The organism is Micromonospora sp. U56, from assembly GCF_018070095.1.
GTDB classification, from domain to species: domain Bacteria; phylum Actinomycetota; class Actinomycetes; order Mycobacteriales; family Micromonosporaceae; genus Micromonospora; species Micromonospora purpureochromogenes.
On sequence record NZ_JAGPYL010000051.1, the window covers coordinates 1 to 44,575 of the forward strand.

At 74.1% G+C, this 44,575-nt stretch carries 43 protein-coding genes; 16 read left to right on the forward strand and 27 right to left on the reverse strand.

All coding sequences use genetic code 11. From position 1 onward, the window contains the following. Window positions 1–33: 33 nt before the first annotated feature. The gene (locus tag KBX37_RS18080) at window positions 34–906 is read left to right on the forward strand and encodes a DedA family protein (protein ID WP_210777156.1); all 873 of its coding nucleotides are present in this window, start codon (window positions 34–36) and stop codon (window positions 904–906) included. Window positions 907–1,082: 176 nt separating this feature from the next. Here KBX37_RS18080 and KBX37_RS18085 read toward each other — a convergent pair whose 3' ends face one another. The 14 genes from KBX37_RS18085 to KBX37_RS18150 all read right to left on the reverse strand — a co-directional run bounded on the left by KBX37_RS18085 (window position 1,083) and on the right by KBX37_RS18150 (window position 13,318). After that, window positions 1,083–1,460, reverse strand: coding sequence for a helix-turn-helix transcriptional regulator (locus tag KBX37_RS18085; RefSeq protein ID WP_210777125.1), 378 nt, complete (start codon window positions 1,458–1,460; stop codon window positions 1,083–1,085). 57 nt (window positions 1,461–1,517) lie between these two features. After that, on the reverse strand, window positions 1,518–2,057 hold the full coding sequence (gene pyrE / locus KBX37_RS18090) for an orotate phosphoribosyltransferase (protein ID WP_210777126.1): 540 nt from the start codon (window positions 2,055–2,057) through the stop codon (window positions 1,518–1,520). Between the two features lie 166 nt (window positions 2,058–2,223). Continuing rightward, entirely contained in the window at window positions 2,224–3,036 is an 813-nt protein-coding gene (locus tag KBX37_RS18095) for an SDR family oxidoreductase (RefSeq protein WP_210777127.1), read from the reverse strand. Window positions 3,037–3,045: 9 nt separating this feature from the next. Further along, window positions 3,046–3,684 carry a hypothetical protein gene (locus tag KBX37_RS18100; protein WP_210777128.1) on the reverse strand — a complete coding sequence of 213 codons (639 nt, stop codon included), beginning with the start codon at window positions 3,682–3,684 and terminating at the stop codon, window positions 3,046–3,048. Window positions 3,685–3,757: 73 nt separating this feature from the next. Further along, window positions 3,758–4,690: a hypothetical protein gene (locus tag KBX37_RS18105; protein ID WP_307849109.1), complete on the reverse strand. Its 933-nt coding sequence runs from the start codon at window positions 4,688–4,690 to the stop codon at window positions 3,758–3,760. 87 nt (window positions 4,691–4,777) lie between these two features. Further along, window positions 4,778–6,349 carry a polyamine aminopropyltransferase gene (locus KBX37_RS18110; RefSeq protein WP_210777129.1) on the reverse strand — a complete coding sequence of 524 codons (1,572 nt, stop codon included), beginning with the start codon at window positions 6,347–6,349 and terminating at the stop codon, window positions 4,778–4,780. After that, window positions 6,346–7,179, reverse strand: coding sequence for a hypothetical protein (locus tag KBX37_RS18115; RefSeq protein ID WP_247658363.1), 834 nt, complete (start codon window positions 7,177–7,179; stop codon window positions 6,346–6,348). Before KBX37_RS18115 ends, KBX37_RS18110 begins: the two co-directional genes overlap by 4 nt. Continuing rightward, a complete protein-coding gene (locus KBX37_RS18120; RefSeq protein WP_210777130.1) occupies window positions 7,179–7,601 on the reverse strand; it encodes a DUF350 domain-containing protein in 423 nt (140 codons plus the stop codon). Before KBX37_RS18120 ends, KBX37_RS18115 begins: the two co-directional genes overlap by 1 nt. A 31-nt stretch (window positions 7,602–7,632) precedes the next feature. After that, window positions 7,633–8,058, reverse strand: coding sequence for a DUF4247 domain-containing protein (locus KBX37_RS18125; RefSeq protein ID WP_210777131.1), 426 nt, complete (start codon window positions 8,056–8,058; stop codon window positions 7,633–7,635). Continuing rightward, a complete protein-coding gene (locus KBX37_RS18130) occupies window positions 8,055–8,561 on the reverse strand; it encodes a DUF2617 family protein (RefSeq protein ID WP_210777132.1) in 507 nt (168 codons plus the stop codon). Before KBX37_RS18130 ends, KBX37_RS18125 begins: the two co-directional genes overlap by 4 nt. Window positions 8,562–8,563: 2 nt before the next feature. Beyond that, window positions 8,564–9,193: a DUF4178 domain-containing protein gene (locus tag KBX37_RS18135; RefSeq protein ID WP_210777133.1), complete on the reverse strand. Its 630-nt coding sequence runs from the start codon at window positions 9,191–9,193 to the stop codon at window positions 8,564–8,566. A 218-nt stretch (window positions 9,194–9,411) separates the two neighbouring features. Further along, window positions 9,412–9,792: a hypothetical protein gene (locus KBX37_RS18140; protein WP_247658365.1), complete on the reverse strand. Its 381-nt coding sequence runs from the start codon at window positions 9,790–9,792 to the stop codon at window positions 9,412–9,414. Window positions 9,793–9,999: 207 nt separating this feature from the next. Next, window positions 10,000–12,591, reverse strand: a complete 2,592-nt coding sequence (gene clpB, locus KBX37_RS18145) for an ATP-dependent chaperone ClpB (protein ID WP_210777134.1) — start codon at window positions 12,589–12,591, stop codon at window positions 10,000–10,002. 85 nt (window positions 12,592–12,676) lie between these two features. Then, window positions 12,677–13,318: a TetR/AcrR family transcriptional regulator gene (locus tag KBX37_RS18150; RefSeq protein WP_210777135.1), complete on the reverse strand. Its 642-nt coding sequence runs from the start codon at window positions 13,316–13,318 to the stop codon at window positions 12,677–12,679. 82 nt (window positions 13,319–13,400) lie between these two features. On the opposite strand from KBX37_RS18150, the gene KBX37_RS18155 reads away from it, so the two are divergent. After that, window positions 13,401–14,537 carry an epoxide hydrolase family protein gene (locus tag KBX37_RS18155; RefSeq protein ID WP_210777136.1) on the forward strand — a complete coding sequence of 379 codons (1,137 nt, stop codon included), beginning with the start codon at window positions 13,401–13,403 and terminating at the stop codon, window positions 14,535–14,537. Between the two features lie 87 nt (window positions 14,538–14,624). Here the strand turns inward: KBX37_RS18155 and KBX37_RS18160 are convergent, their stop codons facing one another. After that, on the reverse strand, window positions 14,625–15,722 hold the full coding sequence (locus KBX37_RS18160) for a hypothetical protein (protein ID WP_210777137.1): 1,098 nt from the start codon (window positions 15,720–15,722) through the stop codon (window positions 14,625–14,627). A gap of 32 nt (window positions 15,723–15,754) precedes the next feature. Here KBX37_RS18160 and KBX37_RS18165 point away from each other — a divergent pair, with 32 nt between their 5' ends. The 3 genes from KBX37_RS18165 (at window position 15,755) to KBX37_RS18175 (ending at window position 18,071) form a co-directional block, all read left to right on the forward strand. Further along, a complete protein-coding gene (locus KBX37_RS18165; RefSeq protein WP_154940767.1) occupies window positions 15,755–16,255 on the forward strand; it encodes a cation:proton antiporter regulatory subunit in 501 nt (166 codons plus the stop codon). Between the two features lie 5 nt (window positions 16,256–16,260). Then, on the forward strand, window positions 16,261–17,466 hold the full coding sequence (locus KBX37_RS18170) for a cation:proton antiporter (RefSeq protein ID WP_210777138.1): 1,206 nt from the start codon (window positions 16,261–16,263) through the stop codon (window positions 17,464–17,466). Between the two features lie 173 nt (window positions 17,467–17,639). Next, window positions 17,640–18,071: a hypothetical protein gene (locus KBX37_RS18175; protein ID WP_210777139.1), complete on the forward strand. Its 432-nt coding sequence runs from the start codon at window positions 17,640–17,642 to the stop codon at window positions 18,069–18,071. A gap of 100 nt (window positions 18,072–18,171) precedes the next feature. On the opposite strand, the gene KBX37_RS18180 is transcribed toward KBX37_RS18175, so the two are convergent. From KBX37_RS18180 to dnaK, 5 genes are all read right to left on the reverse strand, one after another. After that, window positions 18,172–18,381: a hypothetical protein gene (locus KBX37_RS18180; RefSeq protein ID WP_210777140.1), complete on the reverse strand. Its 210-nt coding sequence runs from the start codon at window positions 18,379–18,381 to the stop codon at window positions 18,172–18,174. A 204-nt stretch (window positions 18,382–18,585) separates the two neighbouring features. Beyond that, window positions 18,586–19,026 carry a heat shock protein transcriptional repressor HspR gene (locus tag KBX37_RS18185; protein WP_210777141.1) on the reverse strand — a complete coding sequence of 147 codons (441 nt, stop codon included), beginning with the start codon at window positions 19,024–19,026 and terminating at the stop codon, window positions 18,586–18,588. 29 nt (window positions 19,027–19,055) lie between these two features. Then, the gene (gene dnaJ, locus KBX37_RS18190) at window positions 19,056–20,246 is read right to left on the reverse strand and encodes a molecular chaperone DnaJ (RefSeq protein ID WP_210777142.1); all 1,191 of its coding nucleotides are present in this window, start codon (window positions 20,244–20,246) and stop codon (window positions 19,056–19,058) included. 82 nt (window positions 20,247–20,328) lie between these two features. After that, window positions 20,329–21,078 carry a nucleotide exchange factor GrpE gene (grpE, locus tag KBX37_RS18195; protein ID WP_210777143.1) on the reverse strand — a complete coding sequence of 250 codons (750 nt, stop codon included), beginning with the start codon at window positions 21,076–21,078 and terminating at the stop codon, window positions 20,329–20,331. A gap of 48 nt (window positions 21,079–21,126) precedes the next feature. Then, window positions 21,127–22,986 (reverse strand): molecular chaperone DnaK, encoded by a 1,860-nt coding sequence (gene dnaK / locus KBX37_RS18200; protein WP_179802551.1) that lies wholly within the window; start codon window positions 22,984–22,986, stop codon window positions 21,127–21,129. A gap of 208 nt (window positions 22,987–23,194) precedes the next feature. Between dnaK and KBX37_RS18205 the strand changes: the two genes are divergently transcribed. From KBX37_RS18205 to KBX37_RS18215, 3 genes are read left to right on the forward strand one after another with little or no spacing between them, the layout of a single operon-like run. After that, complete coding sequence (locus KBX37_RS18205; protein ID WP_210777144.1) at window positions 23,195–25,036, forward strand: GTPase domain-containing protein; 1,842 nt, start codon at window positions 23,195–23,197, stop codon at window positions 25,034–25,036. Next, window positions 25,033–26,715: a GTPase gene (locus KBX37_RS18210; protein ID WP_210777145.1), complete on the forward strand. Its 1,683-nt coding sequence runs from the start codon at window positions 25,033–25,035 to the stop codon at window positions 26,713–26,715. The genes KBX37_RS18205 and KBX37_RS18210 overlap by 4 nt, the downstream gene beginning before the upstream one ends. A gap of 53 nt (window positions 26,716–26,768) precedes the next feature. Further along, on the forward strand, window positions 26,769–27,995 hold the full coding sequence (locus KBX37_RS18215) for a hypothetical protein (RefSeq protein WP_210777146.1): 1,227 nt from the start codon (window positions 26,769–26,771) through the stop codon (window positions 27,993–27,995). Window positions 27,996–28,010: 15 nt separating this feature from the next. Here KBX37_RS18215 and KBX37_RS18220 read toward each other — a convergent pair whose 3' ends face one another. After that, complete coding sequence (locus KBX37_RS18220; RefSeq protein WP_307849110.1) at window positions 28,011–28,553, reverse strand: phosphatase PAP2 family protein; 543 nt, start codon at window positions 28,551–28,553, stop codon at window positions 28,011–28,013. A 185-nt stretch (window positions 28,554–28,738) separates the two neighbouring features. Continuing rightward, complete coding sequence (locus KBX37_RS18225; RefSeq protein ID WP_210777147.1) at window positions 28,739–29,716, reverse strand: hypothetical protein; 978 nt, start codon at window positions 29,714–29,716, stop codon at window positions 28,739–28,741. Between the two features lie 492 nt (window positions 29,717–30,208). Between KBX37_RS18225 and pdhA the strand changes: the two genes are divergently transcribed. The 6 genes from pdhA (at window position 30,209) to KBX37_RS18255 (ending at window position 39,865) form a co-directional block, all read left to right on the forward strand. Next, window positions 30,209–31,387 carry a pyruvate dehydrogenase (acetyl-transferring) E1 component subunit alpha gene (pdhA, locus tag KBX37_RS18230; RefSeq protein WP_179802546.1) on the forward strand — a complete coding sequence of 393 codons (1,179 nt, stop codon included), beginning with the start codon at window positions 30,209–30,211 and terminating at the stop codon, window positions 31,385–31,387. Then, entirely contained in the window at window positions 31,387–32,376 is a 990-nt protein-coding gene (locus KBX37_RS18235; protein WP_088959543.1) for an alpha-ketoacid dehydrogenase subunit beta, read from the forward strand. The genes pdhA and KBX37_RS18235 overlap by 1 nt, the downstream gene beginning before the upstream one ends. Window positions 32,377–32,381: 5 nt before the next feature. Continuing rightward, window positions 32,382–33,881: a dihydrolipoamide acetyltransferase family protein gene (locus KBX37_RS18240; RefSeq protein WP_210777161.1), complete on the forward strand. Its 1,500-nt coding sequence runs from the start codon at window positions 32,382–32,384 to the stop codon at window positions 33,879–33,881. 218 nt (window positions 33,882–34,099) lie between these two features. Next, window positions 34,100–34,237, forward strand: a complete 138-nt coding sequence (locus tag KBX37_RS18245; protein ID WP_170285382.1) for a hypothetical protein — start codon at window positions 34,100–34,102, stop codon at window positions 34,235–34,237. 514 nt (window positions 34,238–34,751) lie between these two features. Continuing rightward, on the forward strand, window positions 34,752–37,913 hold the full coding sequence (locus KBX37_RS18250; protein ID WP_210777148.1) for a hypothetical protein: 3,162 nt from the start codon (window positions 34,752–34,754) through the stop codon (window positions 37,911–37,913). 119 nt (window positions 37,914–38,032) lie between these two features. Then, window positions 38,033–39,865 (forward strand): NHL domain-containing thioredoxin family protein, encoded by a 1,833-nt coding sequence (locus KBX37_RS18255; protein WP_210777149.1) that lies wholly within the window; start codon window positions 38,033–38,035, stop codon window positions 39,863–39,865. 77 nt (window positions 39,866–39,942) lie between these two features. Here the strand turns inward: KBX37_RS18255 and KBX37_RS18260 are convergent, their stop codons facing one another. From KBX37_RS18260 to KBX37_RS18270, 3 genes are read right to left on the reverse strand one after another with little or no spacing between them, the layout of a single operon-like run. Next, window positions 39,943–40,692 (reverse strand): LamB/YcsF family protein, encoded by a 750-nt coding sequence (locus KBX37_RS18260; protein WP_210777150.1) that lies wholly within the window; start codon window positions 40,690–40,692, stop codon window positions 39,943–39,945. Further along, window positions 40,676–41,632 carry a biotin-dependent carboxyltransferase family protein gene (locus KBX37_RS18265; protein WP_374103786.1) on the reverse strand — a complete coding sequence of 319 codons (957 nt, stop codon included), beginning with the start codon at window positions 41,630–41,632 and terminating at the stop codon, window positions 40,676–40,678. Before KBX37_RS18265 ends, KBX37_RS18260 begins: the two co-directional genes overlap by 17 nt. Then, window positions 41,530–42,141 (reverse strand): allophanate hydrolase subunit 1, encoded by a 612-nt coding sequence (locus KBX37_RS18270; RefSeq protein ID WP_210777152.1) that lies wholly within the window; start codon window positions 42,139–42,141, stop codon window positions 41,530–41,532. The genes KBX37_RS18265 and KBX37_RS18270 overlap by 103 nt, the downstream gene beginning before the upstream one ends. Before the next feature lie 109 nt (window positions 42,142–42,250). On the opposite strand from KBX37_RS18270, the gene KBX37_RS18275 reads away from it, so the two are divergent. After that, complete coding sequence (locus tag KBX37_RS18275; protein ID WP_210777153.1) at window positions 42,251–42,928, forward strand: hemolysin III family protein; 678 nt, start codon at window positions 42,251–42,253, stop codon at window positions 42,926–42,928. Window positions 42,929–43,028: 100 nt separating this feature from the next. Here the strand turns inward: KBX37_RS18275 and KBX37_RS18280 are convergent, their stop codons facing one another. Continuing rightward, complete coding sequence (locus tag KBX37_RS18280; protein WP_210777154.1) at window positions 43,029–43,319, reverse strand: DUF6458 family protein; 291 nt, start codon at window positions 43,317–43,319, stop codon at window positions 43,029–43,031. Between the two features lie 116 nt (window positions 43,320–43,435). Between KBX37_RS18280 and KBX37_RS18285 the strand changes: the two genes are divergently transcribed. Then, on the forward strand, window positions 43,436–43,975 hold the full coding sequence (locus tag KBX37_RS18285) for a histidine phosphatase family protein (RefSeq protein WP_210777155.1): 540 nt from the start codon (window positions 43,436–43,438) through the stop codon (window positions 43,973–43,975). A 69-nt stretch (window positions 43,976–44,044) separates the two neighbouring features. On the opposite strand, the gene KBX37_RS18290 is transcribed toward KBX37_RS18285, so the two are convergent. After that, window positions 44,045–44,314 (reverse strand): DUF6458 family protein, encoded by a 270-nt coding sequence (locus KBX37_RS18290; RefSeq protein WP_067300694.1) that lies wholly within the window; start codon window positions 44,312–44,314, stop codon window positions 44,045–44,047. Window positions 44,315–44,575: the final 261 nt, after the last annotated feature.

Below are 44,575 nucleotides of genomic sequence, written 5' to 3' on the forward strand. Positions count from 1 at the left end.
GGGGCGGGGTGGGGTGAGGGGCAGGTAGCCTGTGTGGCCGTGGACACAGGTGAGAAGAGCCGGGTAGTCGTCGAGACGGTCGCGTTGAATCCGCTCGACCCCAAGGAGCTGTTGCAGACCTTCGGGCTGATCGGCGTCTGGATCATCCTCTTCGCCGAGACCGGCCTGCTGGTCGGCTTCTTCTTCCCAGGTGACTCGCTGCTGTTCCTGGCGGGCGTCGCGGCGTCACCGGTGGCGGACGCGATCTTCGGCGACGGCACCCGGCTCTCCCTGATCGGGCTGCTGATCGGCGGGCCGATCTGCGCGATCGTCGGCGCCCAGCTCGGGCACTGGCTCGGCTCCCGGTACGGCCGGCGGATGTTCGACCGCCCCAACTCCCGCCTCTTCAAGAAGGAGTACGTGGAGAAGGCGGAGTTCTACTTCCAGAAGTTCGGCCCGGCGAAGGCCGTGGTGCTGGCCCGGTTCATTCCGATCGTGCGGACGTTCCTCAACCCGGTGGCGGGCACGCTCGGCATGCCGGCCCGGCAGTTCTTCCTCTGGAACGTGGTCGGCGCCATCCTCTGGGTGGACGGCATCCTGCTGATCGGCTACCTGCTCGCCGAGCAGATCTACAGCGCGATCGGCGACAAGATCGACCGGTACATCCTGCCGGTGGTCGCGTTGATCATCCTGATCTCGGTGCTGCCGATCTTCTTCGAGTTCCTGCGGGACCGGAAGGCCCGCAAGCGCGGCGAGGCCGTCGCGGTGGTGGCGGCGGCCAGCGCGGCCGGTGCCGTCGACGCGGTCCGCGACACCATCGAGCACCACCTGCACCACGACCACCACGACCAGCAGCAGCAGCACCCGTACCGGCAGCAGCCGCCGCAGGGCGAGCGGCGCTACCCGGACCACGGCCAGGGCCGCTGACCCTCGCTCACGACGAACGGCCGGCCCCGGAAGGGACCGGCCGTTCGTGCCACCCCAAAAGCCGGTGGACGGATCAGCGAGCTGGCTGGTGACAGGCGGGAGTCACCACCCGATGACGCCACCCCTGGTACGTCACCGGACGTCGCCCCGGTCGGGGACGACGGGCGGACACCGGGTCAGCGGGCCTTCTTGGTGGCCCGCTTGCGCGGCGGGGTCAGCAGATCCGCGATCGTGGCGATCGCGGCCGGCACCAGCCGGTAGTAGGCCCACACACCGCGCTTCTCCCGCTCCAGCAAGCCGGCCTCGGTGAGGATACGCAGGTGGTGGCTGACCGTCGGCTGCGAGAGGCCGAGCGGCGCCGTCAGGTCACAGACGCACGCCTCCCCCTCGGGGGCCGACTGGATCAGGCTGAGCAGCCGGAGCCGGGCGGGGTCGGCAAGGGCCTTGAGGACCCCCGCCAGCCGCTCGGCATCGGCACGTTCGATCGGCTCGCCGGCAAGCGGCGAGATCTGAGGCATGGTCATTTCAGCCAACGCAGTTCCCACGTATTCCATCCTTCCACCAGCAGCATCGATCCGCCTGCATATCAGCAGATCCGAATCGGCAAATTTTTACGCCACAAGGCCGAGGTCAGCCAACGTATAGGCCGCCCGATACGGCAGTCCGGCGGCACGTACGGCGTCCCCGGCTCCTCGATCAACAATAACCGCCACACCAACGACCTCCGCCCCGGCCTCGCGCAGCGCCTCGACGGCGGTCAACACGCTGCCGCCCGTCGTCGAGGTGTCCTCCACGGCAAGTACCCGCCGACCGGCCACTTCAGGCCCCTCGATCCGCCGTTGCAGACCGTGCGCCTTTCCCGCCTTGCGAACCACGAACGCGTCCAACGGTCGATCGGTCTCCGCCGCGGCGTGCAGCATCGACACCGCGATCGGATCCGCGCCGAGGGTCAGCCCGCCGACAGCCTCATAGTCCCAGTCCGCGGTCAGCTCGTGCATCACCCGACCGACCAGCGGTGCAGCCTGGTGATGCAGCGTGACGCGGCGCAGATCGACGTACCAGTCCGCTTCGCGGCCCGAGGAGAGCACCACCCGGCCGTGGACCACAGCCAGGTCGGAAATGAATTTACGCAGGTCGTCGCGGTGCCCCATGGCGATAGAGGGTACTGCGCGAGTCTGTACGCCGGATGTGGGGTCCACCCGGGTCAGCCTCGTGGGCGACCGATGGGTGGCGATGGACGGCTACGCTGTGCGACCAGGCTGGAATCCCGTACCCTGCCGGCGCCACCGTAACGGCAGCGGCCGGGGCATCGCGGGGTCAGCCGTCCGTCGGCTCGACCCGCCCCCGGCGGTCCCGGTAGGCCATCCGCAGCAGCCGCCGCGGCGCGTGCCGCAGGCCGGCCACGGCGAGCTTGTACTTCCAGTCCGGGACGCTGATCTGCTTGCCTTTACGCAGGTCACGCAGGGCTCCGTCGACCACGTCGTCGGCCCGCAGCCACATCCAACGGGGCGTGCCGGACATGTCGATGCCGTTGCGCTCGTGGTAGCCGGTGGCGGTGTAACCGGGGCAGAGCGCCATCACCCGTACGCCGAGCGGGCGCACCGACAGGTCGACGGATTCGCTGAAGCTCGTCACCCACGCCTTGCTCGCCGGGTACGTCGAACCGGGCATCACCGGGCCGAAACCGGCGACGGAAGAGACATTTATCACTATCCCGTTTCGTCGATCCGTCATCGGACCGAGGGCGGCGAGGGTGAGCCGCATGACGGCGTGCACGTTGAGCCGCAGCAACCGCGTCTCGTCGGCGACGGTGGACCGCAGGAACGGCTGGTTGAGGCTGAGCCCGGCGTTGTTGACGAGCAGCTCGACGGGGGCGGTGGCGTCGGTCAGCCGCCGTTCCACCGCCGCGCATCCGTCGTCGGTGGACAGATCGGCGGAGAGCGTCTCCACCCGGTGACCGTGCCGGGCGGTCAGGTCGGCGGCCACCTCGGCGAGCCGGGTGGCGTCCCGGGCCACCAGCACCAGCTGCCACCCGTCGGCGGCGAGCCGGCGGGCGAACGCCTCGCCGATGCCGGCGGTGGCGCCGGTGACCAGCGCCCGTCGCTCGGTGGCCGGGGTCTCGGACGTCACGGGCGCTCCTCAGCGGGACGGCGGCGGAGCCTGCGGGGGCGGGTACGGGCCGTACGGGAGCGGCGCCGGTGGCGGGGGCGGCGTCGGCCGGGCGCGGCCGAACCAGCCGTCCGCCGCGGGCAGCGCCAGCAGCACGGCCACCACAAGGTAGCCGAGCACCTGGCCCACCGAAAGGGCCGCGTTCAACGGGATCCACCAGGACGGGTAGGCGTCGCCGAGCAGGCCCAGCAGCTCGGCGGTGCTCTGCTCGTCGGTCCGCAGCGGGCCGGCCCGCTGACCGATCAGCGCGGCCAGCCCGCAGCAGCCGCAGAGCAGCCCCAGCCCGGCGACCACCCAGGTGGCCACCCGGGCGCCCCGGCGGCCGGCGCGCAGCCCGGCGGCGAGCCCGACCAGCAGCAGGCCGACCAGGACGGTGAGCACCGACGAGAGGATCGTGGTGACCCGCAGCAGGGTGACCACGCCGTCGACGTCGTCGGGGCCCGCGGTCGTACCGGCGGCGGCCGACCGGAGCCGGTCCACCGTGCCGCCGAGGGCGAGCAGCGCCGCGACGGCGTACGCCCCGGCGGCGAGGGCCATCAGCCCGAGCACCGCCGCGGCCAGCGTGACGGCGGCGGGCCGGCGCGCCGGGGCCTGATCCGGGTACGACACGACGATTCCCTCCGGTAGGCGTCGGCTTGCAACCTACTCGGAGGGAATCGTCGGCGTCGCTCGTACTCGCCCGTCAGCTGCCGGTCGGGCGGGTCGGGTCGGACGGCGGGACGTCCCCGCCCGGCCGGTCCTGTCCCTGCGCCGGTCCACCCTGTTCCGGCTGGCCGGCCGGCGGCGCGGCGGGCGCGTCCGACGAGGGCGAGGACGGGGCCGACGGCGGCTGCCACGGCGAGGCGGCCGGCGGCTGGTCCGGCGCGGCCGGGTAGCCGGGGGCCGGCGGGTAACCGGGCTGGCCGGGGGCCGAGGGCTGGCCCGGCTGCGCGGGCGGGTAGCCCGCCGGCGGGTAGCCCGGGGTGGCCGGGTAGCCGGGGGTCGCCGGGTAGCTCGGCTGGCCGGGGTAGGCGGCGCCGGGGACCGGCGGCTCCCAGACCTGCTGCGGCTTGCGGAAGAACTCGTTCGCCTTGGGGAGCGCGAGCAGGATCAGCGCGGTCAGCAGGGCGAGCAGGGAGATCACCGCGAGCAGCGTGGTGACCGGGCCGTACCAGGACGGCAGGGCCTCCTGCAGCCGGCGCTGCACCTCCTCCGCGCTCGGGACGTCACCGTCGGTCGGCGCGCCGCCGCCGGCGGTGAGGCCACCGGCGGCGTTGCTGGCCGTGCCGAGCCCGCAGCAGCAGAACATCAGGCCGCCGAGCACCCAGGTGGTGATCCGGGTGCCGTTCACGCCCCGGTTGTTGAACAGGCCGAGCACGGCGAGCACGATGGCCAGCAGCAGCCCCACGATGGCGCCACCCAGGCTGAACGCGACGGCGAAGTCCGCCACCCCCTGCACCCCGTTGGCGGAGGTGCCGCGGTAGGCCTCGTCCATCACCTCGCGGATGGTGCCGATGGTGGTGAGCGCGATGATCAGGTTGATCACCTGGATGAGCGCGAACAGAATCAGCAGATAGCTGGAAATCGTCACCACGGCCGGCCGGACGCGGGCCGGTGTGTGCTGGGAATCGACCACGATTTTCCTTCCCCTAGATCGCGCCCACACCGTATCCACTCCGGCCCGGCCACGCGCGCACCAAATAGCCGGCGGCCGGCGACGGGGTCAGTAGCCGCGCCACTCCGCGCGGGCGTACTCCAGCACCCTGGGCTGGAGCAACGTGGACGCGGGGACGTCCAGTCGGGCCCGGTCGGCGGGGAAGGCGGCCGCCCCCCGCAGCACCGACGGGTCCAGGAAACGCAGCGGCGGCGGGTCCGCCGGCAACTCCAGCGCGGGCGGTGTCACCCCGGCGGTGGCGAGCAGGAAACCCCAGTCGCCGAAGGAGGGCACGTCCACGTGGTACGGCACGGTGGCGAAGCCGGCCTCGCGTACCGACGCCTCGATCGACCAGTACGACCGGGGCGCGAAGTACGGCGACCCGGACTGCACCACCAGCCGCCCACCGTCGGCGAGCGCCGACCGGATCAGCGCGTAGAACTCGACGGTGTAGAGCTTCGCGGTGGCGGTCTCGTCCGGGTCGGGCAGGTCGGCCACCACCACGTCGAACCGTTCCGTGGCGGTACGCAGCCAGCCGAACGCGTCGGTGTTGACCACCCGCACCCGGGGGTCGGTGAACGCGTCACCGTTGAGCCGGCGCAGCTGCGGCTCGGCGCGGGCCAGCGCCACCACCGCCGGGTCCAGGTCGACCACGGTCACCCGGCGGACGTCCGGGTAGCGCAGGATCTCCCGGACGGCGAGCCCGTCGCCGGCCCCGAGCACCAGCACCTCGCCGCGCGGGCCGCGCATGGCGGGATGCACCAGTGCCTCGTGGTAGCGGTACTCGTCGACCGAGCTGAACTGCAGGTCGCCGTTGAGGTAGAGGCGCAGGTCGGCGTCGGCGTGCCCGACCTCCCGCACCGACCGGGTGAGCACGATCTCCTGGTAGCGGCTGCGCTCGGCGTGCACCACCGGATCCCGGTAGAGCTGCTGCCGGGCGGTCAGCTCGAAGTCGGCGGCGGTGATCCAGGCGTACCCAAGGCAGAGGGCGACCACGACGGAGCCGGCGGCGAGCGCGACCCGCGCCCGGCGGCTCAGCTCCGCCCGGAACACCGTGCAGACCAGCGCGAGGCCGGCCACCGCGTTCACGGCGCCGACCACCAGCGCGCCCTTGAGCTGGCCGAAGACCGGTATCAGCAGGAACGGGAAGGCCAGCCCGCCGAGCAGCGCCCCGACGTAGTCGGCGGCGAACAGGTCGGCCACGGCGCTGCCGGCGGACTGCTCGCGGATGCGTTGCAGCATGACCATCAGCAGCGGGATCTCCGCGCCGATCAGCAGGCCGAGCACGAACGCGGTGCCGACCAGCGCCGGGCCGTAGAGGTCCAGCCAGGCGAAGGCGGCGTAGAGGCCGAGCACCGAGAGCCCGCCGAGCAGCGCCAGGGTCAGCTCGACCACGGCGAACGCGGCGGCGGCCCGGGACTGCAACGGCTTCGCGGCGAGCGCGCCGACGCCCATCGCGAATACCATCACGCCGAGCACGATCGACGCCTGCCCGACCGCGTCGCCGATCAGGTAGCTGCCGAGCGCGACCAGGGCCAGCTCGTAGACCAGGCCGCAGGCCGCGCAGACGAAGACCGCGAGCAGGACCCCCGCCCGGGCCGCCCGCCAGCGCGCTGGGGCGGCCGGCGCGTCGGTGGTCACGCCCGCTCCGGGGTACGCGTCGCCGCCGTCTCCGCCCCGGGGCGCTTCGCGGGCCCGCCTCCCCGGCGCTGCCGGCGGCGCTGCACGACTCCGACGGTGACCAGCAGGCCGGTGACCAGCAGCAGGCCACCGGCGGCGAGCAGGTAGCCCCAGCGGTCCCGCCACAGGTCGCTGCCGGGTTCGGGCAGCGGCGACGGTTCCGCCGCGGCCGGGGCCGGCGTGGCGGCCGGCTCGACCGCCCCCGCCTCCACGGCGAGCAGCGGCAGCATCACGGCGGCCCGGGTGACGGCCCAGCCCGGATCGTCGATGAAGACCTTCTCGGTGACCCCGAGCCGCCCCAGGCCGTTCGCGATGCGCAGCAGTTCCGCCGCGGAGAAGCCGCTGGATCCGTTGACGTCGACGTAGGCGTTGTCGTCGCTCTCGCTGCTCTCCGACGGGTAGTAGATCCGGACGCTGACCTGCAGCCAGCGCGGGCAGGCCGGGTTGTCCTCGACCGCCACCCCGTCGCCGAGGTTGGAGCCGACGCTGACCGGGTCGCCGTAGCCGAAGTAGTCCTTCAGCTCCCAGCCGTAGCAGACGCCCTGGCTGGCCGTGGACCGCTGGAGGATCGGCACGGTGTCGCCGCGCTCCTGGGCGGTCGGCGGCGGCACGGTGTCGGACCCGTCGTCGCCGTTGACGATCGCCCCGACGGTGCAGGCGGCGACAGTGCCCAGCAGGCCCGCCCAGATCAGGGCCTGCTTCCACACCGGAATCTCCGCGCTCTTCGCTGGGCTCTTCGCGCCGGTGGTCGCCGAGCGCCCGGCGGCGCCTGGCCGCTTCGCGGCGGTCATCAGCTGATCGCGGCGGCGATGATCGCGCCGGTGGCGAGGTGGACGACGGCGGAGACCCAGACCGCGGGGTGCGGCTCCGGGTCGACCAGGATCTCGCCGAGCCGGCCCGGGGTCGCCGCGTCGAGCAGCAGGAACGCCGCGGCCATGATGACCAGGCCCAGGATTCCGTACGCGGCGGCGCCGACCAGGCCGAGGACGAAGTCGTCGGCGCTGGCGGCGATCGCGGCGACCACGATGACGCCCACGCCGGCGAGGTTCGAGGCGAGCAGCAGCGCGGCGTTGCGGTTGCGCTCGGTCCAGATCAGCTCGTGGAGCTTGCCGGGGGTGGCCACGTCGACCAGGACGTAGCCGACGGCCATCAGGACGACGCCGACCACGCCGTAGGCGAGCGTGACCAGCAGATCGGTGACCAGGGTCTGCACAGGGGACTCCAGGGGTGTCGTTCGGGTCGGGCTACTTGCCGCTGCCGGGGCCGCCGCCCCGGACGGTGCTGCCCCGGCCCCAGCCCCAGTGGTTGCCCACCGTGGAGTGGTAGCGCGGGTAGGCGGTGCGGAGGCTTTCGAGGAGGATCACCGAGCCGGTGGCGATCGGCAGGATCACCACCGAGTCGTCGTCGTAGCGCAGGTAGACGCCGCTGCCGTCGACGTACTGGTCGGCCGGCTGCCAGGCGTTCGTCACGTCCTGCGCCACCTGGCTCGGGGTCTTGTTCGAGGTGTACGCGATCGCCTCGCCGCCGACGTCCCGACTGGTCGCCCGGGTGTACCGGTCCTCGACGTAACCGCGGGGCGAGAAGTTGCCGTAGAAGATCGCGAAGGCGGCGACCAGGGCGCCGATGACGGCGAACGCCACCCCCACCACGAACCAGCGTCGGTACGTCATCGCAGTGCCACCACCGTCTCGGTCAGGACCAGCTCGTTGGTCTGGGGATACGCGTGCCAGGTGCGCCAGCCGACCGACCCGTCCGGCGGATCGGGCCGCACGGCCAGCGCGGTGACCGCGTCCGGGTCACCGGGGAAGACCCCGACCAGCGCGTACGGGTCGTCGGTCAGTTCGGCGCGGAGCGCGGCGACGCGGGCGCGCAGTTCACCGGCGGGCGGCCGGAGCACCGTGGCGGTGAACCGGTAGCCGTTCGGTTCGTCGTGCAGCGTGCCGGGCAGGTGCGGTGGCCGACCCGGCAGGCAGGCCACCGTCTCGGTGAGCCCACCGGTCGGGGTGGGCAGGACGACCTGGTGGGAGGCGCCGAGCAGGCGCAGCCGCAGCCGGACGCCGCCGGGCAGGTCGACCTCGCGGACGGCCAGGGCCGGCAGCTCGGGGTCGCCGAGGGCCAGGCCGAGGTCGGCGGCGCTGGTGTCGACGTACGGGGTGTCGATGCGGACCAGCACGCTCAAGCCACCTTGTCCGGGCCGGCCTGCGGGTAGACCATCACCTCGGAGCGGTGCAGCGGCTCACCGAGGGCCACCTCCCAGCCGGCCTCCCCGTACGCCTCGAAGGCCAGCCGGGCCCCGCCCTGCGCCCGGTAGTCGTGGTAGCGGACGGTGCCGGTCGGGTCGAGGCCGGTGGTGCCGGTGGCCGAGTAGCGGGCCTGCCCGGACTCCTCCCACGAGTAGCGGCGGCCGGCGAAGTCCAGCGTGGGCGCGCCCGGCGTGACGGTGGCGCCCGGTTCGGCGTTCCAGAGCACCAGTTCCACGTCCGGGTCCTCCTCGACGGAGAGCCAGCGCTTGGCCCCACCGGCGTCGTCCAACAGGTGCTCGGCCCAGCTCCAGGCGCCCTCGACCAGGTGCACCGAACCACGGATCGCGTACGACACCTGCCGGATCTCGACGATGTCGCCGGGCTTGAGCTTGCGCGGGTCACCGCGGAGCGCGTCCGCGTCGGTGTCCCGGAACGGGTCGCCCGGTGCCGCCGGCCGGGTCCTCTTCCGCTGCCGGGCGAGGGCGATCACGGCGATCACCACCCCGGCGACCCCGACCAGACACCCCACCGTCGCCACCAGGTACGCCACCGAACCGTCCACCCCGACCGCCTCCCCACGCGTCGGCGGAGACGGTAACAACCCCGCGCACCTGGGGAAACACGTCCATCTTGAGTGAGCGGCCAGTCACTCAGCGTCCGGTGTGGAGGTGGGCTCCCCGCCGCCCAGGTCAGCTGCCCGGCGCGCCGGCGTCCTGAGTCATGCGGGGAAGCTACGGGGCGTCGACCGGGCGCCGCAGCCCCGTTCGGCCGGACTCCGGCCTACCGTCCGGCCAGCCTTTCGGTGGCGTACCCGGGCAGGCTGGCGTTGCCCATCACGCAGCCGGTGAAGGTGGTGAACTCGCCCTTGTCGTCGCGCAGCGACGCCCAGGCGTCCCGGGCCGCCGCCGGGTCGACCCGCTCCAGCAGGGTCGCCGCGTACGCCTTCCCGGCGGGCGAGCCGTGCCGGAGCAGCCAGTCGACCTTGTCCCGCGCCTCGTCCGGGTGCACGTGGAGGGCCTCCTCGACCCGCCGGTACGCCTCCGTCACCGGCAGCAGCGTGCCCGCGATGCCCACCCCGCCGAAGGCGAGCGTGTCCGCCCCGGCGAGCTCCTTGACGGCCGCGTCCAGCTCCCGGTCCCTGCTCTTCCCGATCCCGAACATGCCCCCATCCTTTCCCCATCCCGCCAACCCCCACCCTCCTGATCAAGAGGTTTGCGTCAGCAGGAGCGGTGACGCCGACGCAAACCTCTTGATCACCGGGGGCGGGTGCGGGGCCGGTCGGGTGCGGGGCCGGTCGGGTGCGGGGCTGGTCGGACGCGGGGACGGGCCCGCCGGGAGGCGGGCCCGTCGTCCGGGGTGCGGGGTGGGTCAGGCCGGGGCGACCGTGAGGGCGTCCTTGGTGTCGGCGAGGTGGACCCGGACGGTGTCGCCGTCGCGGATCTGCCCGGCAAGCAGGGCCCGGGCCAACTGGTCGCCGATGGCGGTCTGGACCAGGCGGCGCAGCGGGCGCGCGCCGTAGATCGGGTCGTAGCCGTGCTCGGCGAGCCACCCACGGGCGGCGTCGGTGATGTCCAGTGCCAACCGACGGTCGGCGAGACGCTTTCGCATCCGGTTCAGCTGGATGTCGACGATGGAGCGCAGGTCGTCGCCGCGCAGCGCGGCGAAGACCACGATGTCGTCGAGGCGGTTGAGGAACTCCGGCTTGAAGTGCGAGCGGACCACGGCGAGGACCCCCTCGCGGCGCTGCTCCTCGGCCAGCGTCAGGTCGCTGATCACCGACGACCCGAGGTTGGAGGTGAGAATCAGGATCGCGTTGCGGAAGTCCACCGTGCGGCCCTGGCCGTCGGTGAGCCGGCCGTCGTCGAGCACCTGGAGCAGGATGTCGAACACGTCCGGGTGGGCCTTCTCCACCTCGTCGAGCAGGATCACCGAGTACGGCCGGCGGCGCACCGCCTCGGTGAGCTGGCCGCCCTCCTCGTAGCCGATGTACCCGGGCGGGGCGCCGACCAGGCGGGCGACGGAGTGCTTCTCGCCGTACTCGCTCATGTCGATGCGGACCATGGCCCGCTCGTCGTCGAAGAGGAACTCGGCGAGCGCCTTGGCCAGCTCGGTCTTGCCGACACCGGTCGGGCCGAGGAAGAGGAAGCTGCCGGTCGGGCGGTCCGGGTCGGCGACGCCGGCCCGGGCCCGGCGGACAGCGTCGGAGACCGCGCCCACCGCCTCGGCCTGGCCGACCACCCGGGAGGCCAGCGACTCCTCCATCCGGAGCAGCTTGGCGGTCTCCCCCTCCAGCAGCCGGCCGGCGGGGATGCCGGTCCAGGAGGCGACCACCGCGGCGATGTCGTCCGCGCCGACCTCCTCCTTGAGCATGGCGCCGTCGGCCTGGAGCCGGGCCAGCTCCTCCTCGGCCTGCTTCAGCTCGGTCTTGAGCGCCGGGATACGGCCGTAGCGCAGCTCGGCGGCGCGTTCCAGCTCACCGTCGCGTTCGGCCCGCTCGGCCTCGCCGCCGAGCCGCTCCAGCTCCTCCTTGGCGGTGGACAGCTTGGTGATGTGGCTCTTCTCCGTCTGCCAGCGCTCGGACAGCGCGGTGAGCTGCTCGCGCTTGTCGGCCAACTCCTTGCGCAGCCGCTCCAGCCGCTCGGCGGAGGCGGCGTCGGGCTCCTTGGCCAGCGCCATCTCCTCGATCTCCAGCCGGCGTACGGCCCGCTCGATCTCGTCGACCTCCACCGGGCGGGAGTCGATCTCCATGCGGAGCCGGGAGGCCGACTCGTCGACCAGGTCGATCGCCTTGTCCGGCAGGAACCGGTCGGTGATGTAGCGGTCGGAGAGGGCGGCGGCGGCGACCAGCGCGGCGTCGGTGATCCGTACGCCATGGTGCACCTCGTAGCGCTCCTTGAGGCCGCGCAGGATGCCGATGGTGTCCTCGATGGTCGGCTCGCCGACCAGCACCGGCTGGAAGCGGCGCTCCAGCGCCGGGTCCTTCTCGATGTGCTCGCGGTACTCGTCCAGCGTGGTCGCGCCGACCATCCGCAGCTCGCCACGGGCCAGCATCGGCTTGAGCATGTTGCCGGCGTCCATCGAGCCCTCGCCCTTGCCGGCGCCGACGACGGTGTGCAGCTCGTCGAGGAAGGTGATGACCTGGCCGTTCGAGTTCTTGATCTCCTCGAGGACGGACTTCAGCCGCTCCTCGAACTGGCCCCGGTACTGCGCGCCGGCGACCATCGCGCCGAGGTCGAGCGAGACCAGCTTCTTGTCGCGCAGCGACTCCGGCACGTCGCCGGCGACGATCCGCTGGGCCAGCCCCTCGACGATCGCCGTCTTGCCGACGCCCGGCTCGCCGATGAGCACCGGGTTGTTCTTGGTCCGGCGGGACAGCACCTGGATCACCCGGCGGATCTCCGAGTCCCGGCCGATCACCGGGTCGATCTTGCCGTCCCGGGCGCTGGCGGTCAGGTCGACGCCGTACTTGGCGAGGGCCTGGTAGGTCTGCTCGGGGTCGGCGGTGGTGACCCGACGGTCGCCGCCCCGGACGGTCGGGAAGGCGGCCACCAGGTTCTCCTCGGTGGCCCCGACGCCCTTCAGCGCGCCGGAGACCGCGCCACCGACCCGGGCCAGGCCGGCGAGCAGGTGCTCGGTCGAGGTGTACTCGTCGCCGAGCGGCCGGGCGATCTGCTCGGCGGCGCCGATGGCGTTGACGAACTCGCGGGCCAGGGTGGGCTCGGCGATGCTGGAGCCCCGGGCGGCGGGCAGCGCGTCGACCGAGCGCTGGGCGACCCGGCGCAGTTCGGCGGGGTCGGCCCCGACAGCGCGCAGCAGGCCGGCGGCGGTCGAGCCGTCGGTGTCCAGCAGGGCCAGCAGCAGGTGCCAGGGCTCCACGGTGGCGTGACCGCGCTGGTTCGCCAGCGCGACGGCACCGGTGATGGTCTCGCGGCTCTTGGTGGTGAGGCGTTCCGTGTTCATGGGCTCCCCTGGATCGGCGTGTCCACCAGTAAGGACGAAACCAGAGTTGAGCCTATTCCGCTCAACTCCAGCTGTGTGACCCGGGTCACTCGGGTCGCCGCCACCGCCAGTCGAACTCCCCGGCGGCGGGCGGCGGCCCCGGCAGCGGGGGATCGGTGACGGCGAGGCCGGCCAGCAGCAGCGCGAGCTGCCGCCGGCGCAGCTGCCGGGTCCGCTCCGGATCGGGTACGCGGATCGCCGCGCACCCCTCCAGCAGCAGCCCGACGTCCTGCACCACCACGTCGGGCCGGAGCCGCCCGGCACCCCGCGCCCGCTCCACCAGCGTCGCGGTGAGCTCGTTGGCCCGCGCCGCGTCCCGACCCATCTCGGGCGTCGGGGTGAAGGTACCGGCCAGGTGCACGGTCAGCGAGTGCACGTCGGCATCGACGACGCGCTCCAGGAAGCCGGCGAAGGCGTGCCAGTCGTCCGGGTCGCCGGTCGCCTCCTCGGCCGCCTCGATGAACCGCCGCAGGCCGTCGTGGCAGAGCTTGCGCAGCAGGTCCTCCTTGCCGGCGTACCGCCGGTAGAGGGCGCTGATCCCCACGCCGGCGCGCTCCGCGACTGCGGCGATCGGGGCCTTCGGGTCGGCGAGGAAGACCGCGCGGGCAGCCGCCAGGATCACCGCGTCGTTGCGCGCCGCCTGTGCGCGCCTCCCGGCGAGCGGCGGGGTGTCGGTCGGGTTCGGCATGACCCGAGGATAACAGTGGAACGGATCATTCCGCTCTGCTATGGTTGAACGGAACGAAACATTCCGTTCTGAGGAGCAGCGCATGTCCGACTCCGCCATCCGCCCGTTCCGCGTCGACATCCCGCAGACCGCCCTCGACGACCTCGCCGGCCGGCTCCGCCGGGCTGTCTGGCCAGGGGAGCTCCCGGGCGTCGGCGACGCGTACGGCACGACCACCGACCGGGTCCGCGAGCTGGTGACGTACTGGCTGGAGAAGTTCGACTGGCGGGCCGTGGAGGCGCGGCTGAACGCCCACCCGCAGTTCGTCACCGCGATCGACGGCGAGGACATCCACTTCCTGCACGTCCGGTCGTCCCGCACCGACGCCACCCCGCTCGTGCTCACCCACGGCTGGCCGGGCTCGGTGGTGGAGTACCTGGACGTGATCGGCCCGCTCACCGAGCCCACCGACCCCACGGCGCCGGCGTTCCATCTGGTCATCCCGTCGCTGCCAGGCTTCGGCTTCTCCGGGCCGACCCGTAGCGCCGGCTGGAACCGGTACCGCACCGCGCGGGCGTGGGCGGAGCTGATGGCCCGGCTCGGCTACGACCGCTACGGCGCGGCCGGCAACGACGCCGGCTCGATGATCTCGCCGGAGATCGGTCGCATCGAACCCGAGCACGTGCTCGGCGTCCACGTCACCCAGCTCTTCTCGTTCCCCTCCGGGGACCCGAGCGAGTTCCAGGGGCTCTCCGAGGCCGACCAGGCGGCGCTCGCGCACCTGACGTGGTTCTTCGAGAACAAGTTCTCCTTCAACCAGGTGCAGAGCCAGCAGCCGCAGACCCTGGCGTTCGCGCTGGCCGATTCGCCGGTCGGCCTGCTCGCCTGGAACGGTCAGCTCTTCGACCGGAGCCTGGACCCCGACTTCGTGCTCGCCAACGTGGCGATCTACTGGTTCACCGGCACGGCGGCCTCGTCGATGCGGTTCTACTGGGAGGACGCGCACACCACCGAGCACCCGACCGGGCCGACGACCACCCCGACCGGGCTGGCGATGTTCCCGGGCGACTTCCAGTCGATCCGCCGCTTCGCCGAGCGGGACCACGGGAACATCGTGCGCTGGACGGCGTACCAGGCCGACGTGGCGGGGCGCGGCGACGTGGGCGGGCACTACGCCGCGCACGAGGCGACCGACGTGCTGGTCGCCGACCTCCGGGAGTTCTTCGCCGCGCTCCGCTGAGCCGGCGGCAGGCGTGCGCCCGGTCGGGATCCCCGGCCAGGCCGCGTCGTCCGCTCGCCGGGCCACCCGGTGCGGAACGCTCGCCCGTCAGTCGCCCTCGACGGTCACCCGCACCCACCGCCGGTCCGTGCCGACTCCGGTGCCCAGCACCACGTCCGTCGACCCACGGGCGAAGGCGGTGCCGTCGCCGAGGGTGGTCAGGTAGTGCTCCGGGCCGACCGGCCAGGCGACCGGGGTGTACCGGCCGTCGATCACCGCGCCGGCGCCGTACGGGCCGGTCACCGCGACCCGGCCGGCGCCGACCGGGGCGACCGACACGATCCGGGAGGGGTAGGACTGCGCCGGGACGGACTCCCACCGCCCCTGCCACCGCCAGAGCGCCGGGAAGTCCATCCGGTCCGGGCGCTCACCCACCAGCCAGACCTGACTGTCCGGGGCGACCTCCGCCCGCAGGACGGCAACCGTGCCGGCGGGCGCCGGCACCGGGGTCCGCTGCCACCTCCGACCCCGGTCCGTGGAGACCGCCGCGTACGCGCCCTCGTCGCCCACCCCCGCCGCCACCAGCAGGTCGGCGGAGGACGCGACGGTGTTCAGACCCGGCACGGGCGGCTGGACGGTCAGTGGGCGCAGCGCCGCGCCGTCCCACTCGCCCACCCGACCGGTCGCCTCGATCACCTGGAACCGCCCCTGCGCGGCCCGCCAGGCGGGCGGCTCCCCGTCGGTCCGCACGAAGCTCGCACCGCCGTCAGTCGAGGTGTACCAGCCGTGCGGCTCGGCCAGCAGCGTCACCAGTCCCGGCGCGGTGTAGAGCTGCTGGTTGTCGGCCACCGGGCGCGGGTGGCGCACCGTCAGCCAGGAGCGGCCACCGTCCAGCGTGGAGAAGAGCAGCGCCGGGCAGTTCCGGTCCGGCGGGCGGCCGTCGCAGCTGGCGAAGAGCGCCCAGCCGTGCGCGGCGTCGGAGAACTCCACGAACGGGTCGTCGTACCGCTGGGCGACGGCGACCCGGCCGGCGCGTACCTCATCGAAGCCGGCGGACGGCGGCGGTGACGGCACGGGCGCGACCGTCGGCAACGGCGCGGCGGACCGGGACGGCGGATCGCGGCGGATGTCCCCGATCGCCGAGCACGCCACCAGCGCCGGGACGGCCAGCAGGGCGACCACCGGGCGGAGCCCTCGATCGATCATGGGCGCCTCCTCGGCAGGGTAGCCTTGCCCGGGTGCGAGTACGTGTCGAACAGACTGCCCTACCGGGAATCGGCGTGCGTCACGACCTGGTCACGGAATCCGGTCGCCGGCTGGGAGTCGTCTCCCACCGCAACGGCCGCCGTGACCTCGTCCTGTACGACCCGGACGATCCGGACGCCTGCCAGGCGGACATCCCGCTCACCGACGACGAGGCGGAGGCGCTCGCCGACATCCTCGGCGCGTCGCTGATGCTCGGCCAGCTCTCCGGCCTGCGCGAGCAGGCGGCCGGGCTGCTCACCGAGCAGATCGCCATCCCGGCGGGCTCGAAGTACGTCAACAAGCGGCTGGGCGACACCAAGGCACGCACCCGCACCGGCGCCTCGATCGTGGCGGTGCTCCGCCAGGGCGAGGTGAACGTCTCGCCCGATCCCACCTTCCGCTTCGCGGCCGGTGACGTGGTGGTCGTGGTCGGTACCCGCCAGGGTCTCGACGGAGTGACCGCCATCCTCGCCGACAGTGACCCGGACGGCTGAGGCGGATGCACGAAACCACCACACTGCTCGTCGAGGTCGGCGCGCTGCTGCTGCTCCTCGGACTCCTGGGCCGGCTCAGCCGGCGGTTCGGGGTCTCCCCGATCCCCCTCTACCTCCTCGCCGGCCTGGGCTTCGGCCACGGCGGCCTGCTGCCGCTCAACGCCAGCGAGGAGTTCTTCGCCGTCGGCGCGGAGATCGGCGTCATCCTGCTGCTGGTCATGCTCGGCCTGGAGTACAGCGCCAACGAACTGGTCGGCAACCTGCGCTCCGCCGCGCCGGCCGGGCTGATCGACGCGTTGCTCAACGCGCTGCCCGGCTTCGCGTTCGCGCTGCTGCTCGGCTGGGGCTGGGTGGCCGCCGTGGTGCTCGGCGGCATCACCTGGATCTCGTCCTCCGGCGTGATCGCCAAGGTCCTCGGCGACCTGGGCCGGGTCGGTAACCGGGAGACCCCGGTGATCCTCTCCGTGCTGGTCATCGAGGACCTGGCCATGGCGCTCTACCTGCCGCTGGTCACCGCGCTGCTGGCCGGCGTCGGGCTGGTCAAGGGCGGCATCGCCCTCGGCATCGCGGTGCTCACCGTGGTCGTCGTCCTGGTGGTGGCCATCCGGTACGGCCACCTCATCTCCTCGGCGCTGTCCGCCAAGGACCCGGAGGCGCTGCTGCTCGGCGTCCTCGGGCTGACCCTGCTGGTCGCCGGCGCCGCGGCCAAGCTCCAGGTGTCGGCGGCGGTGGGCGCGTTCCTGGTCGGCATCGCGCTCTCCGGGCCGGTGGCGCACCACGCGACCCAGCTGCTCTCCCCGCTGCGGGACCTCTTCGCGGCGGTCTTCTTCGTCTTCTTCGGCCTGGTCACCGACCCCCGGGACATGCCGCCGGTGCTGCTGCCGGCGCTCGCCCTGGCCGTGGTGACCATGGGGACGAAGCTGCTCACCGGCTACCTGGCGGCCCGCCGGGCGGGCATCGCCGAGCCCGGTCGCTGGCGGGCCGGCTTCGCGCTGATGCCGCGCGGTGAGTTTTCCATCGTCATCGCCGGACTGGCCGTCGCCGCCGGCACCGTCGAGCCCAGGCTGGCGGCGCTCGCCACGGCATACGTGCTGATCACGGTGGTGACCGGGCCGATGCTGGCGCGGCTGCCCGACATGGGCTGGTTCAAGGTCTGGCTGCGGCGGCGGGCCACGATCCGCCGGCCCGAACCGGTGCCGACCACCGACTGAGCGTGCCCCGGCCGGGTCGGCCGTACGGCTGACCCGGCCGGTCCGCCCGTTGTCGAATTGCTCCCGACAAGCTCTTCCGCCAGCCCGCCGGCGACGGTTACCGTTCTGCCCCAACGAGCCAGGGGTCCGCGGGTGGCCGGGTGCGCCCCGCGGGCGTAAGCGGAAGGTTGCCGGTGAGCGTGCAGGATCCGACGTTTCACGGCTTTGCCAACCCCGTCGACCCGTCGCCGACGGAGTTGCGGGCGTGGGCCTACCACCCGGACTCGGTGCCGCTGGCCTCGATGCCGCCCGACTGGGACCTGCTGGTCGCCGGCGACCACCTGGTGCTCACCCTCTTCGACCTGGCGATGGACCCGGCCTGCCCGGCCCGCCGGTTCGCGCTGCACTGCCTCTACATCTACGCGGCGGACGGCATCCGGACGAACTTCCGCGCCCACCCGAAGCGCCGCTTCCGCAAGCTGGTCGAGCAGGCCGAGCGGGAGGGCGACGAGCTGATGCGCAACTGGGCGCACAACAGCCGGGTGCTGCTGGCCCGGCAGGATCTCTTCGTCTACCACGACTGGTGCGAGGGCGGCCTGGTCCGGGAGAACCGCCGGATCGGCTGACACCCGCGGCCGGCGCGACGCCGGCCCGTGCCCACTTCTCCTCGACGAGGCGAACGGGCCGGGACCCCCCGTGGGTCCCGGCCCGCACGTCGGCGGATCGTCAGCGTTCCGATCCACCCTGCTTTCGGCGTCTCGCTTCGACGCGCCCCTGGTCGATGCCGTGGTCGACCTGGTCGCTGAACCGGCCGTTCTTGATCTCGTCGCTGAAGTGACCCTTGGTCACCCGGTCGAACCCCTGCCGAACGTTCTCGGCCACCTTGTCGAGCCGGCCCTCCGTCTGCTGGGCAACCTTCTTCGCCGATTCCGCCATGGCTCCCCCTGCCATCGGAGTCCGGATTGAGTTGGTTGGACCTGGTTCTGAGGCTAACCCAACCGGTCCGACCCACGCCGGAGAAACGCGAACTGGCAGCGGTGAAACGCCCGGCGCCGGTCAGCGGTCCCGCGCCCGGGTCGCGCGAGGGACCCGGACCGGGGCGGGGACGGCCGCGCCCGGCCATCGGCCGGGCCCGGAGGTTCAGCGGTCCGGTGTACGGCGGGGACGCCAGACGACCAACGCCGTCGACGTGCGGTTGGTGGGCACCAGGTCGCCGCGCGGGAAACCGCCCAGCGACTCCAGCTCGGCGATCCGCCGGTACGCGGCGTCCAGCTCGGCCTCCAGCCGGGCCACCCGCTGCTGCGCCTGCTCCAACAGCTGCTCCAGGCCGATGATCCGCTTCACGCCGGCCAGGTTGATGCCGTCGTCCTGGCTGAGCCGCTGCACCTCGCGCAGCAGGACCACGTCGCGGACGCTGTAGCGACGCCCACCGCCGGCCGCCCGGCCGGCCTGCACCAGGCCCAGCCGGTCGTACTGGCGCAGGGTCTGGGGGTGCATTCCCGCCATCCGCGCCGCGACCGAGATCATCAGCACCTTGGCCTCGTAGGCAGGGTCACCCGAACCGACGAAATCGCCCGACATCCCGCTCACCTCCGCACCCGATCCACCGGTCAACCGACCCGACGCACCCGCGCGTCGAGATGTTCCCGAGCCGCCGGCGGAGTCTGCTCGGCGAACGACTCCAGCGTCGCCCGCGCCTCGTCCGACACCACCGCCGGCACCACCACGTCCAGCGTGACCAGCAGGTCACCGGCCCGACCGTCGCGCCGCACCACGCCCTTGCCCCGGGCGCGCAGCACCCGCCCGGACGGCGTACCCGGCGGCACCCGCAGGGTCACCGCGCCGTCGAGGGTGGGGACCCGCAGGTCGGTGCCGAGCACCGCCTCGGCGAAGGTGATCGGCACGGTCAGGGTGAGATCGTCCCCGGTACGCCCGAACAGCTCGTCCGGGCGGACCTTGACCTGCACGAACAGGTCACCGGCCGGGCCGCCCCGCTCACCCGGCTCGCCGCGCCCGGCCAGCCTGATCCGCTGGCCGTCGGCCACCCCGGCGGGGAAGCGGACGTTCAGCGTGCGGGTCTTGGTCACCCCGCCGGTGCCCTGGCACTCCGGGCACTTCTCCTCGACGACGGTGCCCACGCCCTGGCAGGTGCGGCACGGCTCGGAGAAGCTGAACGACCCCTGGTTGCGGGTGGTCACCCCGGCGCCGTGGCAGACCGGGCAGGCCTTCGGCCGGGTGCCCGGCTTCGCGCCGTCGCCGTGGCAGGTATCGCAGACTCCCGGCGCGCGCAGCGTCAGCGGGACGGTCACCCCGCGTACCGCGTCGTCGAAGTCGAGCGCCACCTCGGTCTCCACGTCCCGGCCGCGGGCCGGGCCGCGGGGACGCGCCGGGCCACCGGCCCCGCCACCGCCCGAGAAGATCGAGCTGAACAGGTCGGTGAAGCCACCCCCGCCGAACCGGGTGTCGGCGCCACCGGCGCCACCGCCGCCGAAGAGGTCGGAGACGTCGAACGGCACCCCGCCGGGCTGCCCGGCCCCCCGGGCGCCGCGCCGGAACGCGCCCGAGCCGAACAGCGATCGCAGCTCGTCGTACTCGCGGCGCTTGGCCTCGTCGCCGAGCACCGCGTACGCCTCGGAGACGGTCTTGAACCGCTCCTCGGCCTTCGGGTCGCCCGGGTTGTGGTCCGGGTGCGACTCCCGCGCCAGCTTCCGGTACGCCTTCTTGATCTCGTCCGAGGAGGCGGACTTCTGCACGCCGAGCGCGGCGTAGTAGTCCTTCTCGATCCAGTCCTTGGAACTCACCGGTCCACCCCCTTCCGCCTGATGTGGCCCGGCCGCCCCACCCGCCGTCGTACGGCGGGCGGGGCGACCGGATGGTTGCGCACTATTCCGGGTCGGCGACCGCGACCAGCGCGGGCCGCAGCAGCCGCTCCCCGAGCTGGTAGCCCCGACGCATCACCTGGACGCAGGTCGGCTCGTCCACGTCGGCCGAGGTCTGGTGCGCGACCGCCTCGTGCCGGGTCGGGTCGAACGGGTCGCCCTGCTCCCCGAACGGGGTCAGCCCGAACTTGCCCAGCGCGGTGGTGAGCTGCTCGGCCACCGTGCCGAACGGCCCGACCAGGTCGCCGTGCTCGCGGGCCCGGTCCAGGTCGTCCAGGATCGGCAGCAGCGCGGCGAGCACCGAGCCGGTCGCCTGCTCCTGGACCAGACCGCGGTCGCGGTCCACCCGCTTGCGGTAGTTGGCGTACTCCGCCGACACCCGCTGCAGGTCCCGGGTCCGCTCGTCGAGCTCGGCCCGGAGGGCCTCCAGCTCGGCGCCGAGCGGGGCAGCCACCGCGCCGCCGTCGACCGGCTGCGCGGGGGCGTCCACCACGGGCGGACCGGCCGGGGCCGGACCCTCGACCGTCTCGACCTCGATCTCGTCGACCACGACCTCGGCCTCCTCCACCAGGCCCTCGGCCGGGACGTCCGACCCGGCGTCGGCGGCGGCGGGCGCCTCCTCGGTCTTGCCGATCTTGCGGTTGTTGCGGATGACGACCCGCGGCCCGTCGCCGGCGGCCTGCTCGGCGGGCGCGGAGCCACCCGGCACCGACCCGGTGGCTCCCGGGTCGGCGGCTCGTGGCTTCTCCGTCATGCGACTACCTCGTCTTCTCTACCGTGAGTCCGGACCGGGGACGGACCGTCACTTCTTGTCCTCGTCCACGATCTCCGCGTCGACCACGTCGTCAGCGCCACCGGCCTGCGGACCGCCGGCGGCACCGGCACCCGCGCCCGGGCCGGCCGCGCCCGGCTGCTCACCCTGCTCGGCCTGCTGCGAGTAGAGCAGCGAACCGGCCTGCTGGGAGACCTGCGCCAGCCGCTCGTGCGCCGCCTTGATCTTCTCGATGTCCTGGCCGCCGAGCGCACCGCGCAGCTCGCCGAGGGCCTCGTTGATCTGGTCACGGTTCTCGCTGGGCAGCTTGTCGCCGCTCTCGGCGAGGAACTTCTCGGTCTGCCACTGGAGCGCCTCGGCCACGTTGCGGGTCTCGGCGTCGTCGCGACGGCGCTTGTCCTCCTCCGCGTGCTCCTCGGCGTCCCGGCGCATCCGCTCGATGTCGTCCTTCGGCAGCGAGGAGCCGCCGGTGATCGTCATCTTCTGTTCCTTGCCGGTGCCGAGGTCCTTGGCGTGGACGTTCACGATGCCGTTGGCGTCGATGTCGAAGGCGACCTCGATCTGCGGCACACCGCGCGGCGCCGGCGGGAGGCCGGTCAGCTCGAAGGTGCCGAGCTTCTTGTTGTAGGCCGCGATCTCCCGCTCACCCTGGAACACCTGGATCAGCACCGACGGCTGGTTGTCGTCCGCCGTGGTGAAGACCTCGGAGCGCTTGGTCGGGATGGTGGTGTTGCGCTCGATCAGCTTGGTGAAGATGCCGCCCTTGGTCTCGATGCCCAGGCTCAGCGGGGTCACGTCGAGCAGCAGGACGTCCTTGACCTCACCCTTGAGCACACCGGCCTGCAGGGCGGCGCCGACGGCGACGACCTCGTCCGGGTTGACGCCCTTGTTCGGGTCGCGGCCGGTGAGCTGCTTGACCAGGTCGGTCACGGCGGGCATCCGGGTCGAACCGCCGACGAGGATCACGTGCTCGACGTCGGAGATCTTGATCCCGGCGTCCTTCACGGCCTGCTCGAACGGGCCCTTGCAGCGGTCCAGCAGGTCCTGCGTCATCCGCTGGAACTCGGCGCGGCTGAGCGTCACGTCCAGGTGCAGCGGGCCGGCGGAGCCGGCGGTGATGTACGGCAGGTTGATGTTGGTGGTGGTGGCGGCGGACAGCTCGATCTTGGCCTTCTCGGCCGCCTCACGGAGCCGCTGCAGGGCCATCTTGTCCTGGCCCAGGTCGATGCCGTGCTCGCCACGGAAGGTCTTCACCAGGTGGTCGATGATGCGCTGGTCCCAGTCGTCGCCACCGAGGTGGTTGTCACCGCTGGTCGACTTGACCTCGATGACGCCCTCGGCCAGCTCCAGCAGCGACACGTCGAAGGTGCCGCCACCGAGGTCGAAGACCAGGACGGTCTGCTCCTTGGAGCCCTTGTCCAGCCCGTACGCCAGGGCGGCCGCGGTCGGCTCGTTGACGATCCGCAGCACGTTGAAGCCGGCGATCTCACCGGCCTCCTTGGTGGCCTGGCGCTGACCGTCGTTGAAGTAGGCGGGGACGGTGATCACCGCGTCGGTGATCTGCTCGCCCAGGTACGCCTCGGCGTCCCGCTTGAGCTTCATCAGCGTCCGCGCCGAGATCTCCTGCGGGGTGTACTTCTTGCCGTCGATGTCGACGGACCAGTTGGTGCCGATCTCCCGCTTGACCGACCGGATGGTCCGGTCGGGGTTGGTCACCGCCTGGCGCTTCGCGACCTCACCGACGAGCACCTCGCCGTTGCGGGCGAACGCGACGATCGACGGGGTCGTCCGCGAGCCCTCAGCGTTGGCGATGACGGTGGGCTCACCGCCCTCGAGAACGCTGACGCAGGAGTTCGTCGTGCCGAGGTCGATACCGACCGCACGTGCCATCTTCGCTTCCTCGCTTCGTAACGTTGAGGCAGGTCACGGGCCTGCCTGGCGGGCCGCCCGCAGCGACCGCACCACAAGTTGAGTGAACTTGACTCAATAGTGCCACGCCGCCGGCAATCCGCAAGTCGGGGTTGAGCCGACCCGACGCAACCCGACCGTTATTACCGTCCGGTTGTCTTCCCTTGCATCGGTCGGGCACGCTTTAGCGGTGACGACGAAAGGCGATCCCGCCACCCGGTCCGGCGCGCCCCCCGTCGCCGCCCGCACCGGGTCGCCGGACGCCGCCGAGGCTGCCCCCGGCACCACCGCCGACGGCCTCCCGGCCGCGCTGACCGGGCTGCGGGCCGCGATCGACGCCGCCCGCTTCCCGCTGACCCTGCCGTCGGCCGAGCCGGCCCGGCGTACCGCCTCGGCCCTGGCCGACCAGCTCGACGACTACCTGCTGCCCCGGCTGGCCCGGCTGGACGCGCCGCTGCTCGTGGTGGTCGGCGGCTCCACCGGCGCCGGCAAGTCGACCCTGGTCAACAGCCTGGTGCAGGCCCGGGTGAGCGCCGCCGGGGTGCTCCGCCCGACCACCCGCTCCCCGGTGCTGGTCTGCAACCCGGCCGACTCCGCCTGGTTCCGCCAGGGCGAGCTGCTGCCCGGCCTCACCCGCACCACCCAGCCGAGCGAGGACCCGCGCTCCCTGCACCTGGTCACCGCGCCCGCGCTCCCCGCCGGGCTGGCCTTCCTCGACGCCCCCGACATCGACTCGGTGGTCGACGCCAACCGGGCCCTCGCCGGCCAACTGCTGGCCGCCGCCGACCTCTGGCTCTTCGTCACCACCGCCGCCCGGTACGCCGACGCCGTCCCCTGGGAGCTGCTGCGCAGCGCCCGGGCCCGGGGCGCGGCCATCGCCATGGTGCTCGACCGGGTGCCTCCGGAGGCCGCCGACGAGATCGCCGCCCACCTGTCGGAGATGCTCGCCGCGCAGGATCTCGGCGCCGCGCCGCTGTTCGTCCTGCCCGAGACGTGGGTGGACGGCCAGGGCCTGCTGCCGAACAAGGTCACCGCGCCGCTGAGCGCCTGGTTCTCCCGGCTGGCCGCCGACGCCGAGGCCCGGGCCGCGGTGGTCCGGCAGACGCTGGACGGCGCGCTCGCCTCGCTGCACCCGACCGTCGAGGCGCTGGCCGAGGCGGCCGACGAGCAGGTCGCCGCCGCCGACGCGCTCGACGAGCGGGTCCGGGCCGCGTACCGGGGTGCGCACCGCACGGTGGAGGAGGGGCTCAAGGACGGCCGACTCCTCCGCGGCGAGGTGCTGGCCCGGTGGCAGGAGTTCGTCGGCACCGGCGAGTTCTTCCGGACGCTGGAGGCGCGGATCGGCCGGCTGCGCGACCGGGTGGTCGCCGCGATGACCGGACGCCCCGCCACGCACGCCACCGAGCTGCGCAACGCCATCGAGTCCCAACTGGTCACCCTGCTGCGCGGGGTCTCCTCCGAGGCGGCCGAGCACGCGTACACCGCCTGGAAGGCGCACCCGGCCGGGGCGGCGCTGCTCGAACCCGGGCTGGCCCACCCCTCCGACGACCTCTCGGAGCGGGCCGAGCGCCTGGTCCGGGACTGGCAGCGCGGGGTGCTGGAGCTGGTCAAGGCCGAGGGGGGCGACCGGCGGTTCGTGGCCCGCACCGCCGCGTACGCGGTCAACGCCACCGGCCTCGCCGTCATGATCGCCGTCTTCGCCTCGACCGCGTTCATCCCGACCGGCCTGGAGGTCGCGACCGGGGCCGGCACCACCGTCGCCGCGCAGACCGTGCTCCAGGCGATCTTCGGCGACCAGGCCGTGCGTACCCTCGCCAACAAGGCCCGGGCCGACCTGCTGGACCGGGTCCGGGCGCTGCTGGACGAGGAGGCGGCGCGCTACCTGACGCGCACCGACGAGGCCCGGCGCGGCGCGGACGCCGGGGCCGAGCTGCACCGGGCCGCGTCCCGGGTCGAAGTGGCCCGGCACCGCAGCGGCCTGGCCGACGGCGACGGCCGCGGCCTGCCCGCCCCGGGCGGTGACCGCCGATGACGGGCATCGTCGGCCGGATGCGCGAGGCGTTCCGGGGCGAGCAGCGGGTGGACGCCGACGACCTGGTGGCCCGTCTCGACGCGGTACGCCGCTTCCTGGCCGCCGTGGACGGCCAGGTGCCGGACTCCCGCCTGGTCACCGCGCACACCCTGGTCGAGCGGGCCGGCACCCGGCTGGCACTCTCCCGCGACCACACCGTGGTGGCGCTCGCCGGCGCCACCGGCAGCGGCAAGTCCAGCCTGTTCAACGCGCTGGCCCGGCTGGACCTCTCCCCGGTCGGCGTGCGCCGCCCCACCACCGGCGTGGCGCACGCCTGCGTCTGGGGCCCGCTCGACGGGGCCGGCCGGCTGCTCGACTGGGTCGGCGTGCTGCCCCGGCACCGGTTCGTCCGGGAGAGCGCGCTGGACGCCGACGACGAGACCGGCCTGCACGGGCTGGTCCTGCTCGACCTGCCCGACTTCGACTCGGTGCAGCGGTCCCACCGGCTGGAGGTGGACCGGCTGCTCGGCCTGGTCGACCTGGTGGTCTGGGTGGTCGACCCGCAGAAGTACGCCGACCGGGTGATCCACACCAGCTACCTGCGCGAGTTCCACCGGCACCGGGACGTGACCCTGGTCGTGCTCAACCAGGCCGACCGGCTGTCCGCGACCGAGCTGCCCCGGGTCCTCGACGACCTGCGCCGGCTGCTCGACGCCGACGGGCTGGACGGCGTGCCGCTGCTGGCCACCACGGCGGTCGACCAGGCCGGCATGACCGGGCTGCGGGAGGCGCTCGAACGGGCCGTCACCGAGCGCCAGGCGTCCCTGCGCCGGCTCTCCGGCGACGTGGACGCCGTCGTGGCGGGGCTGGGTGAGCTGGTGGTCACGGACGTCCCCCGCGACGCCCCCGACGAGGACGCGGTCCGCTCGCTGGACCGGGCCCTGGCCGGCGCGGCCGGGGTGCCGGCGGTGGCCGACGCCGTCCAGGGGGCGTACCGGCACCGGGCCGGCGGCACGACCGGCTGGCCGGTCGTTCGGGGCTGGCGTCGGCTGCGACCGGATCCGCTGCGCCGGCTGCACCTGCCCGGCCCGGCCGCCAAGGCCGACCAGCCGGCGGAGAGCCTGGTCGCCGCGACCTCGGTGCCCGACCCGACCGCCGCCCAGCGGTCCGCCCTCGGGCTGGCCATCCGCGCGGTCGCCGACCGGTCCGGGGCCCATCTGCCCGCACCCTGGCCGGACGCGGTCACCACCGCCGCCCGGTCCCGCCTCGACGATCTGCCGGACGCGCTGGACCGGGCGATCGCCGGCACCGACCTGGGCATGGACCGCCGGCCCCTCTGGTGGCGGCTCGTCGGTGGCGTCCAGTGGCTGGTCACCCTGGCCGCGCTGGCCGGGCTCGGCTGGCTGCTGCTCGGCTACGCGCTGCGCGCGCTCGGGCTGCCCGCCCTGGAGTACCCGCGGGTGGGTGAGGTGCCGCTGCCGACCCTGCTGCTGCTCGGCGGCCTGCTCGCCGGGCTGCTGGTGGCCGCGGTGACCCGGCCGGTGATCCGCTGGGCGGCCCGGCGGGCCCGGCAACGGGCCGAGAAGCGCCTCAGCGCCGCGGTGGCCGAGGTCGGCGACACGTACGTCCTCAGCCCGGTACGGGCCGTCCTAGACCGGTACGGGCAGGCCAGGGACGCGCTGCGCGACGCGGCCCGGTGAGGCCCGCCCTCGGCACGGGTGTCCCCGCGGCCGTCGCGGCGTAGGGTCGGACCATGGCCACGCCACAGACCCCCTACGACGCGGTGCTGCACGCCGCCCGCGACGTGACGAGGCTGGACACCGCCCTCGACGCCGAGATGCTCGGCGCCGCCCTGCTGGGCAGCGTCTACGCGATCGCCGAGACCGACCGGGAGCGGGCGGTACGGGAGTTCGTCTCCGGCTTCCTGGCCGCCACCTCACGCCGCCGGACCGCCGCCGCGACCACCATCCGGTCGGTCTTCGCCGCGCTGGTGCCGGACGCGGAGGGCGCCGCGAAGGTCCGCCCCGGCACCCAGGCCCCGGCCTGGTCCGGCCAGCTCGGCCGGGTGCACCTCACCGGCGCCTGGTCGTACGGCGACGTGTACGGCGACCAGACCTCCTACCTCGCCACCTTCGCCTACGACGACGCGACGGGCGGTCCGGAGCACGCGCTGGTGGCGCTCGTCGACCACAACATCGGGATCACCAAGGACGTCTTCGTGGGCGGTCCCGCCGAGCGGATCCTCGAACAGGTCCGGCAGATGTGCGCCACGGACGACCTGACCTGGTTCCGCGAGGAGGACCCGGCCCGGATGCACGGCGAGGTGAGCCGGCACCTGACGGTCACCGACGACCTCGGTGACCTGCCCGGCGAGGGTTCGCTCGCCACCGACCGGGCCCTGGTCGGCGCCCGGCTGGCGGTGCTGCCCGGCGCGCCGGCGGACACGCTGACCTGGGACGCCGAGCCGCTCACCGGGGAGGAGCGCACCGAGCTGGTGCGGACCTTCCTGGCGTCGCCGGAGGCGGCCCGCGCCGGCCTGCACGCCCTGGACGGCGACGCGGAGCTGGCCTCGCTGCACTTCTGCCTGGGCCTGCTCTTCGACCACGCGGCGAGCTTCCCGGACGCCGACCCGCTGCGCTGGAGCCCGGCGGTGGCGGGGCTGTTCCTGCTGGACTGGGTGCACCGCCGGGCCGTGCTGGACATGGACGACGCGGCGATGCTGCCCCGGGTGCTGCGCGCCTGGACGGCGTTCGCGGGACATCGGCGCGGCCTGCCGGAGCAGGCCGTCGCCCGGACCGACGAGGCGATCGAGGAGCTGGTGCCGGAGTTCGCCCGGCTCTACAGCACAGGTGAGCGGCGCAGCCCGGCCACGGCCGCGGTGGCGCAGCTGATGGCGGACGGGGTGGACCCGGACGACCCGGCCGCGCTGGACGCCTGGATCGAGGCCAACCGCCAGCGCCTCGGCGACGACACCCCCTGACCGGTCACGCCGCGCTCAGCGCAGCGCGGCGTAGACCAGGCCGGCGATCAGGCCGCCGACCACGCCCCCGACGACCACCTGCGCGACGGTGTGGTCGCGCAGCCGTACCCGGGACCAGCCGGCCAGGGCCGGCAGCGGCGCGGCGGCGAGCATCCGGGGGCCGAAGGTCAGCGCCAGCACGACCACCGCACCGGCGGCCACCGCGGTGTGGATCGACATTTTCCACCAGTGGCTGACGGTCACCGCCACCACCAGGCCGACCACCCCGGCGGCGATCAGGGCGAGCACCGACCGGGGGGCGCCGAGCGCCGCGAGCAGCGCCAGGCCGGCGGCGGCCGAGGCCAGACCGAAGAGCAGGGGTACGCGTCGCTGGTCGCGGACGCCCACGTGGTGGTCGGTCAGGCGACCACGCCGCACCCCGCCGAGGATGTACGCGAACGGGATGCCGCTGGCGAAGACCGAGGCGAGCAGCGCCCAGCCCAGCCCGTGCGCGCCACCGGCGCCGTGCCAGCCGACCGCGACGGTCAGCAGGGTGACCAGGACGGCGGGGGCGGTCACCTCGGTCACCAGCCGGGCCAGCCGGGTCAGGGCTCCGGGCGGTACGACGACCCGGCGGAGTCCACCCTCGTCGCCGCCCCCGTCGATCCCGTTCAGCTCCCCGTCCCCGATCCGTCCCGTCCGGCCCCGCCGCGGGCCGGTTGCGCCGGCGGCGGGCGTACGGCCCGGTCAGCTGGCGTCGCCCGTCACCGTACCGTCCGGGTCGGGGCGTCGTGGCTGGTCGGCGCGGGTGCCGCCGGGCGCTGCGGGGCCGGGCTCGGGGTGGCGGCCGGGAACTTCGGCGGACGGGCGGTGGGCGAGGGCGGTCGGACCGGCGGGCGGGCGGCCGGACGCCGACGCGGGCCGCCGGTGGTGACCGTGGCGGCGGGGCGCGGCCCGGCGGCCGGCGACGGGGGCGGCGGCGGGGTACGGGTGGGGGCCACGGTCGGCGCGGCTGTCGGGGTCACGGTCGGCTCGGGCGACGGCTCGGGGTCGGGCGACGGCTCGGGCTCGGGTGACGGCTCGGGGTCGGGCGAGGGCTCGGGCGAGCTGGTGGTGGTGGGCTCCGCGCTGACGGTGGGCGTCGGGCCCGGCGGCGGCTCGGAGAAGGTGCTGCTCGGCTCCCCGGTCGGGGTGGGCCCGGGGGTCGGCGAGCCGGCCGGCGTGGGGCGGGGTGCGGGGGTCGGTGCGGCGGTCCGGCCCGGTGCGGGCGGGGTGGGCCGTGTGGGCGGGGGCGGCGGCAGCGGGCGCTGGGCCGAGCCGGGAGCGGCCGGGGCCGGTGCCGCCGGCGCGGCCGCGGGCAGCGCGGGGAGCGGCGGCCCCAGCGGGATCAACCTGACCGCGCCGGGGACGGCGGCCGGCAGGTCCCCGGGCCCGGCGGACGGCGGCGCGGGCTGGCCGGTGGCGGGCAGCGGGACCACCACCGGGCCGGCGGAGGGGGTGGGCAGGAACGGGGTGCTCCCGTCGGGGAGTGCGCTGCTGCCGACGGTGGCGGAGCCGGTGCTGAAGGCGGCGAGGATCGGCATGGACGCCGTGCCGGCGAGCAGGGCCACGGTGAAGAGGTAGCCGCGGCCGGGACCGGCCGGTCCGGAGGCGCGGTGCGCGCCGATCATCCGCCGGTAGCCGCCACCGGAGCGGTGCCGGCCGAGCATGGGGGCGGGAGGACCGTCACCTGACTCGGACACCGCAGAACTCCCTCGTCGATTTTTGAGCAACCGGGCAACGGCAGGCTTTCTAAACGGACATACGGCTTGAAACGCCCTGCCAGCACCCAGGTCAGCTTGGACCAGTGACGCTCAGTTCACCAGGGACCACAGCGTGTCGACACACAAAATGTCCGTCGCCGTGAATCTTCCAAGGGACAAATACGTCGATGCGTCGCGAAGACGACGGAACGGGACCGGTGGGGGAGGCCATACTGTGGGACCGCTCACCTCCTCTGCAATCATTCAGGCACGACGGCAACGCAGCCGGCCTCCGCGCACCCCGCGGCAGGCGCGGTTCGGCGCCGGCTCCCGAACCGGGTTCCTCCCCGAATCCGGCTCACCGCCGCGCGGCAACCCTCACCGGGGCTAGGCGCGGCCGCCAGGAACCAGCCCGGCACCGGCCGGGCCGGCGTACGAGTTGCGCGGACGGGTCACCCCCGGCGCCGACGCAGACACGACAGGGAGAGACGGATGGCAAAGGGCGACCCCGGGGTCACCAGCCGCGGCCGGCGGGCCGCACCCCGGTCCAAGCGCACCGCCGCGGCGGGCGAGCCGGAACTCGTACAGCTGCTCACCCCCACCGGTGAGCGGATCGACAGCGCGATCGGCCCGGACGGGACCGAGTACCGCGTCGACTTCACCGACGAGGAGTACCGCGGGCTCTACCGCGACCTCGTGCTGGTCCGCAAGCTCGACGCCGAGGCCACCGCGCTGCAGCGCCAGGGCGAGCTGGGCCTCTGGGCCAGCCTGCTCGGCCAGGAGGCGGCACAGGTCGGTTCGGGGCGCGCGCTGCGTACCCAGGACATGGCCTTCCCGACCTACCGGGAGCACGGCGTCCTCTACTGCCGGGGCATCGACCCGATCATGCCGCTCGGCCTGTTCCGCGGCGTCGACCAGGGCGGCTGGGACCCGAACGAGTTCAAGTTCAACATGTACACGATCGTGATCGGGGCGCAGACCCTGCACGCGACCGGGTACGCCATGGGTGTCGCCATGGACGGCAAGACCGGCACCGACGACGGCGAGGCGGTGATCGCCTACTTCGGCGACGGCGCCACCAGCCAGGGCGACGTCAACGAGGCGTTCGTCTGGGCCAGCGTCTTCAACGCGCCGCTGGTCTTCTTCTGCCAGAACAACCAGTACGCCATCTCCGAGCCGCTGGAGCGGCAGACCCGCGTCCCGCTCTACCAGCGCGCGGGTGGCTTCGGCTTCCCCGGCGTCCGGGTGGACGGCAACGACGTGCTCGCCTCGTACGCGGTGACCCGGCACGCGCTGGACAACGCCCGGCTCGGCCAGGGCCCCAGCCTGATCGAGGCGTACACCTACCGGATGGGGGCGCACACCACCTCCGACGACCCGACCCGCTACCGGATCGCCAGCGAGGTCGAGGCCTGGCAGGCCAAGGACCCGATCGCCCGGATGAAGGCGTTCCTGACCAACCAGCAGATCGCCGACGCGGACTTCTTCGCCTCGGTCGACGAGCAGGCCCGCACCGAGTCGGTGCACCTGCGCGAGCGGGTGCTCGCCATGCCCAACCCCGAGCCGGTGTCGATGTTCGACCACGTCTACCCCACCGGGTCCCCCGAGCTCGACGAGCAGCGGGCGCAGTTCAGCAAGTACATGGAGTCGTTCGAGGGGAGCGCCCACTGATGGCCACGGAGACGCTCACCCTCGGCAAGGCCCTCAACACCGGTCTGCGCAAGGCCCTGGAGAACGACCCGAAGGTCGTCATCATGGGCGAGGACGTCGGCAAGCTCGGCGGCGTCTTCCGGATCACCGACGGGCTCCAGAAGGACTTCGGCGACCAGCGGGTGATCGACACCCCGCTGGCCGAGTCCGGCATCATCGGCACCGCGGTCGGCCTCGCCATCCGCGGCTTCCGCCCGGTCTGCGAGATCCAGTTCGACGGCTTCGTCTACCCCGCGTACGACCAGATCGTGTCGCAGGTGGCGAAGATGCACTACCGCTCGCAGGGCAAGGTCCGGATCCCGATGGTCATCCGGATCCCCTACGGCGGCGGCATCGGCGCGGTCGAGCACCACTCCGAGTCGCCTGAGGCGTACTTCGCCCACACCGCCGGCCTGAAGGTCGTCACCTGCGCCAACCCGCAGGACGCGTACTCGATGATCCAGCAGGCGATCGCCTCGGACGACCCGATCGTCTTCCTGGAGCCCAAGCGGCGCTACTGGGAGAAGGGCCCGGTCGACCTGGACGCCCCGCTCGCGGACGCGTACCCGCTGCACTCCGCCCGAGTGGCGCGGGCCGGCACCGACGCCACCGTGCTGGCGTACGGCCCGATGGTGCGGACCTGCCTGGACGCGGCCACCGCCGCCGCCGAGGACGGCCGGCAGCTGGAGGTCATCGACCTGCGCACGCTCTCCCCGCTGGACCTGACCGCCGCGTACGAGTCGGTCAGGCGCACCGGCCGCTGCGTGGTCGTGCACGAGGCCCCGGGCAACCTGGGCCTGGGCTCGGAGATCGCCGCCCGGATCACCGAGGAGTGCTTCTACTCCCTGGAGTCCCCGGTGCTGCGCGTCACCGGCTTCGACACCCCCTACCCGGCCAGCCGGGTGGAGGAGGAGTACCTGCCCGACCTCGACCGGGTGCTCGACGCCGTCGACCGCACCTTCGGCTGGTGAGCGGCATGTCACGGATCAAGGAGTTCAACCTCCCCGACCTGGGCGAGGGCCTGACCGAGGGCGAGATCCTCGCCTGGCTGGTCAAGGTGGGCGACGTCATCGAGCTGAACCAGCCGATCGTCGAGGTGGAGACGGCCAAGGCGGCCGTCGAGATCCCGGCGAAGTGGGCCGGCCAGGTGCAGGGGATCTTCCACCCGGAGGGCACCACGGTCGAGGTCGGCACGCCGATCATCGCGATCGACACCGACCCGGGCGCCGGGCCGATCGAGGAGTCGACGACCGGTGCGCCGGCCTCCGCGCTGCCCACCCCGTCGGCGGCCTCGCTGGCCGCGGTCGAGGTGGCCCCGACCGAGGGCGCGGTCGAGCCGGGCCTGATCGGCGGTCCCGCCCCGGGTGGGCGGACCGCCGTGCTGGTCGGCTACGGCCCGCGCACCACGGCGGCCAAGCGCCGCCCGCGCAAGGGTGGGGTGCCGGCCCAGGCCTCGGCCGCGCCGGCCCAGGCCTCGGCCGCGCCGGTCCAGGCCGCGCCGGCTCCGGTGGCGCCCGCTCCGGTCACGCCGGCCGCGCCGGTGTCGCCGGCGCCGGGCGCGAACGGCAACGGGCGGGCCGGCGGGCTGGTGCTGGCCAAGCCGCCGGTGCGCAAGCTCGCCAAGGACCTCGGCGTCGATCTCGCCACGCTGACCGGCTCGGGCCCGCTGGGCTCGATCACCCGGGAGGACGTACAGCGGGCGGCGAGCGGGACCCCGGCGGCGGCCGAGCCGTTGCCGGTGACGGCCCCGGCCACGGCGGCCGCGAGCTTCGGCGCGGACCGCGAGCAGCGCATCCCGGTCAAGGGGGTACGCAAGCTCACCGCCGAGAACATGTCCCGCTCGGCGTTCACCGCCCCGCACGTGACGGAGTTCCTCACCGTCGACGTGACCCGGGCGATGAAGGCGCTGGACCGGCTGCGCGAGCGGCGGGAGTGGCGCGACGTGCGGGTCTCGCCGCTGCTGCTGGTCGCCAAGGCGGTGCTGCTGGCGGTCAAGCGGCACCCGATGGTCAACTCGACCTGGGCCGGCGACGAGATCGTGGTCAAGGACTACGTCAACCTGGGCATCGCGGCGGCCACCGAGCGCGGCCTGATCGTGCCGAACATCAAGGACGCCGGCCGGCTGTCGCTGCGCGAGCTGGCGGACGCGATGACCGACCTGGTGCAGACGGCCAAGGCGGGGAAGACCTCGCCGGCCGACATGTCGGGCGGCACGCTGACGATCACCAACGTGGGGGTCTTCGGCGTGGACACCGGTACGCCGATCCTGCCCCCGGGCGAGTCGGCGATCCTGGCCTTCGGCGCGGTCCGCGAGATGCCGTGGGTGCACAAGGGCAAGGTGAAGCCGCGCCAGGTCACCACGCTGGGCCTGTCGTTCGACCACCGGATCATCGACGGTGAGCTGGGCTCGAAGTTCCTCCGCGACCTCGGGGACTTCCTGGCCGACCCCGAGGCGGCGCTGCTCGCCTGGACCTGACCGTCCACGACACCAGCCACGGCCGGTGTGCCCAGGGTGAACGCCCGGCACACCGGCCGTTGCTATTGCACGAAGAAAACTTCGGCATTTGCCCTTCCTGGCCTACGAATCGTAGGCGGGTGTCTCAGCTCACCTAATAATCGATGGAAGTTGGCGGCGTCTTGCGCTTAAATAGAGACATCAGGGGCTGACAACCGAATAGTCGGAGGAGAGAGACCATGAGCATGATCGAGCGCATCCGCACCCACCGCGACGCCACCCGCCGCGCCCGCGCGATCGAGCACGCGCTTCGTTCCGCCAACTCGCCCGCAGTGCGCGAGGAGATCCTCGCGATCGCCCAGCGCCACATGAGCTGACGCGGCACAGACTTTCCTCACCTCCTCCAGATCGATGACCCGCCCGGGGCACCCGGGCGGGTCATCGGCGTTTCCGGGCCGGTAGGGCCGGTGTCAAAGCCCTCGGTCGGGCCGAGGCGGAGTCCGGGCGGCGAGCCGGCACGGCGGAGAAAGGTCCGGATACCGGTGCTGTATCCGGACCAATCTCCAACGCAGCCGGTCGTCGTCTGGGCCGCCGCAGCCGGCCATGGGCTTTGACACCGGCCCTCAAGACCGGGATTCCACCTCGACCGGACGCCCGGTACGGTGGGGCACGGTCGCCACCCGCCGACCCGGGACCCGATCGAGCCGGATGAGAGCCGATCGCCACCGCCCGGCGACGCGGAGTGACGGCCCGGTGCTCCCCGGACGCCCCGCGCGGTCACCGGATACGGTGCGGGGAACCCGCACGGCCGATTCGCCGGCGACACCGGCGAGCCCGCCGCCCGGTCCCGGACGGCATCGGCGGCCGACATGTGATGGAGGAGGCGCACCCATGACGTCCGAGGGCCAGCACCGCCCCGGCCAGGAGCCGGACCAGGTGCCGCCGGGCGCCGGTGGACCGGCGCCGTACGGCGACCGGCAGACGCAGCAGGAGACCGGCTACGGCAACCCCGCCGCCCCGGACCTGGGCTGGGCGCCACCACCACCGGCCGGCCGACCGGAGCAGGCCGCCCCGGCCTGGGCCGCCGCGCAGGACCAGCCCCCGGCGTGGGGCGCCGCGCAGGTGCCGCAGCAGGGCGAGCCGGCACAGCCCGGCCAGTGGGCAGCGCCGCAGCCCGCCTGGGCCGCCCAGTCCGACCAGCCCGCCGCCGCCTGGGCGGCGGCCTCCGTACCCGGCCAGCCCGCCGGGCCGGGCGAGCCGGCACAGCCCGCCTGGGCGCAGCCCGAGCAGGCCGCCCCGGCGTGGGCGCAGCCGGACTCCGGTGCCCGTGGCGCCGCCCGGGTGCCCCAGCCGACCGACGCCTCGCCCGCGTCCGCCGACCCGGCCGCCTCCGGCGGCTGGAACGCCGGGCAGCAGGACCAGGCCGCCAACGGCTGGGCCGCCGCGCCGCAGCACGACGAGCCGGCCCATTCCGGCGGCTGGAACACCCCGGCCCAGGACGACCCCGCCCGCTCCGGCGGCTGGAACGCCGGCACGCCCGGCCAGGACCAGGACGCTGCTGGCAACGGCGGCTGGAACGCCGGCGGAGTCGCGTCCCACGAGGCGTCCACTTCGGGCGGTCGACACGTCGGCGCCGAGCAGCACGAGCAGTCCACCGGCTGGAACGGCGCAGCCGCGCCCCAGGAGCAGGCCGACGGCTGGGGTGGCGAGACCCAGCCGCCACCGGACGACGCCGTCCGCTCCGGTGGGTGGAACGCAGCGTCCACCCCGGACGAGGCCCCCCGATCCGCCGGCCGCGCCTCGGTGCCCGTGCCGCCGCAGCAGCCGGAACAGGCCGTGCCCGGGTGGGCGCAGCCCGACACCGGCGCGCGCGGCGGCGCCGCGCAGGTGCCGCAGCACGACACCCCGGCAGCCGGCGGATGGTCCACCGAGGACGACCCGGCGCGCTCCGGCGGCTGGAACGCCGCCCGCCCGCCGCAGGACGACCCGGCCCACTCGGGCGGGTGGAACACCGGCGGCCAGGACGACGCCGCCCGCTCCGGTGGCTGGAACACCGCCGCCCCGGACAACGCCGCCGCCGGCGGGTGGAACAACGTGCCGCAGGCGGACGAGCGGTCGCCGCAGGCGTGGGACGCCGCCGGCGCACCGGCGCCAGCCCACTGGGAGGCCCGCGCGGAGCAGCAGGCCGCCGACGGTTGGGGCGGTGCCGCGCCGGCCCGCGAGGAGCAGCGACCGGGCGCCGACTGGCCCGCCGCGGAGGAGTCGGCCCATGGTGCCGGTTCCTGGGGCGCGGCCGCCGTGCCCGGACAGGACGACCGACCCGAGTCGGGCGGCTGGACGCCCCCGGAGCAGCCCGCCCGGGCGACCGCGTCCGTCACGGTCCCGGGCAGCCCGCCGGCCTGGGGAGCGGACGCCGACAATCCGCCGCAGCGGGCCGGTGCCGACCGCCCGGCGGTGCCGGACGCCGAGCCGTGGGCGGCCGAGGAGGCCTGGGGCCGCGCCGATGCCCCGCCCGCGCAGCGACCGGCCGGGGACGCCTGGGAGCCCCAGCGCGCCGACGAGGCCCCGATCTACCAGCCGGCGCCGGCGCCCGGCATCTCGCCGGCCAACGCGGTGCCCCTGCCGCCGCAGGAGCAGCGGGTGCCGGGCGCCAGCCTGGCCGCCGCGCCGCCGGCCGACTACGCCCCGCCGGCCCAGTTCGGTGGAGCCGCCGACCAGTCCTCCTTCGAGCCGGCCGGGCGTGCGGACGCGCCGTCGGCGTACGAGCCGGAACGGTCGGGCTGGGGCCCTGGCGAGGAGCCGCAGTCGCCGGCCGGGCCGGTGGTGCCCGGGCCGCGTACCTCGCCGGAGGCCGACGGGGCCGGGCGCGCCGCCGTGCCGGTTGCCGACGAGTCCGCCGCCGGGCGGGCGTCGGCGAGCGCGTCGGTGCCGCTGGCCAGCCGAGTGATGCCCCCGACCGACCAGGCCCTGCGGCCGGGCGCCACGGGTGCCCCGCAGCCCCGGGTGTATGGCCGGCCGGCCCGCCCGGAGCCGGTGGACGAGCCGGTCGAGGAGTACGACGGCCAGCAGGCCGAGCACGACTCCCCGCCGCGCTTCGCCGACCAGCAGCCGTTCGACGGCCAGCGGTCCTTCGATGGCCAGCGGTCCTTCGACGGCCAGCAGTCCTTCGATGGCCAGCAGCGGTACGAGGACCAGCAGCGGTACGAGGACCAGGACCGGCGGCGCTTCGACGAGCCGGAGCGGGCGTCCGGCCAGCCCGGCTTCGGCCCCGAGGCTCCCTCGTCCGCGCCGCCCACCTCGCCCGCCGCGCCGCCGGCGTTCCCGGGCGCCATCCCGGCCTTCGCGGACCCGGCCAGCAACAACCGGCCGATGAACGGGACGCGCCCGCATGGCCCCGGCGACCGCCCGGCCGAGCCGTTCGGCGCCGGCCCGGCCGGGGGTCCGGCCGCCGGTGCGGTCCCCGGTTACGGCCACCCGGCCCACGACCCGGTCCACGGCGGCGGCACGGCGCCGTTCCCGCAGGCGGGGCCGCCATTCCCGCCGGCCGGGCCGCAGTTCCCGCCGGCCGGGCCGCAGTTCCCGCCGGCGGGTCAGCAGTTCCCGCCCGCCGGCCAGCCCTTCCCGCCGGCCAACCAGCCCGGTCCGGGCGCCTGGCACCAGGACCCGGAGCCCGAGCAGGGACGCTTCGACGCGTTCAAGCCGGACCCGGAGCCGAAGGTCGAGCAGCCGGCGCCGAAGGTCCGCAACGGCCGGGTGCTGGCCATGGTGCTGATCGTGGCGGTGCTGATCCTGGCCGTCCCGCTCGGCCTGCTCAGCCTGCTGGGCAAGATCGGCGGCGAGGAGGAGCCCGCCCCGTTCAACCCGGCCGTCGGCTCCTGCATCAAGCAGTCCGGCAACGGGGCGGCCGAGGCGGACTGCGGCGAGCAGGGCGCGTTCACCGTGGTCTCCAAGGTCGACGCGAAGGAGAAGTGCGCCGACCCGGTCCAGCCGCACGTGGTGCTGCCGGGCAGCGGCACTGACCGGGTGCTCTGCCTCAAGCCGGCCACCAAGTAGCGCGTCTCGACGGCGGGGCCACGGTGATCCGTGGCCCCGCCGTCGTATCCGCTGTGGCGTGATCGACCACGCACGGGGTCACGCCGTGTCGGCGACCCGGCATCCGGCAGACTGGGGTCATGAGCGCACGCGTACGGGCTCCTGAGCTGCACGGTCGGGGCTGGCTGAACACCGGTGGGCGGGAGCTGAAGCTCGCCGACCTGCGCGGCCGGATCGTCCTGTTGGACTTCTGGACCTTCTGCTGCATCAACTGCCTGCACGTGCTCGACGAGCTGCGCCCGCTGGAGGAGAAGTACGCCGACGTGCTCGTCGTGATCGGCGTGCACTCGCCGAAGTTCGAGCACGAGAAGGACCCGGACGCGCTGGCCGCCGCCGTCGAGCGGTACGGGGTGCACCACCCGGTGCTGGACGACCCCGAGCTGGACATGTGGGACCAGTACGCGGCGAAGGCCTGGCCGACCCTGGCCGTGGTCGACCCCGAGGGGTACGTGGTGGCCACCATGGCCGGCGAGGGCCACGCCGAGGGGCTGACCCGCCTGGTCGACGACCTGGTCGCCACCCACACGGCGAAGGGCACCCTGCACCGGGGCGACGGCCCGTACGTCCCGCCGGCGGAGCCGGAGACCACCCTGCGCTTCCCCGGCAAGGCCGTGGTGCTCGACGGTGGCAACCTGCTGGTCTCGGACTCGGCCCGGCACTCCCTGGCCGAGCTGGCCCCCGACGGTGAGAGCCTGGTCCGGCGGATTGGTTCCGGCGAGCGGGGCCGGGCCGACGGACCGGCCGACGCGGCCAGCTTCGCCGAGCCGCAGGGGCTCTGCCTGCTCCCCGCGCACGTCGCCGAGGTGGCCGGTTACGACCTGGTGGTCGCGGACACCGTCAACCACCTGCTGCGCGGCGTACGGCTGGCGACCGGCGAGGTGGTGACGGTCGCCGGCACCGGCCGGCAGTGGCGTTCCTCGGTCGACGACCACGCGCACGACGCGCTCTCGGTCGACCTCTCCTCCCCCTGGGACCTGGCCTGGTACGACGACAAGGTCGTCATCGCGATGGCCGGCATCCACCAGCTCTGGTGGTTCGACCCGATCCGCCGCACCGCCGGCATGTACGCCGGCACCACGGTGGAGGCGCTGCGGGACGGTCCATTGCCGGACGTGTGGATGGCCCAGCCCTCCGGGCTCTCCGTCTCGGCCGATGGCACCCGGCTCTGGGTGGCCGACAGCGAGACCAGCGCGATCCGCTATGTCGAGAACGGCGTGCTGACCACCGCCGTGGGGCAGGGCCTCTTCGACTTCGGCCACGTGGACGGCCCGGCCGACCGGGCGCTGCTCCAGCACCCGCTCGGGGTGTGCGCGCTGCCGGACGGCTCGGTGCTGATCGCCGACACCTACAACGGCGCGGTGCGCCGCTTCGACCCGGCGACCGACCAGGTCGCCACGGTGGCCGACGGCCTGGCCGAGCCGAGCGACGTGGTGCTCACCGCCGACGGTGACGTGCTGGTGGTCGAGTCGTCCGCGCACCGGCTGACCCGGCTGGCGCCGGGCACCCTCACGGCGGCCGGGGCGAGCACCGTGGGCGGCCCCCGGCACCAGGTGGAGCGCAAGCCGACGGACGTGGCGGCCGGCGAGCTGACCCTCGACGTGATCTTCACGCCCGCGCCCGGGCAGAAGCTGGACGAGACGTACGGCCCGTCGACCCGGGTGGTGGTCTCCGCCTCCCCGCCGGAGCTGCTGATCGAGGGGGCCGGCACCAGCACCGACCTGTCCCGGCGGCTGGTGATCGACGGCGGTGTGCCCGGTGGGGTGCTCCAGGTGACCGCCCAGGCGGCCACCTGCGACAAGGACGTCGAGCACGCCGCCTGCCACCTGACCCGGCAGGACTGGGGCGTACCGGTGCGGGTGGTCGACGGCGGCGCGACCCGGCTGCCGCTGGTGCTGCGCGGCCTGGACGCCTGAGCGTCGGCGCCCTCAGCTCGCCCCGCCCCGGGCCGTGGCCTCGGCGGCGGGGATCCGGTCACCACGGGGCCGGGACGTCAGACGAAGGGCTTCGGGGTGACGCCCGCGTCGAGCAGCGCGGCCCGCACCAGGGCCGCCGAGGCGACCGCGCCCGGGGTGTCACCGTGCAGGCAGATCGAGCCGACCGCGCACGGGATGACGGTGCCGTCGACGGCGACGACGGTGCGCTCGGTGGCCATCCGTACGGCCCGGGCGGCCACCTCCTCCGGGTCGGTGACCAACGCACCGAGCGCGGTGCGGGGCACCAGTGAGCCGTTGGGCAGGTAGCCCCGGTCGGCGAAGCCCTCGGCGATAACCCGCAGGCCCGCCCCGACGGCGAGCTGGGCGAGCCTCGAGCCGGGGGCGCAGAGGATCGGCAACTGGTCGTCGTACCCGCTGACGGCGGCGACCAGGGCGGCGGCCTGCGACTCGTCGACGGCCGCCGCGTGGTAGAGCGCGCCGTGCGGCTTGAGGTAGCGGACCCGGGTGCGGAACAGCCGGCAGAACGCGTCCAGGGCGCCGAGCTGGTAGGTGACCTCGTCGCGCAGCTCGGTGAAGGCGTACTCGATGCGCCGGCGGCCGAAGCCGGCGAGGTCGCGGTAGCCGACCTGGGCGCCGATGGCCACCCCGCGATCGGCCGCCGCGGCGCAGACCCGCCGCATGGTCGACGGGTCACCGCCGTGGAAGCCGCAGGCGACGTTGGCGGAGGTGACCAGGTCCAGCAGCGCGTCGTCGTCGCCGAGCCGCCAGATGCCGAATCCCTCGCCGAGGTCAGCGTTGAGGTCCATGGAACCTCACCGTAGTCCCTGGCCGGGCCTGCGCGAGTGCGGTCACGTCGTCCACCACCCCGATGACGGGGTACCCGCCGGTGGTGGGGTGGTCGGCCAGGAAGACCAGCGGCTGGCCGTCGGCCGGCACCTGCACCGCGCCGAGCACGATCCCCTCGCTGGGCAGTTCACCGGCCACCGCACGGGGCAGCGGCGCGCCGGTCAGTCGCGCGCCGACCCGGTCGCCCACCGGGCTGACCGTGTACGGGGTGTCGAGCAGCCGGTCGAGCGCTTCCGGGGTGAACCAGTCGGCCCGTGGCCCGGGGCGCAGGGTCAGCCGCAGCTCGCCGGTCGGGGGCCGGCCGACGGTCACGTCCACCGGTGGCGGCGGCCCGGGCCACGGGCCGAGCGGAAGGCGGTCGCCGTCGCGTACCAGTGGTGGGCCGAGGCCGGAGAGGGTGTCGGTGGCGCGGCTGCCGAGCACCGGTTCGACCGCGATCCCGCCGCTGACCGCCAGCCAGTTGCGCAGCCCGTCGCGGGCCGGCCCGATCCGCAGCACCGCGCCGGCCGGCACCGCGAGCGGCCGGCCCACGTCACCCGGTCGCCGGCCCACCCGGACGTCGGCGTCGGCCCCGGTCACCGCGACCGTGACGGCGCGGGTCGGCCGCAGCTCGCAGCCGGTCAGGGTGATCTCCAGGCCGGCGGCGGAGACCGGGTTCCCCACCAGGCGGTTGGCCAGCGCCAGCGCCGCCGGGTCCAGCGCCCCCGACCGGGGTACGCCGAGATGCGCGTACCCAAGCCGGCCGAGGTCCTGGACGGTGGTGAGCGGGCCGGCCCGGCGTACCTCGATCACGTCGATCACACGTTCACCAGTCGGACCCGGGTGCCCGGGGTGAGCCGGGCCGGCGGGTCGGCGTGCACGTCGAACAGGGTCAGCTCGGTGCGCCCGACCAGCAGCCACCCGCCCGGCGAGGCGGTCGGGTAGATCCCCGCGTACGGCCCGGCGAGCGCCACCGACCCGGCCGGCACCCGGGTACGCGGGCTGGGCAGCCGGGGCACCGCCCACTCCGGCGGCAGCCCGGTCAGGTACGCGAACCCGGGCGCGAAGCCGCAGAACGCCACCCGGAACGGGGTCTCCCGCAGCCGTCGCACCACCTCGGGCACGGTCACGCCCCAGTGCCGGGCGACGACGGGCAGGTCCTCCCCGTCGTACCCGGTGGGGACCTCGACCTGCTCGACGGCGGCCTGGCCGGCGACCGGCTGTGCGGTCCACCCGGCGATCCGCGCGGCGACCGCCGCCGGGTCCGGTACGCCGTCGAGCAGGACGGTCGCCGCGGCCGGGACGATCTCGACGGCGCTCAGCTCACCGGCGGCGCGGCGGCGCCACAGCTCGGCGCGCCACGCCTCCACCTGGCCGGGGTCGTCACAGTCGAGCAGGAGGGCGTGTCGGCCGACGGGTCGGATCCGCATCCCGCCATCCTCCCCGATCGATCCGACGACCACAGGCCCGCGCCCGCGCGACGCGGCGGTGACCAGACGCACTACCCGCAGGTAACCTACGGTGCCGTAACCTGTATCCGTGACCACCTCCGCACCGCTCCGGCTCAAGCCGGTCGACATCGGGAAACCCCGGATGCGCGGCTGGCTGCACACCTACGCGTTCTTCGTCGCGCTCGTCTGCGGCATCGTCCTGTGCGCGATCGCGGCCACCCGCCCGGGCTGGACACCCCTGGTGAGCTGCCTGATCTACAGCCTCACCGTCTGCGGGCTCTTCGGCACCAGCGCCCTCTACCACCGGCGGGTGTGGTCCGAGCGGGGCTACCAGATCATGCGCCGGCTGGACCACGCGATGATCTTCGTGTTCATCGCCGGCACCTACACGCCGTTCTGCGCGCTACTGCTGGACCGCCGGATGGCCACCATCATGCTCAGCGTGGTCTGGGGCGGGGCGCTGGCCGGCGTGGCGCTGAAGCTGGTCTGGCCGCACGCGCCCCGGTGGGTGTCCGCGCCGCTCTACCTGGCGCTCGGCTGGGTCTCGGTGGCGATGCTGCCGCAGATCCTGCACGAGGGCGGGGTGACCGCGCTGGTCCTGCTCGCCGTCGGCGGTGCGATCTACAGCGTCGGCGCGGTCTTCTACGCGCTGCGCCGGCCCAACCCGTGGCCCACCGTCTTCGGCCACCACGAGTTCTTCCACGCCTGCACCCTGCTCGCGGCGCTCTGCCACCACATCGCCATCTACTTCGCGCTCTTCGCCTGAGCCCGAAGCCCGCCCGCCGGCCCGGCCGGACATGGTGCGGGGCCCCGCACCGTTGCGGGGCCCCGCACCGTTGCGGGGCCCCGACGTCTGCGCGCGGGGATCAGGTCGGGTAACCGGGGCGGCGCACCTCGCGGTACTCCTCCCGCACCACCCGGTCGTCCTGCACCGGCACGACCCGGTCGGTGGCCACCCGGTCCTCGCGCACCGGGGTGGCCACCACCGTGCGGCGGCGGGTGTTCCAGAAGTAGAGGGTGGTGAAAAGCCCGACGACGCCGGCGAGCATCAGCACCCAGCCGACGACGTTCAGGTTGAGCCATCCCAGGTTCGCGTCGATGGCGAACGCGAAGATCGCGCCCAGCGCGATGAGGAAGATGCTGGCACCGATGCCCATGATGTCGCCTCCTTGGCATGTCCATTGGCGTATCCGACCGCCGCGGCCATCGGTGAGCGTGCGGCACACATCGACTTACCCAGGCGCTCCGATCGCCAATCAGGCAAGCTGGGCGCATGACGGACGCCCACGCCGAGGAACGGACCCTGGTGCTGCTCCGGCACGCGAAGGCCGAACTACCCGCCGGAGACGCCCCGGACGTCGAACGCCGGCTGACCGCGCGCGGGCACGCCGACTCGGCCGCCGCCGGAGCCTGGCTGGCCCGGCACGGCCTGCTGCCCGAGGTGGTGCTCTGTTCGTCGTCCCGGCGTACCCGGCAGACCTGGCACGACGTGGCGATGGGCATGACGGGATCCCCGCCGGAAGGGGGACCGGCGGGGTCGTCACCCGTGGTGCGCTACGAGCCGACCGCGTACGAGGCGCACCCGCAGGAACTGCTCGCCCTGGTCCGGGCGGCCGAGCCGACGGCCCGGACGGTCCTGCTGATCGCCCACAATCCCGGCATCTCGCTGCTCTCGGCGCTGCTCGACCCGGAACGGGCGGATCCCGAGGGGCTGCGGACCACCGACCTGGTGGTGCACCGGGCCGCGACGCCCTGGACGGACCTGGCACCGGGCGGCGCGGCGATCGTGAACCGCCACACCGCCCGCGGCTGAGAGCCGGTACGCCTTCCCGGACCGCACCTCAGGGGCAGGCAGCGCGTGGACGGCAGCGCGGGCGGCGGGTCAGGACGGCGGCGCGGTGGGCGGCGGCGGGTCGGGCGGCGGCGGCATCATCGCGGTCGGATGGGACAGGCGGTTCTCCTCCACGATCAGCGTGCGTGCCCGCTTGCGCCGGTCCTGCCAGAACCAGAGCGTGGTGAGCAGTACGGCCAACCCGGCCAGGATGAACACCCAGCCGACCGCGCGCAGGTCGATCCACCAGACGTTGGCCCGGATGGCGAAGGTCATGATCGCGCCCAGCGCGATGAGAAAGATTCCGCTACCAATGCCCATGTGCGCTGCACTCCCCCGTGCGGTGGCCTCTGGGCGTGCCCCTGACGTGGTCCGCGACGGTTACCCGTCAACCGGCCCGCCTACCAACCGCACCCCCGCCAATCCCACCCCCCGCCACCCCCCGCCACCCTCTGGGCGCACTTTCCGAGAAAGCGTGGCTGTCCGAGGCGGAACAGCCACTCTTTCCCGGTAATTGCGCGGACATCCGGGGTGATGCGGGGCGGTGGGCGGGTGGGGGCGACGATGGCGGCGGGGGCGGGG

Bases quoted from the DNA above. Each gene is read 5' to 3' on its own strand.
- clpB (WP_210777134.1), bottom strand. From the start codon at position 12,591: ATGAACACGGAACGCCTCACCACCAAGAGCCGCGAGACCATCACCGGT.
- dnaK (WP_179802551.1), bottom strand. From the start codon at position 22,986: ATGGCACGTGCGGTCGGTATCGACCTCGGCACGACGAACTCCTGCGTC.
- KBX37_RS18245 (WP_170285382.1), top strand. From the start codon at position 34,100: ATGAGCATGATCGAGCGCATCCGCACCCACCGCGACGCCACCCGCCGC.
- KBX37_RS18215 (WP_210777146.1), top strand. From the start codon at position 26,769: ATGGCCACGCCACAGACCCCCTACGACGCGGTGCTGCACGCCGCCCGC.
- KBX37_RS18270 (WP_210777152.1), bottom strand. From the start codon at position 42,141: ATGCGGATCCGACCCGTCGGCCGACACGCCCTCCTGCTCGACTGTGAC.
- KBX37_RS18140 (WP_247658365.1), bottom strand. From the start codon at position 9,792: ATGTTCGGGATCGGGAAGAGCAGGGACCGGGAGCTGGACGCGGCCGTC.
- KBX37_RS18155 (WP_210777136.1), top strand. From the start codon at position 13,401: ATGTCCGACTCCGCCATCCGCCCGTTCCGCGTCGACATCCCGCAGACC.
- pyrE (WP_210777126.1), bottom strand. From the start codon at position 2,057: ATGGGGCACCGCGACGACCTGCGTAAATTCATTTCCGACCTGGCTGTG.
- KBX37_RS18260 (WP_210777150.1), bottom strand. From the start codon at position 40,692: ATGGACCTCAACGCTGACCTCGGCGAGGGATTCGGCATCTGGCGGCTC.
- KBX37_RS18250 (WP_210777148.1), top strand. From the start codon at position 34,752: ATGACGTCCGAGGGCCAGCACCGCCCCGGCCAGGAGCCGGACCAGGTG.
- KBX37_RS18280 (WP_210777154.1), bottom strand. From the start codon at position 43,319: ATGGGCATCGGTGCCAGCATCTTCCTCATCGCGCTGGGCGCGATCTTC.
- KBX37_RS18150 (WP_210777135.1), bottom strand. From the start codon at position 13,318: ATGCCGAACCCGACCGACACCCCGCCGCTCGCCGGGAGGCGCGCACAG.
- KBX37_RS18085 (WP_210777125.1), bottom strand. From the start codon at position 1,460: ATGGAATACGTGGGAACTGCGTTGGCTGAAATGACCATGCCTCAGATC.
- KBX37_RS18180 (WP_210777140.1), bottom strand. From the start codon at position 18,381: ATGGCGGAATCGGCGAAGAAGGTTGCCCAGCAGACGGAGGGCCGGCTC.
- grpE (WP_210777143.1), bottom strand. From the start codon at position 21,078: ATGACGGAGAAGCCACGAGCCGCCGACCCGGGAGCCACCGGGTCGGTG.
- KBX37_RS18170 (WP_210777138.1), top strand. From the start codon at position 16,261: ATGCACGAAACCACCACACTGCTCGTCGAGGTCGGCGCGCTGCTGCTG.
- pdhA (WP_179802546.1), top strand. From the start codon at position 30,209: ATGGCAAAGGGCGACCCCGGGGTCACCAGCCGCGGCCGGCGGGCCGCA.
- KBX37_RS18285 (WP_210777155.1), top strand. From the start codon at position 43,436: ATGACGGACGCCCACGCCGAGGAACGGACCCTGGTGCTGCTCCGGCAC.
- KBX37_RS18290 (WP_067300694.1), bottom strand. From the start codon at position 44,314: ATGGGCATTGGTAGCGGAATCTTTCTCATCGCGCTGGGCGCGATCATG.
- KBX37_RS18210 (WP_210777145.1), top strand. From the start codon at position 25,033: ATGACGGGCATCGTCGGCCGGATGCGCGAGGCGTTCCGGGGCGAGCAG.
- KBX37_RS18255 (WP_210777149.1), top strand. From the start codon at position 38,033: ATGAGCGCACGCGTACGGGCTCCTGAGCTGCACGGTCGGGGCTGGCTG.
- KBX37_RS18125 (WP_210777131.1), bottom strand. From the start codon at position 8,058: ATGACGTACCGACGCTGGTTCGTGGTGGGGGTGGCGTTCGCCGTCATC.
- KBX37_RS18235 (WP_088959543.1), top strand. From the start codon at position 31,387: ATGGCCACGGAGACGCTCACCCTCGGCAAGGCCCTCAACACCGGTCTG.
- KBX37_RS18160 (WP_210777137.1), bottom strand. From the start codon at position 15,722: ATGATCGATCGAGGGCTCCGCCCGGTGGTCGCCCTGCTGGCCGTCCCG.
- KBX37_RS18240 (WP_210777161.1), top strand. From the start codon at position 32,382: ATGTCACGGATCAAGGAGTTCAACCTCCCCGACCTGGGCGAGGGCCTG.
- KBX37_RS18115 (WP_247658363.1), bottom strand. From the start codon at position 7,179: ATGACCGCCGCGAAGCGGCCAGGCGCCGCCGGGCGCTCGGCGACCACC.
- KBX37_RS18185 (WP_210777141.1), bottom strand. From the start codon at position 19,026: ATGTCGGGCGATTTCGTCGGTTCGGGTGACCCTGCCTACGAGGCCAAG.